At 73.8% G+C, this 57098-nt stretch carries 50 protein-coding genes and 1 pseudogene (1 of these 51 running past the window's edge); 19 read left to right on the forward strand and 32 right to left on the reverse strand.

Annotated features, from left to right (window positions below):
* Together AB0I41_RS10620 and AB0I41_RS10625 are read left to right on the forward strand one after the other, a co-directional pair.
* Positions 1–2442 (forward strand): FtsK/SpoIIIE domain-containing protein (locus AB0I41_RS10620; protein ID WP_357104615.1); only part of this gene is annotated, 2442 nt, incomplete at its 5' end.
* Positions 2439–3104, forward strand: a complete 666-nt coding sequence (locus AB0I41_RS10625) for a hypothetical protein (RefSeq protein ID WP_357104617.1) — start codon at positions 2439–2441, stop codon at positions 3102–3104. The genes AB0I41_RS10620 and AB0I41_RS10625, both read left to right, overlap by 4 nt.
* 27 nt (positions 3105–3131) lie before the next feature.
* On the opposite strand, the gene AB0I41_RS10630 is transcribed toward AB0I41_RS10625, so the two are convergent.
* Together AB0I41_RS10630 and AB0I41_RS10635 are read right to left on the reverse strand one after the other, a co-directional pair.
* Positions 3132–4400: a cupin domain-containing protein gene (locus tag AB0I41_RS10630; protein ID WP_357104620.1), complete on the reverse strand. Its 1269-nt coding sequence runs from the start codon at positions 4398–4400 to the stop codon at positions 3132–3134.
* A gap of 8 nt (positions 4401–4408) precedes the next feature.
* Entirely contained in the window at positions 4409–4699 is a 291-nt protein-coding gene (locus tag AB0I41_RS10635; RefSeq protein WP_357104623.1) for a hypothetical protein, read from the reverse strand.
* Between the two features lie 386 nt (positions 4700–5085).
* Between AB0I41_RS10635 and AB0I41_RS10640 the strand changes: the two genes are divergently transcribed.
* Positions 5086–5835 carry a PIG-L deacetylase family protein gene (locus tag AB0I41_RS10640; protein WP_357104625.1) on the forward strand — a complete coding sequence of 250 codons (750 nt, stop codon included), beginning with the start codon at positions 5086–5088 and terminating at the stop codon, positions 5833–5835.
* Between the two features lie 127 nt (positions 5836–5962).
* Here the strand turns inward: AB0I41_RS10640 and AB0I41_RS10645 are convergent, their stop codons facing one another.
* The 9 genes from AB0I41_RS10645 to AB0I41_RS10685 form a co-directional block, all read right to left on the reverse strand.
* Positions 5963–6391, reverse strand: coding sequence for a DUF2267 domain-containing protein (locus AB0I41_RS10645; RefSeq protein WP_357104627.1), 429 nt, complete (start codon positions 6389–6391; stop codon positions 5963–5965).
* A gap of 305 nt (positions 6392–6696) precedes the next feature.
* The gene (locus tag AB0I41_RS10650) at positions 6697–7578 is read right to left on the reverse strand and encodes a DUF72 domain-containing protein (RefSeq protein ID WP_357104630.1); all 882 of its coding nucleotides are present in this window, start codon (positions 7576–7578) and stop codon (positions 6697–6699) included.
* Positions 7579–7630: 52 nt separating this feature from the next.
* Positions 7631–8029, reverse strand: coding sequence for a TraR/DksA C4-type zinc finger protein (locus AB0I41_RS10655; protein ID WP_357104633.1), 399 nt, complete (start codon positions 8027–8029; stop codon positions 7631–7633).
* A gap of 137 nt (positions 8030–8166) precedes the next feature.
* On the reverse strand, positions 8167–8841 hold the full coding sequence (locus AB0I41_RS10660) for a uridine kinase (RefSeq protein ID WP_357104636.1): 675 nt from the start codon (positions 8839–8841) through the stop codon (positions 8167–8169).
* Between the two features lie 55 nt (positions 8842–8896).
* Positions 8897–9505, reverse strand: coding sequence for a winged helix-turn-helix domain-containing protein (locus AB0I41_RS10665; protein WP_357104639.1), 609 nt, complete (start codon positions 9503–9505; stop codon positions 8897–8899).
* A 276-nt stretch (positions 9506–9781) separates the two neighbouring features.
* Positions 9782–10339 (reverse strand): winged helix-turn-helix domain-containing protein, encoded by a 558-nt coding sequence (locus tag AB0I41_RS10670; RefSeq protein ID WP_357104642.1) that lies wholly within the window; start codon positions 10337–10339, stop codon positions 9782–9784.
* Positions 10340–10392: 53 nt separating this feature from the next.
* Positions 10393–10887 (reverse strand): rhodanese-like domain-containing protein, encoded by a 495-nt coding sequence (locus AB0I41_RS10675; protein ID WP_357104645.1) that lies wholly within the window; start codon positions 10885–10887, stop codon positions 10393–10395.
* A 47-nt stretch (positions 10888–10934) separates the two neighbouring features.
* The gene (locus tag AB0I41_RS10680; RefSeq protein WP_357104648.1) at positions 10935–11384 is read right to left on the reverse strand and encodes a cysteine dioxygenase family protein; all 450 of its coding nucleotides are present in this window, start codon (positions 11382–11384) and stop codon (positions 10935–10937) included.
* A gap of 105 nt (positions 11385–11489) precedes the next feature.
* Positions 11490–11864, reverse strand: a complete 375-nt coding sequence (locus AB0I41_RS10685; RefSeq protein ID WP_357104651.1) for a signal peptidase I — start codon at positions 11862–11864, stop codon at positions 11490–11492.
* A 66-nt stretch (positions 11865–11930) separates the two neighbouring features.
* Here AB0I41_RS10685 and AB0I41_RS10690 point away from each other — a divergent pair, with 66 nt between their 5' ends.
* Positions 11931–12323 carry an ankyrin repeat domain-containing protein gene (locus AB0I41_RS10690; protein ID WP_357104653.1) on the forward strand — a complete coding sequence of 131 codons (393 nt, stop codon included), beginning with the start codon at positions 11931–11933 and terminating at the stop codon, positions 12321–12323.
* A 9-nt stretch (positions 12324–12332) separates the two neighbouring features.
* Positions 12333–13277 (forward strand): DUF3500 domain-containing protein, encoded by a 945-nt coding sequence (locus AB0I41_RS10695; RefSeq protein WP_357104656.1) that lies wholly within the window; start codon positions 12333–12335, stop codon positions 13275–13277.
* Positions 13278–13283: 6 nt separating this feature from the next.
* On the opposite strand, the gene AB0I41_RS10700 is transcribed toward AB0I41_RS10695, so the two are convergent.
* The 6 genes from AB0I41_RS10700 to AB0I41_RS10725 all read right to left on the reverse strand — a co-directional run bounded on the left by AB0I41_RS10700 (position 13284) and on the right by AB0I41_RS10725 (position 20334).
* Entirely contained in the window at positions 13284–14042 is a 759-nt protein-coding gene (locus AB0I41_RS10700) for a class I SAM-dependent methyltransferase (RefSeq protein ID WP_357104659.1), read from the reverse strand.
* A 103-nt stretch (positions 14043–14145) separates the two neighbouring features.
* Complete coding sequence (locus tag AB0I41_RS10705; RefSeq protein ID WP_357104662.1) at positions 14146–14655, reverse strand: DUF2231 domain-containing protein; 510 nt, start codon at positions 14653–14655, stop codon at positions 14146–14148.
* A gap of 74 nt (positions 14656–14729) precedes the next feature.
* The gene (locus AB0I41_RS10710) at positions 14730–15470 is read right to left on the reverse strand and encodes a GAF and ANTAR domain-containing protein (protein ID WP_357104920.1); all 741 of its coding nucleotides are present in this window, start codon (positions 15468–15470) and stop codon (positions 14730–14732) included.
* Positions 15471–15645: 175 nt separating this feature from the next.
* On the reverse strand, positions 15646–17937 hold the full coding sequence (gene secA2, locus AB0I41_RS10715; RefSeq protein ID WP_357104666.1) for an accessory Sec system translocase SecA2: 2292 nt from the start codon (positions 17935–17937) through the stop codon (positions 15646–15648).
* Between the two features lie 302 nt (positions 17938–18239).
* Positions 18240–19328 carry a zinc-binding dehydrogenase gene (locus AB0I41_RS10720; protein WP_357104669.1) on the reverse strand — a complete coding sequence of 363 codons (1089 nt, stop codon included), beginning with the start codon at positions 19326–19328 and terminating at the stop codon, positions 18240–18242.
* Complete coding sequence (locus AB0I41_RS10725; RefSeq protein WP_357104672.1) at positions 19321–20334, reverse strand: Gfo/Idh/MocA family oxidoreductase; 1014 nt, start codon at positions 20332–20334, stop codon at positions 19321–19323. Before AB0I41_RS10725 ends, AB0I41_RS10720 begins: the two co-directional genes overlap by 8 nt.
* 216 nt (positions 20335–20550) lie before the next feature.
* Between AB0I41_RS10725 and AB0I41_RS10730 the strand changes: the two genes are divergently transcribed.
* From AB0I41_RS10730 to ctaD, 5 genes are all read left to right on the forward strand, one after another.
* Positions 20551–21564, forward strand: coding sequence for a glucosyl-3-phosphoglycerate synthase (locus AB0I41_RS10730; protein WP_357104675.1), 1014 nt, complete (start codon positions 20551–20553; stop codon positions 21562–21564).
* Between the two features lie 186 nt (positions 21565–21750).
* Positions 21751–22908 (forward strand): glycosyltransferase, encoded by a 1158-nt coding sequence (locus AB0I41_RS10735; protein ID WP_357104678.1) that lies wholly within the window; start codon positions 21751–21753, stop codon positions 22906–22908.
* 89 nt (positions 22909–22997) lie between these two features.
* On the forward strand, positions 22998–23462 hold the full coding sequence (locus AB0I41_RS10740) for a DUF4383 domain-containing protein (protein WP_357104680.1): 465 nt from the start codon (positions 22998–23000) through the stop codon (positions 23460–23462).
* Positions 23463–23596: 134 nt separating this feature from the next.
* Positions 23597–24283 (forward strand): ATP-binding protein, encoded by a 687-nt coding sequence (locus AB0I41_RS10745; RefSeq protein WP_357104683.1) that lies wholly within the window; start codon positions 23597–23599, stop codon positions 24281–24283.
* A gap of 88 nt (positions 24284–24371) precedes the next feature.
* On the forward strand, positions 24372–26366 hold the full coding sequence (ctaD, locus tag AB0I41_RS10750; RefSeq protein ID WP_357104686.1) for a cytochrome c oxidase subunit I: 1995 nt from the start codon (positions 24372–24374) through the stop codon (positions 26364–26366).
* 209 nt (positions 26367–26575) lie between these two features.
* Here ctaD and AB0I41_RS10755 read toward each other — a convergent pair whose 3' ends face one another.
* On the reverse strand, positions 26576–27715 hold the full coding sequence (locus AB0I41_RS10755) for a SigB/SigF/SigG family RNA polymerase sigma factor (RefSeq protein ID WP_357104689.1): 1140 nt from the start codon (positions 27713–27715) through the stop codon (positions 26576–26578).
* A 280-nt stretch (positions 27716–27995) separates the two neighbouring features.
* Positions 27996–29399, reverse strand: a complete 1404-nt coding sequence (locus AB0I41_RS10760; protein ID WP_357104924.1) for a hypothetical protein — start codon at positions 29397–29399, stop codon at positions 27996–27998.
* A gap of 202 nt (positions 29400–29601) precedes the next feature.
* Here AB0I41_RS10760 and AB0I41_RS10765 point away from each other — a divergent pair, with 202 nt between their 5' ends.
* A complete protein-coding gene (locus AB0I41_RS10765) occupies positions 29602–29766 on the forward strand; it encodes a hypothetical protein (RefSeq protein ID WP_357104692.1) in 165 nt (54 codons plus the stop codon).
* 230 nt (positions 29767–29996) lie between these two features.
* Here AB0I41_RS10765 and AB0I41_RS10770 read toward each other — a convergent pair whose 3' ends face one another.
* The gene (locus AB0I41_RS10770; RefSeq protein WP_357104694.1) at positions 29997–31760 is read right to left on the reverse strand and encodes a thiamine pyrophosphate-binding protein; all 1764 of its coding nucleotides are present in this window, start codon (positions 31758–31760) and stop codon (positions 29997–29999) included.
* Positions 31753–32871 (reverse strand): Vms1/Ankzf1 family peptidyl-tRNA hydrolase, encoded by a 1119-nt coding sequence (locus AB0I41_RS10775; RefSeq protein WP_357104697.1) that lies wholly within the window; start codon positions 32869–32871, stop codon positions 31753–31755. Before AB0I41_RS10775 ends, AB0I41_RS10770 begins: the two co-directional genes overlap by 8 nt.
* A gap of 155 nt (positions 32872–33026) precedes the next feature.
* Between AB0I41_RS10775 and AB0I41_RS10780 the strand changes: the two genes are divergently transcribed.
* Positions 33027–33572 carry a hypothetical protein gene (locus AB0I41_RS10780; RefSeq protein ID WP_357104700.1) on the forward strand — a complete coding sequence of 182 codons (546 nt, stop codon included), beginning with the start codon at positions 33027–33029 and terminating at the stop codon, positions 33570–33572.
* A gap of 56 nt (positions 33573–33628) precedes the next feature.
* Here the strand turns inward: AB0I41_RS10780 and AB0I41_RS10785 are convergent, their stop codons facing one another.
* Positions 33629–33967, reverse strand: a complete 339-nt coding sequence (locus tag AB0I41_RS10785) for a DUF3817 domain-containing protein (RefSeq protein ID WP_357104703.1) — start codon at positions 33965–33967, stop codon at positions 33629–33631.
* A 163-nt stretch (positions 33968–34130) separates the two neighbouring features.
* On the opposite strand from AB0I41_RS10785, the gene AB0I41_RS10790 reads away from it, so the two are divergent.
* Positions 34131–35609, forward strand: coding sequence for a glutamate--cysteine ligase (locus AB0I41_RS10790; protein ID WP_357104705.1), 1479 nt, complete (start codon positions 34131–34133; stop codon positions 35607–35609).
* 330 nt (positions 35610–35939) lie between these two features.
* Here the strand turns inward: AB0I41_RS10790 and AB0I41_RS10795 are convergent, their stop codons facing one another.
* The 3 genes and pseudogenes from AB0I41_RS10795 to glgX form a co-directional block, all read right to left on the reverse strand.
* Entirely contained in the window at positions 35940–36653 is a 714-nt protein-coding gene (locus AB0I41_RS10795) for a GNAT family N-acetyltransferase (protein ID WP_357104708.1), read from the reverse strand.
* A gap of 496 nt (positions 36654–37149) precedes the next feature.
* Positions 37150–37758 (reverse strand): annotated as a pseudogene (locus AB0I41_RS10800) (DUF3459 domain-containing protein); the annotation flags it as partial.
* A 460-nt stretch (positions 37759–38218) separates the two neighbouring features.
* On the reverse strand, positions 38219–40336 hold the full coding sequence (glgX, locus tag AB0I41_RS10805; RefSeq protein WP_357104711.1) for a glycogen debranching protein GlgX: 2118 nt from the start codon (positions 40334–40336) through the stop codon (positions 38219–38221).
* Positions 40337–40653: 317 nt separating this feature from the next.
* Here glgX and AB0I41_RS10810 point away from each other — a divergent pair, with 317 nt between their 5' ends.
* The 5 genes from AB0I41_RS10810 (at position 40654) to AB0I41_RS10830 (ending at position 48844) form a co-directional block, all read left to right on the forward strand.
* Positions 40654–42060 carry a glycosyltransferase family 4 protein gene (locus AB0I41_RS10810; protein ID WP_357104714.1) on the forward strand — a complete coding sequence of 469 codons (1407 nt, stop codon included), beginning with the start codon at positions 40654–40656 and terminating at the stop codon, positions 42058–42060.
* A gap of 188 nt (positions 42061–42248) precedes the next feature.
* Positions 42249–42905: a response regulator transcription factor gene (locus tag AB0I41_RS10815; RefSeq protein WP_357104716.1), complete on the forward strand. Its 657-nt coding sequence runs from the start codon at positions 42249–42251 to the stop codon at positions 42903–42905.
* Between the two features lie 125 nt (positions 42906–43030).
* A complete protein-coding gene (locus AB0I41_RS10820; RefSeq protein ID WP_357104719.1) occupies positions 43031–45151 on the forward strand; it encodes a M14 family zinc carboxypeptidase in 2121 nt (706 codons plus the stop codon).
* An 82-nt stretch (positions 45152–45233) separates the two neighbouring features.
* Positions 45234–45938, forward strand: a complete 705-nt coding sequence (locus tag AB0I41_RS10825) for a fasciclin domain-containing protein (protein WP_357104722.1) — start codon at positions 45234–45236, stop codon at positions 45936–45938.
* A gap of 95 nt (positions 45939–46033) precedes the next feature.
* Complete coding sequence (locus AB0I41_RS10830; protein ID WP_357104725.1) at positions 46034–48844, forward strand: M14 family zinc carboxypeptidase; 2811 nt, start codon at positions 46034–46036, stop codon at positions 48842–48844.
* Between the two features lie 73 nt (positions 48845–48917).
* Here AB0I41_RS10830 and AB0I41_RS10835 read toward each other — a convergent pair whose 3' ends face one another.
* From AB0I41_RS10835 to AB0I41_RS10850, 4 genes are all read right to left on the reverse strand, one after another.
* Positions 48918–50201, reverse strand: coding sequence for a citrate synthase (locus AB0I41_RS10835; protein WP_357104728.1), 1284 nt, complete (start codon positions 50199–50201; stop codon positions 48918–48920).
* Positions 50202–50389: 188 nt separating this feature from the next.
* Entirely contained in the window at positions 50390–52426 is a 2037-nt protein-coding gene (locus AB0I41_RS10840; protein ID WP_357104927.1) for a sulfatase-like hydrolase/transferase, read from the reverse strand.
* Positions 52427–52445: 19 nt separating this feature from the next.
* Positions 52446–53861: a class I SAM-dependent methyltransferase gene (locus AB0I41_RS10845; RefSeq protein WP_357104731.1), complete on the reverse strand. Its 1416-nt coding sequence runs from the start codon at positions 53859–53861 to the stop codon at positions 52446–52448.
* Between the two features lie 18 nt (positions 53862–53879).
* Positions 53880–54029 carry a hypothetical protein gene (locus AB0I41_RS10850; protein ID WP_357104733.1) on the reverse strand — a complete coding sequence of 50 codons (150 nt, stop codon included), beginning with the start codon at positions 54027–54029 and terminating at the stop codon, positions 53880–53882.
* A 196-nt stretch (positions 54030–54225) separates the two neighbouring features.
* Here AB0I41_RS10850 and AB0I41_RS10855 point away from each other — a divergent pair, with 196 nt between their 5' ends.
* Positions 54226–54621, forward strand: a complete 396-nt coding sequence (locus tag AB0I41_RS10855) for a VOC family protein (protein WP_357104736.1) — start codon at positions 54226–54228, stop codon at positions 54619–54621.
* A gap of 18 nt (positions 54622–54639) precedes the next feature.
* Here the strand turns inward: AB0I41_RS10855 and AB0I41_RS10860 are convergent, their stop codons facing one another.
* The 3 genes from AB0I41_RS10860 to AB0I41_RS10870 form a co-directional block, all read right to left on the reverse strand.
* Positions 54640–55320, reverse strand: a complete 681-nt coding sequence (locus tag AB0I41_RS10860) for a helix-turn-helix transcriptional regulator (protein ID WP_357104739.1) — start codon at positions 55318–55320, stop codon at positions 54640–54642.
* Positions 55321–55455: 135 nt separating this feature from the next.
* Entirely contained in the window at positions 55456–56709 is a 1254-nt protein-coding gene (locus AB0I41_RS10865) for a glycosyltransferase (protein ID WP_357104929.1), read from the reverse strand.
* A gap of 2 nt (positions 56710–56711) precedes the next feature.
* A protein-coding gene (locus AB0I41_RS10870) for a glycosyltransferase family 39 protein (protein WP_357104741.1) crosses the window boundary here: on the reverse strand, positions 56712–57098 show its 3' portion. It continues 1803 nt past the right edge of the window; the window shows 387 of its 2190 coding nt (coding positions 1804–2190); its start codon lies beyond the right edge, outside the window — the gene reads right to left on this strand; its stop codon occupies positions 56712–56714.

Below are 57098 nucleotides of genomic sequence, written 5' to 3' on the forward strand. Positions count from 1 at the left end.
GCCACCGCCGCGCTGCGGGAGGCGCCGGGCGCGGCGTCCGCGCAGTGGGCGGCCTGGCAGGCGGCGCCGGCCGGGCGCGGGGAGCCGATCGGTCCGGTACGCGTCGGCGCGCTGCGCATCGCCGGCGCGGAACCGGTCCCGGCGCTGGTGCCGCTGCTGGACGCCGGGCACGTGCACCTCTCCGGCGGCGACCGGGACGGCGCCGACGCGGTGGTGAGCGGGCTGCTGCTGCGCGGCGTCGGCCGCGCCGACCCGGGCGCGGTGCGGCTGTACGGCTACGACCCGGAGCACCTGGGCGGCGGACTGGCCGGCTTCGCCCCGCTGGGCACCGCCGGTCTGCTCGCCTTCGTCGGCCCGGGCGGGCTGGGCCGGCTGCTGGACGACCTGGTGGAGCAGATCCGCCGGATCAACGAGACGGTGCTGGCCGGCGAGTACGCCTCGTTGCGCGAACTGGCCGCGGCGACCGGCCGCCGGCCGGAGCCGTGGCGGGTGGCGGTGCTGCTCGGTGGGGACGAGCCGTCCCGGCACGAACGCGGCCAGCTGGACCGGGTGGTCCGCACCGGCGCGGCCTGCGGGGTGCACCTGGTGGTGCGGGGCACCCCGCTGCCGGACGACCCGACGGTCACCCGGATCGTCGCCGAGCCGGGCGACGCCCGCGTCGGCGTCCCGTCCGGCCTGCCGGTACGCCTCGACCCGCCGCCGCCCGCCACGCTGGTCACCGAGACCTGCCGGGAGATCGCCTCCCGGGTCAACGCCGGCCCGCCGCCGGCGCCCTTCACCGACCTGCTCCCCCCGCCGGAGCAGATGTGGAAGGAGGACTCGGCGCACGGGCTGACCGCCCCGATCGGCGAGGGTCCGCACGGCCGGCCGGTGCTGCTCACCCTGGGCGACTACCCGCCGCACGCGCTGATCGGCGGCCCCTCCGGCACCGGCAAGACCAACCTGATCTTCGCCTGGATCGGTGCGCTCGCCGCCCGTTACTCCCCCGCCGAGCTGGAGTTCTACCTGCTCGACTTCAAGGAGGGGGTGTCCTTCGCCCGGTTCGCGCAGGGCCGGCGCGACCCGAGCTGGCTGCCGCACATGCGGCTGGTCGGGATCAACGTCAACACCGACCGGGAGTTCGGCCTGGCGCTGCTGCGGTTCCTGGCCGAGGAGCTGCGCCGGCGGGCCGACGCCGCCAAGAAGCACGAGGTCACCAAGCTCGCCGAGCTGCGGGCGGTGGATCCGACCGGGCACTGGCCGCGGATCGTGGCGGTGGTCGACGAGTTCCAGGCGCTGCTGGCCGGCCGGGACGTGGTAGCCCGGGAGGCCGCCGACCTGCTGGAGGACCTGGCCCGACGGGGCCGGTCGCAGGGCATCCACCTGGTGCTCGCCTCGCAGGACGTGCGGGGCATCGAGGCGCTGTGGGGGCGCCCGGCGCTGGTCGCCCAGTTCGCCCTGCGGATCGCGCTGCCCAAGGCGCTGCGCATCCTGGCCGAGCGCAACGACGCGGCGCAGGCGCTGCCCCGCCACCACGCGGTGGTCAACGCCGAGTCCGGGATGATCGAGGGCAACCAGGTGGCCCGGATCCCGTCGGCCGGCGACTGGGAGACCTGGAGCGAGCTGCAGCACCGGCTGTGGCGGATGCGGCCGCAGGACGCCGCCCCGGCCCGGCTCTTCGACGGCGACGCGGTCCCCCTGCTCGCCGACGCCCCGGACCACCGGGCGCTGACCCCGCAGGGCGACACCCCGCCGCCCCGGGGCCCGGTCGCCCTGCTCGGGGAGATCATCGACGTGCGGGCCCGCTCGGCGGCGCTGCGGCTGCCCCGGGCCCCCGGCCGCAACCTGGCCGTGCTGGGCACCCGGGTGGACGAGGCCTGCGCGGTGCTCGACGCCGCCGCGCGGTCGCTGGCCCGCCAGCACCGGCCCGGCACCGCCCGGTTCTCCATCGCCTGCCTCGACCCGGACGCCGATCCGGCCGCCCGCGCCCTCTACGAGGACCTGGCCGACGACGCGGCCTGGTACGACGAGGAGACGCTGCCGGAGCTGATGGCCGAGACGGCCGAGGCGCTGGGCCGGCCGGGCACCCCGAGCACCCCGCACTACCTGCTGCTGTTCGCCGTGGACGCGGCGGCCGGACGGCTGGCGGCACCCGCCGGCGGGCGCAGCGGGCTGGAGCAGCTGCGCCGGATCCTGCACGACGGGCCGGAACGGCGCACCCACGTACTGGCCTGGTGGCGCGGGGTGGCCCGGATGCGGGTGGACCTCGGCGGGCCGGCCACCCGCACCGACCAGATCGGGGCCTGGGTGGCCCTCGACGTGCAGGGCACGGAGCTGGGCTCCTCGCTCTACCCGGGCACCGGCGGCCCGGACTGGTACCCCCGCCCGTGGCGCGGGCTCTTCTTCGACCGGGCGGTGCACCGCACCGGACAGGTGATCATCCCTTATGGTCCGTCCCGATGAACGAACCGGCCGCCAGTGACACGTACGCCGCCCACGTCCGCCGGCTGGCCGAGCTGACCGGCCGGGTACGGGCCCAGCGCGCCGAGGCGCAGGTCTGGCACGACCAGCAGTGCGCCACCGCCGAACGGGCGGTGGCCGAGGCGGCCGCGCAGCTGCGCCGCGCCGAGGCGGAGGTGGCGGAGGCCCGGTCGATGGTGGAGCGGGTCGACGCCGAGGTGGGGCACCTCTGGGCGGAGCTGCGGAGCCAACTCGGGCTGGGCGGGCGGCGGCTCGGCCCCGCGCCGGGGCCGAGCCGGGACGCCGCCGGTGACCCGGTGTCGTCGCTGCGCGGGGTGCGGGAGCTGCTGGACCGGGCGGGGCAGCCCGGTGAGCTGCCCACGTCGGTGAACCCGCTGCTGGCGCTCTGCGGGGTGGCCGGCGCGCTGGTGGCGTACGCGCTCGGGGCCGGCGCCCGCGCGCTCGGCCAACGCTACGGCGGTGACCTGGCGGTGGGGATGCCGGTGCTGGCCCTGGTGGTGACGCTGCTCGGCCCGCTGGCCGGCTTGGCGCCGGCGAAGCGGCTGGCGGACCGGCAGCACGCCCTGCTCGGGCCCCGCCCGGCCGCGATCGTGCTGATCGCCGGCGTGGCGACCACGGTGGCGCTGCTGGTGCTGACCCGCTGAGCGGGGCGTCCCGCCCGGCCGGTCGGCTCAGTCGGGGACGGCGACGGCCTCGCGTAGCAGCCGGCGGGCCAGGACCAGCCGGTCGGCGTCGTCGTCGAGGCCGGGCAGGTCCCCGACCCGGGTGACGGTGCCGGTGAGCAGGGTGCGCAGTGCCGGCTCGCAGGTGCCGGGCAGGGTGATCGTCCGGTCGGGCAGCCGCAGCGCCACCCGGTGGTCGCCGGTGGCGGTGAGCTGCCAGCGCAGCCCGGCGCGGGGGGCGATCCGGCTGTCGGCGTCGAGGGCGCCGAGCGCGGCGGCCTGGGCGAGGGGCCCGATCGGGGCCGGCCGGGCGGCAAGCCAGGCGCGCCGGCGCAGCCGGTCGGCGATCGCCGCCGGATCGGCGCGCAGCAGCCAGTCCCGCAGCGCCTCGACGGTCTCGGTCAGCTCGGGCTCGACGGCGTCGGGGTCGGCGACGTCGGTGCCGAAGGGCAGCCCGGCCCGCAGCCGGGGGTCCTCGGCGGCCAGGGCGAGCAGCTCCTCGACCATGGCGTACCGGGTCAGCGCGCGGATGCCGACGGTCAGGTGCAGCGAACTGGACTCCTGCGCCTGCGCGCTGTGCAGCCAGCCGCGCGGCAGGTAGAGCGCGTCGCCGGGGGCGAGCACCACGTCCAGCGCGGCGGGACCGTCGGCGGTGGCGGCGACCTCGTCGGCCCGGCCACCCCAGGGCTGATTCTCCAGCGGGTCGGGCAGCACCGGCGGGTGGATGCGCCAGTGCTTGCGGCCGTCGACCTGGAGCACGAAGACGTCATGGGTGTCGTAGTGGGTGGCGAAGCCCTGGCTGCCGGCCGGGGTCAGGTAGGCGTTGACCTGCAACGGCTGGGCGAGGGCGGTGCCGAGGTCGCGGGCGAAGTCGACCAGGACGGGCCAGGTGCGGTGCAGGCCCTGCAGCACCAGGGTGGCGCCGGAGGCGTACAACTCCAGCACCTTCTCGTCGAGGACCTGGTCGGCGATCTCGGCGCCGGCACCGCCGCCGCCGGTGTAGCGTGCCGCCGGGACCAACTCGCCGTCCTTGGCCACCCGCAGGAACGGGGTACGCAGCCCGCGCCGGCTGAGCAGCTCGTCGGCGTCGGCGGGGCTGAGCAGGTCGGTGAAACCGTCGGTGTTGGGCAGCTCGTCGGCGCGGGAGAGCAGCGGGGCCCGGCCCCAGTGGGCGGCGGCGAACTTCGCCGGCTCGACGCTGACGCAGCGTGCCAGGGCGTCGGCGGCGTACGAGACCGCCGGATGGCCGTGACGGTCCGGCGGGTCGTTGGTCGTCACGACGGTGGTCAGCGGGCGCCGCCGTCGGCACCACCGTCCTGCTTGCCCGGGGTCGCCCCGCCGTCGGCCGGACCCTCGGCGCCGCCGTCGGCGCCACCGTCCTGCTTGCCCGGGGTCGCGCCACCGTCGGCCGGACCCTCGGCGCCACGATCGGCGCCCTGGTCGACGCCGCGCTCTGCACCACGGTCCGCGCCGCCGTCGGCGCCACCGTCCTGCCGGCCCGGGGTCGCCCCGCCGTCGGCCGGGCCCTCGAGGCCGCCGCCGCTGGTGGTCTGCATGTCGTCGTCGTTGAGTGCCATGGGTGCTCCCTCGGGTGTGGCCGCCCCGCCGTAGGTCGGGGTCTGTCGTGCAGCGGGTGGTACCCCACGCGCGATCTTCTCTAACCCCACCGTAGACGGCGGAACCCGGCGACAGGGACGGTTCGTCGGGCCCCGCCGGAGGTCACCCGTTACGGCAGGTCGCGGCGTTGAGGGTGAAGGCGGCTGGCGTCGGGTTGGCGCCGCCGCGGGTGCCCCGGGAAGCCGAAGCTGACCGTGCCGCCGGCCGGGACGCTCCCGCCATCCGGGCAGCACGGCGGCCGGCCCGGTGAGGACCCGAGGTCGGCGGGGCCGGGGCGACGGCAACCGGCGCGGAGGCGGCGACGGTGCCAGGATGGGAGGGCAGCCGGACCGGCAGGGAGGTCACCATGGGGCAGCCGCAGCCCGCACCGCTGACGCCGCTGACCGAGGACTGGGAGCGCGCCCTGGCCGTGGTGGCCCACCCCGACGACCTGGAGTTCGGCGCGGCCGCCGCCGTCGCCCGCTGGACCGGACAGGGCAAGGAGGTCGTCTACTGCCTGGTCACCAGCGGCGAGGCCGGCATCGACGGGATGACCCCGGAACGGACCGGCGTGGTCCGCGAGGAGGAACAGCGCGCCTCCGCCGCGGTGGTGGGGGTTACCACGGTGGAGTTCCTCGGCCAGCCCGACGGCCTGCTGGAGTACGGTGTGCCGCTGCGCCGGGCGATCGCGGAGGTGATCCGGCGACACCGGCCCGACGTGGTGGTCACCAACAACTTCCGGGACACCTGGGACGGGGCGTACGCGCTCAACCAGGCCGACCACATCGCGACCGGCCGGGCGGTGCTCGACGCGGCCCGCGACGCCGGCAACCGGTGGATCTTCCCCGAGCAACTGACCGGCGGGGTGGCGCCGTGGAACCGGGTCCGGGAGGTGTGGGCCGCCGCCTCGCCGCTGTCCCGGCACGGGGTCGATGTCACCGCCACCTTCGGCGCCGGACTGGCTTCGCTGCGGGCCCACGACGCGTACCTGAGGGGCCTCGGCGACGGCGGCTTCGACCCGGAGGAGTTCCTGGAGGGGATCAGCCGCCCGGCGGGCACCCGGCTCGGGGTCCGCTACGGCGCGGCGTTCGAGGTCTTCCCGCTGGGCCTGCACTAGGCGGGCGCGATGATCCTGGTCGGCACCTCCGGTCGCGGGCTGGCCCGCGGGGCGGGGCGGGCGGACAGCCGTACGGCGTGCGGCGGCCCGCCCCACCACTCGGCGGGACGGGCCGTCGGTCATCCGATCACGGCATCATCTGTTGCAGGTCACGGGGCATGGTGTCCTTCACTTCGTCCCACTGACCCTGGGTCACGTGCCGGCTCAGGGCGTCCAGCACCACCTGCACCACGCGCTCCGTGCCGCCCTCGACGTCGTACGGAAAGTGCCGCCGGACCTCGAGAAGGAAGTCGTCCCGATTGAGCTTGATCGGCACGTCCATCGGCTTCCAGCCGTCGAAGTAGATCCCGCGGACCAGCACCGGCAACTGCGCGGAGAACTCCACGCTCTCCTGCACCGGCATCCGGTCGCGCAGCAGGTGCAGCACAGTGCGCAGCGCGCAGTAGGACTGGTTGCGTTGCTCCTTCGGCCACCCGTACGCCTGTTCGATTTCCTTGAGGATGATGTTCGTCTTCTCCAACGAGGACTCGAACGCCGCTCGCAGCTGCTCAGCCATCTGTCCACCCCCGTGCGTTGCTTTCCCACCGTCGGTCGTCGTCGCGGCGCGGCGGACCGCTCGGCCCCCGCCGCGGCCGGGTCGGCCTCCACCGACCGGGCCGCTCGCGGGCGTTGCCGTCGGCCGTCCCGACCACGTGCAGCACCCCGCCGCGTCGCCTGTCCGTCACGACCCGAACCGCCATCGGCCACCTCCGTCGCTGTCGGCCTCGCGGTCGGCGTCGGTCGCAGACCGCAGACACCGTCCATGCTGCGCGGCAATCGGGTGAGCCGGCGTCACCCCGACCGGGTGAACCGGCGGCCGGCTCAGTCGGCGCCACCGCCGTCGAGCAGGCCGGCCAGGGTGGTCGCGTTGGTCTGAGCGAAGTCGCGATAGCAGTTGTTCATCAGCACGTGGGTCTGCACGGCCGAGTCGGCCAGTTCGCGCAGCTTCGGCGCCCAGTCCCGCAACTCCTTGTCCGAGTAGCGGTAGCCGAACTTCTCGTGGATGTCCTTGCTGGTCCACTTGTCGCTGTGCCCGTGGAAGCGCACCACCGCGAGGTCCGCGGTGGCGGCCAGCACCGGGGGTACGGATGAGCGGTGGCCCTGCGGCATGTCCACGCAGACGTACGCCAGCCGGTGCTTGCGCAGGAAGGCCAGCGTCTCGTCGGCGTTGGCGCCGTCGAACCAGGAGGCGTGCCGGAACTCGAAGACCGGCCGCAGCGGGCGGCAGCGCCGCTCCACCTCCAGCAGGTACTCCTTGTTCTCCCGCTTGATGGTGAACCAGGGCGGGAACTGGAACAGCACCGCGCCGAGCCGGCCGGCCTCGACCAGCGGGTCGAGCGCGGAGAGGAAGCGCGTCCACACCTCCTCGTACGCCTGCGCGGGCAGGTCGTCGGGGTAGACGTTGCGCTTCTGCGTCTCCGGCCGCAGGTCCTTGTAGAGCGCTGAGACCCGGGTGGGGTGCCCGGTCAGCAAACTGAACGCCTTGACGTTGAAGGTGAACCCCGCCGGGGTGCGCTCGGCCCACAACCGCGCGGTCCGTTCGGCCGGCGGCGAGTAGTAGGTGGCGTCCACCTCGACCAGCGGAAAGCGCCGGGCGTAGTACACCAGGCGCTTCTCCGGGGTGTCCGCCGTCGGCGGGTACCAGCCGGAGTCCAGCAGCGTCCGGTCCGTCCAGGACGCGGTGCCCACCTTGATCTCATGCATGGGAGAAGTCCACCGCGCCCGGACCTGACCGGCAACCGCGACGCCCGCCGATTCAGGCGGCCCGCCGCTCCCGGGTCTGCTTGCAGGCCACACAGGAGGTGGCCGAAGGGAAGATCTCCAGGCGCTCGACCGGGATCGGCGCCGAGCAGCCCTCGCAGAAGCCGTAGGTGCCCTCGTCGAGGCGGTTGAGGGCGTGTTCGAACTGGGCCCGCCGGTCGAGGATCGTCCGCAGCAGGGACTGCGCGGTGTCCCGCTCGGCGGTCTTGGTGCCGCTGTCGGCCTGGTCGTCGCCGGCGGTGTCGCCGACCTCCACCAGGCGCAGCACCTGGCTCTGCGCGACCGCCTGCTCGTACTCCGCGGACAGCTCGTCGTAGCGGGCCTGCAGGGAGAGTCGGATCTGGTCGATCTCCGCCTGGGATCGGCCCGTACCGACGGTGTCGTGGACGAGCATCGCTGCCTGCCTTTCGTGGGGCCCCGGCCCGCGCGGGCCGGTCATCCGGATACGGTGCGCACGGGCGAGCAACCGTGCGCTGTGAGCCGGGCGAATACCCGCCCACCGAGTGGATCAAACCGACGAGTTTTCCGGCCTCAGCCGACCGGTTCGTCACGCTCCACCAGGGCCGGATGCCGGGGGTCGTCGGCACGGACCACCACGTCGGCGAAGGAGGCCGGGTCGACCTCGTCGGCGTACCGGGCGAAGGCCGGCAGGGTCCACCGCAACTCCGGGTCGGTACGCCGGGCCAGGGCGGCCGGTGAGAGCGCCAGGTGCACCGCGACGTCGAAGGGCAGCCCGCCGCCGAGCAGCAGCGCCCCGCTGACCAGCAGCACCGCGCCGGGCGGCAGCGGGACGTACGCCGCCCGGCTGGCCCGGTCGGTCGCGGCGTCCCAGAGCGAGGGCAGCACCCGCCCGGAGCCGCCCGGGCCGGCGGGGTCGAGCACCTCCCGGCGCAGCCCGGCCTCGTCGGTCCAGCTCTCGTAGTACGCGTCCGGGTTGGTCCGGCCCTGTTCGAAGCGGATCGAGGCCGGCCGCAGGAAGTCCTGGGCGCGGACGTGCAGCACCGGGCGGCCGAGCGCGCGCAGCGGGTCGACCAGGGCCTCGGCGAGGTGCTGCGGCGCGGCGGCCGGGGGGCCGTCCACGGCGACCCGCAGCCGGCCGGGCCGGTCGGCCGGGGCGACGTCCGGGGTCGGCTCGGTCGCGGCGGCGAGGAGCCGCTCGGTCAGCTCGGCGACGAGCCGCTCGGGCGAGATGGGTCGAGCACGCATCCGACCATGGTGCACCGGCCGGCCGGTGCGGTGCGGTCGATGGCGGTCCGGGCGGTCAGCCGGTGCGGTCGATGGTGACCCGGGCGTCGTCGGCGAGCCGGTAGCCCACCCCGTAGACGGTGGTGACCAGGGGGACGTCCACGCCGACCTTGCCGCGCAGCCGGCGTACGTGCACGTCGACGGTGCGTACCCCGGCGTGCTCGTAGCCCCAGACCGCGTTGAGCAGTTGCAACCGGGTGAAGACCCGGCGCGGGTGGGCCACCAGGTGCAGCAGCAGGTCGAACTCCAGCCGGGTCAACGGCAGCGGCTCACCGTCGCGCAGCACCGAGCGGGAGGAGGCCAGGATGTGCAGGGCCGGGATGGCCGGCGCCAGCGACCGGGCCGGGGACCGGCCGCCGGGCAGCGGCTCGACCCGCCGCTCGGCGGGGACGCCGTTGGTGGTGATGGTGCCCTCGCCACGCTCCAGCATCTCCCGGGCGGCCTCCAGCAGCCGGCGGGCCGGCGGGGTCAGCGACTCCTCACACGCCAACGGGATGGACAGGGTCACGGTGAGCACGGGGGCGGCCGTGTTCACCGGGCGGCGCTGGCCGCCGGGGGGACGACCGGGAACCGCGGGTTGGGACGTATGCCATCCGGCGCGCGACGAGGCGGGGCTGACCGACATGGTCCTCCTTGGCTGGTCCGGGTGATCCCACGGCCCGGGACGCCGCTTCATCGAAGCTTCCCGGCCCCTGAGCGAGGGTCAAGGGGCGGCCACGTTGCATGAATGTGACAATTGACGAACACATCGCAGCCAAACGCTCGCTCTGCGTACGAGCCAGATGATTACAGCAGAGCCGCCGGGGTGGCCGGATACGGGGGTACCCGCGCCGGTTCACATTGGCCGGTCCCGGCCGACGCACCAGGGCGGACGGCCCCGGCGCGCCGCATCAACGACCGGTCAGCGGAACCGGTCCACCCGGACGCTGGCCTCGTCGGCCAGGCGGTAGCCGACGCCGTACACGGTGGTCACCAGCGGGGTGGCCGCGCCGAGCTTGGCGCGCAGCCGGCGCACGTGCACGTCGACGGTGCGGGGCACGGCGTGCTCGTAGCCCCAGACGCTGCCCAGCAGTTGGGGCCGGGTGAAGACCCGGTGCGGGTGCTCGGCGAGGAAGAGCAGCAGGTCGAACTCGATCCGGGTGAGCGGGATCTCCCGGTCGCCCTGCCGGACCACCCGCGAGCCGGCCCGGATCCGCAGCGTGTCCGGGTGCTCGTCGGCGGGGGCCGGCACGGACGTGACGGCCCGTACGGCGGTGGGCTCGGCCAGCCGCACGTCGCCCTCCCCCGCCTCGGCCAGCTCGCCGAGCAGGTCGACCAGGCGGGCCAGCCGGGGCGTCAGCGGCGCGGCGGCCAGGTCGAGGGTGATGGTCAGCGCCGGGGCGGACCGGGGCCGGGGCGGCCCCGGCCGGTCGGCGCGGCCCGGCGGGTGCGGGCGCGAGGTGATGGCGACGACGGACATCGGTGCCTCCTGAGATGGCGGGATGGTCCGCCACGCCTGGTAAAGCGTGGCGGTCAGCGCGGCGCCCGGCCGGCGGTCACCGGGGGCGCGGTGGACGGGGAGCCGTGCGGCGGGGTCGGGCCGAGCGCGGGCAGGCCGGCGATGCGCCAGGCGACGAAGCCGCCGACCATGTCGGTGGCCCGGTGCAGGCCGAGGTCCAGCAGCGCGGCGGCGGCCAGTGAGGAGGTGTAGCCCTCCTGGCAGATCACAATCACCGGCAGGTCGTAGCCGACCGCCTGGGGCAGCCGGGCCGGGCAGCGCGGGTCGAGCCGCCACTCCAGCACGTTGCGCTCGATGGCCAGCGCGCCCGGCACCGTGCCGTGCGCGGCCCGCTGGGCGGCGGGCCGGATGTCGACCATCAGCGCCCCGCCCCGGTACGCCAGGTGCGCCCCTTCTGGGTCGAGCCGGCGCAGTCGGGCGCGGGCGGCGGCGAGGATCTCCTCGATGCCCCGCGATCCCGGTGGTGGCACCGGACAGCTGTCGGTGCTGAGGTGGTGCTGCTGGGGCATCCTCGCGGTCCTTCCAGGAACGAGCCGGCGGGTGGAATCGGAACGGGTCACCAGGCGACACCGGCCTCCGCCACGTCGGCGACCCGCAGGTGGCCGGCGACGAGCCGGTAGCGGGTCATCCGGCGCAGCGCGGGCCGGTAGACGTGGACGCTGACCGCGGGCTGGTCGGCGCGGTTGGTCACCACGTGCACGTGCCGTGGGCCGAACCGTCGCCCGACGCCGGCGGCGAGGCGGTGCGGGCGCAGGCGACCGCCGGCCACCGTCTCCTCGGTGAGCTCCCCGGCGACGATCTGGAAGGCGCCTGCGGAGCCGCCGTGGTCGTGCAGGTCGGTGCCCTGGCCGGGGAGCCAGCTCAGCGCCCACACCTCGTGCGTGTCGGTGGCGGCGAGCCGGGCGTACCAGCGCTCGACCGGGTCGAAGCGCAGCGGCACCGGCCAGCCGGCCGGGTCGGCGTACGGGGCGGCGACGGCGAGCAGGTCGCTGTGCGGGTCGGTCATGGTGGTCTCCCGTGGTGGTGCGTCCCGACACCACTATAGGAGCCAAAGCCTATAGGTTTAGTAGGTAATACCGAATGCTGGGACGGCGGTTCCGGGCCGACCGGGTCAGCGCAGCACGGGCGGGTCCACCCGGTAGCCCGGCACCGAGGGCCAGCGCACGGTCAGCACCACCGACGCCCGCTCGGCGTACCAGCAGTGGTCGACCCCGCGGCCCCACACCACGTAGTCGCCCGGGGTGCCCAGCACCACCGTCCGGTCCGGGAACTCCACCCGGAACCGTCCGTCGACCAGGACCAGCAGTGCGGTCCGCCGCTCGTGCGTGGCCCACCGCGAGCGAGCCTCCCCCGGCGGGTGCACGCCCCATTTCACCTCGAGCTCGGCGCTGTGCCGGGGATCGCCGGCGGGCATGAAGTGACCAAGCAGCCAACCGGCGTTGGTGGCACCGTCCACACCCGCGTTGCCGACATACACGTCGTCCATGGCCCTCCCGTCGTGGGCAGGCAAGCTATCAGTCCGCCGGGCGCGCCCGGCGACTAGCCTGGATGGGTGACCGACGACCTGGACGCCGAGACGCTGGCCTTCGCCCACCGGATGTTCGACCTGGCCCGCGACGGCCGGACCGAGGAGCTGAGCGGCCAGGTCGACGCCGGCCTGCCGGTGAACATGACCAACGACAAGGGCGACACCCTGCTCATCCTGGCCGCGTACCACGCCCACCCGGACACGGTGGCGGCCCTGCTCGCCCGGGGCGCCGACCACTCCCGCGCCGACGACCGGGGGCAGACCGCGCTGGCGGCGGCGGTGTTCCGCCGCAACGCCGAGGCGGTCCGGGCGCTGCTCGACGCCGGCGCCGACCCGGCGCACGGCAGCCCGTCGGCAGTGGAGACCGCCCGCTTCTTCGACCTGCCGGAGATGCTCACCCTGCTCACCTCCGGCTGAGGCGACACGATGGACGATCCCGTACCGGAGCGGATGCGCACGGCGGCCACCGCGCTGCTGGCCGCGCTCGACGAGCCGGCCCGCGCCGACGCCGGCCACTCCTTCGACGACGCGGGCCGGCGCCGGCTGGAGTACCGGCCCCGGGCGCGTCCCGGCGTCTGCCTGGCCGACCTGGACCGCGCCGGGCGCAAGGCCGCGCACCGGCTGCTGGCCACCGCGCTGAGCCCGCCGGCGTACGCCCAGGCGATGGCGGTGGTGGCGCTGGAGGAGGTGCTGGATCGGGCCGAGGAATGGCAGCGCGGCCGGCACAGCGGCGACTACTGGGTGGCGCTGTACGGCGACCCGGCCCGCGACGACCGCTGGGCCTGGCGGTTCGAGGGGCACCACCTGTCGGTGAGCATGACGGTGGTCGACGACGAGGTCTCCCCCGCCCCGGTCTTCCTCGGCGCCAACCCGGCCACCGTCCGGCACGCCGGGCGCCCGGTCTCCCGCCCGCTGGGCGTCGAGGAGGACCTCGCCCGCGAGCTGCTGGCGGCGATCGGGCCGGTCGGGCGGGCCGCGGCGATCGTCGCCGACGAGGCGCCGGCGGACATCGTCAGCGCCACCCGCCCGTCGGTCGACGCGCCGATCACCCCGCTGGGCGTGCCCGGCGACCGGCTCGGCGTCACCGGCCGGGCGCTGCTCGACCAACTCGTGGCGCTCTACCTGGACCGGCTCCCCGCCGAGTTGGCCGTCCGCGAGGCGGACCGGCTCGCCGGCGGTGAGCTGCACTTCGCCTGGGCCGGGTCGACCCGGCCGGGCGGGCGGCACTACTACCGGGTGCAGGGCGACGACCTGCTGATCGAGTACGACAACACCACCGACGACGGCAACCACGCGCACACCGTGCTGCGCCGCCCGGCCGGCGACTTCGGCGCCGACGTGCTCGCCGCCCACCACGCCCGCGCCCACTGACGCCGGTCAGGCCGGCCGGACCGCCTCGATCAGGAAGCGGCGGGCGTGGGCGACGAAGGCCCCCTCGGCGCGGATCCGCCGGTCCAGCGCGGCGAGCTGCGGACGGTGCCGGTCCACGTCGAAGCCCGGCGCCGTCCAGACGACCTTGCGCAGGAACCAGACCACCGCGCCGACGTCGTGGAAGACCGCCCGCAGGGTGGCCCGTTCGAGGCGTACCACGGTCAGGCCGGCCGCCCGGGCGGCGGCCACGGCCTGCTCGGGGCGGCGCTTGTCGGGCGGGGGCAGCGGGCCGAGGATCGCCTCGCTCAGCTCGCGCATCGTGCCCGCGCCGATCTGCTGGGACAGGTACGCCCCGCCGGGCCGCAGCACCCGGACGATCTCGGCCCACCCGGTGGCGACCGGGTGCCGGCTGGTGACGAGGTCGAAGGAGCCGTCGCGGAACGGCAGCCCCGCCGCCGGGCCCACCCGGACGACGCCGGCGCCGACCCGGCGCAGCGTATGCCGGGCGACCGCGACGTTGGGCGGCCAGGCCTCGGTGGCGACCAGCAGCGACGGGGGGCTGGGCACCTCGGCGAGCACCTCTCCCCCGCCGGTGTCGACGTCGAGCGCGGCGGAGGCCGCCGCCATCCGGGCGGCCACCAGCCGGGTGTAGCCCCACGGTGGGCGCTCCTCGGTGGCCCGGCCGTCGAGCCAGGAGAAGTCCCAACCGTCGACGGGCACGGCCGCCGCCTCGGCGACCAGCTCGTCGAAGGTGCGCTCGGTCATCCGGCCACCCTGCCCGCCCCCGACCGTGGCCGACAACCGGATATCGCCCGTCTTCGGTCGACTCCCGGGATCGCGGACCGGGCGGGCGGGCGCGGTGCGGGGCTCAGGTGCGGGGGCGGATGATCTCGACGGTGGCGGCGGTGGTGGTGGGCGGGCCGTTGAGCGCCTCGAAGCCGCTCGGCTCGCGACGGGTGGTGTCGAACTGGCGCATCAGGCGCGCGCCCAGCCGGACCCCGGCCGCGCCGACCGCGAGGGCGACCAGCTCGGTGACGACCAGGACCCCGGTCGCGCCCCGCTGCGGCGCGTCGGCCCGGATCAGGCAGGTCAGCAGGAACAACGCGGCCATGCCGGCGTTGACCAGATTGAACATGACCATGGTGCGGCGGGTCCGGCCGGCCCGGACGTCCCACAGGTCGATCATGCCGGCGAGCGCGGCGAGCGCGGCGGCGACCAGGGCGGCGACCGACGTCCAGTAGCCGACCTCGCCGAGGAAGGCCGGCCCGCCGACCACGTCGGCCAGGTCGAATACGGCGGCGCTGACGAAGAGCCCGAACGGGAACGTCACCAGCATCGGTTGGATCGGGTGCCCCTGCACCCGCAGCCGGCTCTCCATCGGTTCCTCCCGGGATCGGATCAGCTCACGAATCCAGGGTGCTACCCGGACGCCAGTGCGGCGAAACGACGCGCTCAACCCTCCCGGGGACGGGACACCGTGGCGACCAGCCGCTCGGCGACCTCGCGCAGCGGGATGTCCAGCGAGGATGCGGCATTGCGCAGCACGTCGAGGGCCTCCGGCGCGGGGCACCCGCGCTGGGTCATGATCACCCCGATCGCCTGGCCGACGACGCCCTCGCCGAGCAGCGACTCGTCCAGCTCACCGGCCCGCTCGGCCTGCTTGGCCCGGTCGCGGACCGCGGCCAGCAGCAGGCCGGCGTGCTCGGCGAGCAGCATCGCGGTGAGCTGGTGCCGGGTGGTGAAGGTGCCGGCGGAGTCGGTGTAGAGGTTGATCACCCCGATGGCCTGCTCGTCGACGTCGACCGGCGCGGAGATCACCCCGCGCACCCCGAGGCCGCGCGCCCGGGCCGTCCAGCCCGGCCAGCGCTCCTCGGCGGCGAGGTCCTGGGCGATGGTCATCTCGCGGCGCCGGACGGCGCTCATCGCGGGCGACTCCGGGCCGTGCCGGAGGTCGTCCAGCTCCGCCAGGCCCGGATCGGAGGCGGCCACCCCGGCCGGCTCACCGGCGCGCAGCGCGGTGAAACCGCACCAGGTGACCTCCGGCACGGCGTCCCGGGCGATCCGCACCAGCCGGGCCAGCGCCTCGTCGAAGTCGTCGGCCGCGATCAGACCGGCGGTCAGCTCGCGCAACAGGGCGGCGGTCTCCAGCACGCCCAGGGTGTCGTTCGTCGGCTCCCACGTGTCCAGGTTCACCGGCGCACGGCCCTCGCGCACCGAACGACCCCGTCGACCGGCCCCATTGCCTGTCTCATCGTGTGATCTCCCCTGACTCATGAGCCCCGGGCTACTACCCTCGCAAACTCGGGTCGAAACCGCATAAAGGGGTCCCTTCAGGCGCCGGGCCGCGCCGGAAGGAACCCCGTTACGCTCAGCGCGCCGCGGAGAGCCGCCGGCCGACCGAGGCGATCAGCCGGTCCAGCTCGGAGCCGAACGGGTTGTCGTGGACCAGGTACGTCCAGGTGGCGCTCGGCCGGACCAGCTTGGCGGCGTCCGGCTCCCAGTCCTCGGCGAACTCGGTCTCCTCGAAGGTCGCGAGGGTCCGCGTCTCGATCTCGGGGACGAGGTTGTTGAACGCCGGCACCGCCGCCCGGTGGAACTCGTCCAGCGGGTCGAGGCGGCCCAGCGCCCGCAGGTGCACGCCCTCGCGGACCTCCGACAGCTCGGCCAGGTGCTCGGCCCAGAGCCGGTCGAGGTGGTAGAGGGCGATCGACCGGGCCACCTGGGCGAGCAGGTCCTCGTCCATCTCGCCGGCCTTCTCCGGCACCCGGTCGAGCAGCATCAGCGCGGCCACGTCGCTGGTGAGCAGCCGCTCGCGGCGCTCCGCGAGGGCCTTGCGCTGCTGCTCGATCACCACGCTGTACCGCCAGGTGTTGCGGTGGATCTCGTGGTTGACGCCCTCGGCCACCCGCTGGGCGTGCTCCACGGCGTAGTCCACCTGCTCGTCGGTGACCAGGCCGTCGGCGTTCATCCGCGGCGAGGCCGGCACGGTGTCACCGGCGTGCCGGACCACCAGGTCGTCCTCCAGGCTGACGAAGAAGACCGAGCCGCCCGGGTCGCCCTGCCGGCCGGCCCGGCCACGCAGCTGGTCGTCGACCCGGCGGCTGTCGTGCCGGCCGCTGCCGATCACGTACAGGCCGCCCAGCTCGGCCACCCGCTCCCGGTCGGCCTGGTCGCTGCCGCCGAGCCGGATGTCCACGCCCCGGCCGGCCATCTGGGTGGAGACGGTCACCGCGCCGTACGCGCCGGCCTCGGCGATGATCGCCGCCTCCTCGTCGTCGTTCTTGGCGTTGAGCACGACGCAGGACACCCCGGCGGCGTGCAGGCCGGCGGCCAGCCCCTCGGACTCCTTGACGTCGAGGGTGCCGACCAGCACCGGCCGGCCGGCGCGGTGGCAGCGGGTGATCTCGTCGATCAGCGCCTCTTCCTTCTCCGCCCGGGTCGCGTAGATCCGGTCCGGCTCGTCCTCCCGGACGCAGGGGGTGTTCGGCGGGATCACCGCCACCTCGAGGCCGAAGAACTCGCGCAGCTGGTCGCCGACGAGCACGGCGGTGGCGGTCATCCCGCAGACCGTGGGGTAGAGCGCGATGTACGCCTGCACGGCGATGGTGCCCAGCACCTCACCCTCGGCGGTGGCGTCCAGGCCCTCCTTGGCCTCGACCGCCGCCTGGAGGCCGTCCGGCCAGCGGCGGCGCTGGGCCACCCGGCCGCGCATCTCGTCGATCAGCTCGACCGTGCCGTCCCGGACGATGTAGTCGACGTCGCGGTGCAGCAGGGCGTGCGCGTGCAGCGCCACGTTGATCGCGGAGAGCTGCCCGACGTGCTCGGTGTCGTACAGGTCGATGCCGCCCAGCTTCGCCTCGACGGTGGCCAGGCCGGCGGTGGTGAACGCCACACTGCGGCCGTCCTCGGCGACGGTGTAGTGCTTGCCCTTGCGCAGGCCGCGCACCAGCGCCGCGGCGGCGTGCACCGGGTCCTGCTCGCCGACGACCGCGCCGGCGAGCACCATCGGCACCCGGGCCTCGTCGATCAGGATCGAGTCGGCCTCGTCGACGATCGCCGTCTTCAGCGGCGGCTGGACCCGGTCGGCGAGGTCGGTGACGAGCTGGTCGCGCAGGAAGTCGAAACCGGCCTCGCTGACCGAGACGTAGGTGACCTCGCAGGCGTACGCGGCGCGCCGCTCCTCGGGAGTGGAGGCCTCGTTGACCCAGCCGACGGTGAGCCCGAGCAGCCGGTAGACCGGCGCCATCCACTCGGCGTCGCGGCGGGCCAGGTAGTCGTTGACGGTGAGCACGTGCACGGGCCCGTTACCCAGCCGGACGTGCCCGTACGCGGCGACGGTGGCGGTGAGCGTCTTGCCCTCACCGGTGGCCATCTCGGCGACCTTGCCCGAGAGCAGCGCCATCGCGCCGAGCAGCTGCACGTCGTACGGCCGCTGGTCCAGCCCACGGCGGGCGGCCTCCCGACCGATCGCGCAGATCTCCACGTACTCCGTGGCGGCACCGGCGGCCTCGGTGAGCTCGGCGTCGTCGAGGGCGGACAGCTCCTCCTCGCGCGCGGCGATCTGCGGCAGCAACTTCTCCAGCGGGGCCAGGTCGACCGTCGTCCCCGGGCGCTGGAGGAACCGCCGGAACCTGCTCTTCAACCGTTGCGACACACCCATGAGCGGCAACGGTACGCGAACCGGCCGGGTCGTCGCTGCCCGGCTCGTCCGGGGCGTCCCGGGTGTCCCTGTCCCTGCACGTCCGGGCAGGTCAGATGCGGCGGGCCGGGTCAGCTCACCAGCAGCTGGTGGACGGCCGGCGCGCGGTGTAGCGGACTGGTGACGGTCAATTCCTCGTGGGCGCCGACCGCGACCACCCGGCCGCCGTCGCGCTGGTACGGCAGCAGGGCGGCCAGGCCGACCGGTTGGCGGGCGACGGGTGGCGACCAGCTGCCCCGGCCCAGCCGGGTGCCGGTGCCGGGTCAGCCGGTCAGCACCACCTGCAGTTCCTGCCGGCGTCGCTCGGCCAGGTCGGTCAGCAGTGCGGGCGCCTCCTCGAGGGGCACCACCGCCGAGACGAGATGCTTGCGGATCACGTCGCCGTACTGCCGCAGCAGGTCGATGGTCTCGGCGGAGAGCCGTTCCCGGTCCCAGATCGGCGCCAGCCCGCGGGGCACCCGCCCGATCTGGGCGCAGCGCAGCGAGAGCCCGTTGTGGTGGAACTCCTCGCCGAACCGGACGGCGTCCGCGCCGTCCTGGTAGAAGGCCAGGTCGATGACCGTGCCCTGCGGGCGCAGCAGGCGCAGCGCCAGTTGCAGAGCCCACGCCTGGCCACGACACTGGAACACCACGTCGGCGCCCCGGTCCCCGGCGGCGTGGTTCCAGCGGGTCTTGAGCACCACGGCCGGGTCGTCGGCCGCCGGGTCGAGGGTTTCCAGGCCGAGCGCCTCGGCGACCTGTCGCCGTTGCGGCGTCGGGTCCAGCACCACCACCGAGGCGGCGCCGTGACGCCTGGCGAACAGGGCGGTGAGCAGGGCGACGACCCCGCTGCCGACCACCGCGACCCGCCGGCCGCGCACCCCGTCGCCGAGCGAGCGCACGTCCGTGCCGCACAGGTCGGCGGCGGCGTGCAGCAGGCCGTTGGCGCAGATCGGGCCCATGTGCGCGACGTAGACGCCGAGCAGCGGGTCGAGGTCGTCGGGGAGCGGGACGAACCGCTCGGCGACCGGGTCGGCCAGGTAGCCGCTGCGGTGGCCGTAGGTCATCGCCCCCACCGTGCCGACCGCGACGGCCGGGGTGCGGCTCTCCACCACCCGGCCGACCTGCATGTAGCCGAGCCGGGTGACCGGGTACTGGGTGCTCGCCACGCCGGGCTGGAACAGGCCCAGGTCCGGGTTCCAGGTGCCGTTGAGGTAGGGACTGGTGCCCTTGACGAAGCTCAGCTCGGTGCCGGCGGAGACGCCGCTGTAGAGCGTCTCCACCCGGAAGGTGCCCGCGCGCAGCTCGGCGGCGTCCTGCTCGACCAGCTCGACCGCGCCGGGGCCGCTGACCACCACGACCTTGTCACGCATCGACGCTCACCCCCGCACCGGCCAGCGGCGCGGCCGCCGGGCCGGTCGGCAGGGTCACGGCCCGGCCGGTGCGGGCCGACTCGGCGAGCGCCAGGGCCAGCCGCTGGGTGCGCAGCGCCTCCGCGTACGGCACCCGGACGTCGTCGCCGACGCCGGTCACCGCGTCGACGAAGGCCCGGTCGACGGCGGTCCGGGCGCCGTCCGGGTCGGAGGAGATCCGGCGCTCACCATCGGCGTCGCAGATCTCCAGGCCATCCTCGGCCAGCGTCAGCGCCAGCCCGTCGGCGAGGATCTCCATCCCCGCCCGGTGCTTCCAGGTCAGGACGCAGGCCGCGGCGAGGGTGCCCACCGCCCCGTTGGCGAAGCGCAGCGTGGCCGCGGTCACCGAGTCGATGTCGGCGCCCTCGACGGGCGGCGGGCTGCCGTCGCCGTACGCGGTCACCTCGACCGCCTCGCCGACCAGCGACCGGACCAGGTCCAGCACGTGCGCGGCCTGCTCGACGACGGGACCGCCGGAGCGGTCCCGCACCGCCCACCAGGCCACCGGTGGGACCTTGTCGAGCCAGGTGCCGTTGACCATCCGCACCGGCCGGTCGGCCAGCAGCTGGCGGGCCTGCTCCACCACGTGCAGGTAGCGCCAGTGGTGGCCAACGGCGGTGAGCAGCCGCTTCTGCTCGACCAGCGCGGCGATCCGCTCGGCGGTGTCCAGGTCGACCGCGACGGGCTTCTCCACGAACATCGGGACGCCGGCGGCGATGACCGCCTCCTCCACCGGCCCGTGCGCGAACGGCGGCACGCAGACGTACACCGCGTCCGGCCCGGCGGCGAGCAGCTCGTCCACGTCGGCGAAGGCCCGGCCGCCGTGCGCGCCGGCCAGCTCCGCGGCCGCGTCCCGGGCGACGTCGGTCACCCCGAGCAGTTCCACGTCCTCGAAACCACCCAGCACGCGGGCGTGGCGTTGCGCCACCCCGCCGGCCCCTACCAGTCCCACCCGGCACGTGCCCATTCCACCGATCCTCCCGACGCTGTTTCACGAGTAGCGGGAACAGGTCTCCCCGCAGCGCCCGAACGCGAAACCCGGCGCGCCCGGCAATGAACCGTTCATCTGGCGAAAACCGGGCGGTGCACGGTCCGTGATCAAGCTGGTAGGCATGATCCGGTTAGCGCGCGGGCGGAGATGGGAAACCAACCCCGCGTTCCGCCACGATCTGGGGGTGTGCCAGTGCGGGATACAGATTCGATCGTCTCACCTGTGGTGGAGGCATGGGCCACGTACCGGACGACCTCGGCCCAGGACTGGCCGGCCCGTCGGCTGGTGCGCGCCAAGGGCGACAGCCGGGTCAGTGTGGTGCTGCCGGCCCGCAACGAGGAGGCCACCGTCGGCGCCATCGTGTCGACGATCCGCGAACACCTGATGGACCGGGTCGCCCTGGTCGACGAGCTGATCGTGGTGGACTCCCGGTCGACCGACCGGACCGCCCAGGTGGCCCGCGCCGCCGGCGCGGAGGTGGTCAGCCAGGACGCGATGACCCGGGGGCTGCCGCAGCTGACCGGCAAGGGCGACGCGCTCTGGGCCGGGCTGGCCGCCGCCGAGGGGGACGTGGTCGCCTTCGTCGACGCCGATCTGCGCGAGTTCCGTCCGCACTTCGTGACCGGCCTGATCGGACCGCTGCTGACCGACCCGTCGGTGGACTTCGTGAAGGGCTTCTACCACCGGCCCCTGGTCGGCGCCACCAGCGTGGAGGCCGACGGCGGCGGCCGGGTGACGGAGCTGATGGCCCGCCCGCTGCTCAACCTCTTCTGGCCGGAGCTGGCCGGCTTCGTGCAGCCCCTGGCCGGCGAGTACGCCGGCCGCCGGGAGGTGCTGGAGCAGGTGCCGTTCGTCTCCGGCTACGGGGTGGAGACGGCGATGCTGATCGACCTGCTGGAGCTGGTCGGCCTGGACGCCCTCGCCCAGGTGGACCTCGGCGAGCGTAAGCACCGCCACCAGGACACCGCGGCGCTGGGCCGGATGTCCGCGCAGATCATGCACACCGCCTGGTCGCGGTTGCAGCGCCGCGGCTGGGCCAGCCCCGGCACCACGCCGGCCACGATGCTCACCCAGTTCCGCCGGGGCGGCGCCGACGCGCTGCCCAACCTGGACCGGGAGATCGTGGTCAGCGACGTCTCGGTGGAGGAGCGCCCGCCGCTGGCGCAGCTGCGGCACCGGGTGCCGCGCCGGCGGGTGGCGGCATGAGCGAGCGCAGCGAGCGAATCATCGCGCTCCGCATCGTGGGGCCTCGCGACGACGCCGACCGCAGGAAGGTGGCGGCGTGCGGCTCCGTTCGCCGCGGCCGGTACGGGACGGCCGGCCGCACGGCCCGGCCGGTGGCGGAGAGCGGACGGCCGACGGGGCCCCCGCCGAGGGAAGGACGACAGCGCGATGGGTCTCACCGTCCTGATGAACGCCGGCCCCTGGTTGTCCGTGCCGCCCCCCGGCTACGGCGGGATCGAGAACGTCATCGCCACCCTGGTGCCGGAGCTGCGGCGCCTGGGCGTACGGGTGGTGCTGGCCTCGGTCGACACCAGCACCCTGCCGGTGGACGAGAAGTTCTCCGTCTTCCCCGACGGGCAGTTCCACGCCCTGCAGCGGCCCTACAACCAGGTCTGCGGGGTCTCCCAGGCGCACCTCAACGGGGTGGTCCGCCAACTGCACCGCCGCGACGACATCGACCTGGTGCACGACCACGTGGAGGCGGTCGGGCTGGCCACGCTGGCCGCGATGGGGCCGGACACCCCGCCGGTGCTGCACACCCTGCACTGGGACCTGGCCAAGCACCCCGAGCTCTACGGCAACCTCGACGCCGGTGCCCGCGTCCGGGTCAACGGCGTCTCCGCCTCCCAGCTGGCCCGCGCTCCCCGGGCGCTGCGGGAGCACTCGGTGGGGCACGTGCACCTGTCCACCCCGCTGGCCGTCGGTGCGGACCGCGCGCCGCGCCCGGACAAGGGCGACTACGCGATCATCCTGGGCCGGGTCAACCCGGGCAAGGGGCAGGACGTGGGCGCCCGGCTGGCCCAGCGGGTCGGGGTGCCGCTGGTGCTCGCCGGCCCGGTCGGGCCGTACCACCGCCCGGAGGACCTGGCCGCGGCCGGGGACGAGGCCCGGCAGAACCCGGACGTGCGGTTCTTCTACGACGAGGTGGCCCCGCACGTCGACGGTGACCTGGTCCGCTGGGTCGGCACGGTGGCCGGGCGGGTGCGCGACGATCTGCTGGCCGGGGCGAAGGCCGCGCTGTTCCCGCTGCGCTGGGAGGAACCGGGCGGCACCGCCGTGGTGGAGTCCCTCGCGCTGGGCACGCCGGTGGTGGCGACGGCCCGCGGCTGCCTGCCCGAGCTGATCGAGCACGGGCGTACCGGCCTGCTCACCGCCGACGAGGACGAACTCGGCGACCTGCTGCTGGCGGCCAGTCTGCTCGACGGCGACGAGTGCCGGCGGGAGGCCGCGACCCGGTTCACCCCGGCACTGATGGCGCAGAAGTACGTCGACCTGTACGAGCGGGTTCGGCAGGGCGTCCGGGCCCGGCAGTTGCAGGTCGCCTGAGGCGTACCCCCTGCTCTGCTGGGCCCGGACCGGGCCCGTTTGCGGCGCGAGCGGGCGGGAAGGCCACGACGCGACGGAGGGAGCCCGCGATGGCCGGTCCGATGGCCCACTCCCGGGCCCGGCGCAACCCGGCGGACGGCCGCGCGCCGGTACGCCGGGCCGGCGCCACGGTCGGGACGGTGTTCCTGCTGATCGGGGCCCTCGGTTTCCTGCCCGGGATCACCAGCGACTACGGCGACCTGCGGCTGGCCGGGCACCAGTCCGGCGCCGAACTGTTCGGCGTGTTTCAGGTGTCGGTGCTGCACAACCTGCTGCACCTGGGTTTCGGGGTGGCCGGCCTGGCGCTGTCGCGGACCGTCCGGCTGGCGCGCGCCTACCTGGTCGGTGGCGGCGCGGTCTACCTCGTGCTCTGGCTCTACGGGCTGGCCGTCGACGAGCGCAGCGCGGCGAACGTCATTCCGGTCAACGCCGCCGACGACGCGCTGCACCTCGGGCTCGGGCTCGGGATGCTCGCGCTCGCCCTGCTCGCCGGGCGGGACGGGGATCGCCGTTGATCCGGGCCCGGTATCCGGTCGGTCCGGTTTCACCCGCCGGGGCTCCGGGTACCTGGCTGGATCTGAGCCGCGAGCGGGAACCGAGGGGTCCGATGGCGAGCCGGATCATTTGCGAGGTCCGCGACGAGTCACCCGTGACCGTCGTACGCCTCCACGGGGAGCTCGACCTGGGCACGATGCGCTCGGTGCACACGGTGCTGGACCGCTGCCTCACCACCCAGCCGGACGCGCTGGTGGTCGACCTGCAGGGCGTCACCGTCGCCGACCGGCTCGCGCTGTCCGTCTTCGCCGCCACGGCCCGCCAGGCCGCCGACTGGCCGGCCGTGCCGGTGCTGCTCTGCGCGCCCCCGTCGGACGCGGCCGCCTGGCTCGCGCGGTCCAGCGCCTGCCGGGGGGTGCCGGTACACCGGGACTGCGCCGAGGCGACCCGGCTGGCCGGCCGGACCGCCGCACCACGACTGCGTGCTGGGCTGGAGCCGGTGGCGAGCGCCTGCCGGCGGGCCCGGGAGCTGGTTGGCGAGGCCTGCGGCCGGTGGAACGTGCCGGAGCTGGTCGGTCCGGCCTCGCTGGTGCTCAGCGAACTGGTCGGCAACGTGGTGCGGCACGCCCACACGCCGATGCAGGTGACGCTGACGCTGCGCCGGCCGTACCTGCACGTGGCGGTGAGCGACGGCAGCCGGAGCGCGGCCCGGGCGACCAGCCCGGGGCTGTGCGCCGAGGGTGGGCGCGGGCTGCTGCTGGTCCGGGAGTTGGCGCAGCGCTGGGGCAGCTTTCCACTCGCCGACGGAAAGGTCGTCTGGGCCGTCGTGCCGGCGAATTGACCGAAATTCCCTCTCTCGCCTGGTTACATGGGTAGAAGGGCGGGCAGTCGCGCCTGTCCTTTCTGTCGTGACGACGGGGTGAGAGCCAATGCCCAGACGGGTGACCACGGAGCCGGCGCGAGACCGTGGGCCGGCGATCCTGGCGCCGGCGCGGTTCGGCGGCTATCCCGGCCCGGTCCGGCCGACCCTGCCGGGAAGCAAACTGATCAAGCTGCTCGGCACGACCGACGCCAAGCAGATCGGCCTGCTGTACCTGATCACCGCGTTCGGGTTCTTCATCATCGGCGGCGTGCTGGCCCTGCTGCTCCGGATCGAGCTGGCCCGGCCGGGCCTGCAGATCCTCTCCCCCGAGCAGTACAACCAGGCGTTCACCCAGCATGGCACGATCATGCTGCTGCTCTTCGCGACGCCGCTGGTGTTCGCGTTCGGCAACTACATCGTGCCGTTGCAGATCGGCGCGCCGGACGTCGCGTTCCCCCGCCTCAACGCCCTCGCGTACTGGCTCTACCTGTTCGGCGGGACCATGGTGGTCGCCGGATTCGCCACCCCGGCCGGGGCGGCCGACTTCGGCTGGACCGCGTACAACCCGCTGAGCAACGTGGAGAATTCCCCGGGCGTCGGCGCCAACATGTGGGTGATGGGGCTGGTCGTCTCCGGCCTGGGCACCATCCTCGGCGCGGTCAACATGATCACCACCACGCTCACCCTGCGGGCGCCGGGCATGACCATGTTCCGGATGCCGATCTTCACCTGGAACCTGCTGCTGACCAGCGTCCTGGTGATCCTGGTCTTCCCCCTGCTGGCCGCCGCGCTGTTGGCGCTGGCCGCGGACCGGTTGCTCAACGCGCACGTGTTCGACGCGGCCACCGGCGGGCCCATGCTGTGGCAGCACCTGTTCTGGTTCTTCGGCCACCCCGAGGTCTACATCGTCGCGTTGCCGTTCTTCGGCATCGTCACCGAGATCATCCCGGTCTTCGCCCGCAAGCCGATCTTCGGCTACACCGGTCTGGTGTTCGCCACCATCGCGATCACCGTGCTGTCGATGACCGTCTGGGCACACCACATGTTCGGCACCGGTCAGGTGCTGCTGCCCTTCTTCAGCATCCTCAGCTACCTGATCGCCGTACCGACCGGGGTGAAGTTCTTCAACTGGATCGGCACCATGTGGAAGGGACAGATCACCTTCGAGACGCCGATGCTGTTCGCCGTCGGCTTCCTGGTCACCTTCCTGCTCGGCGGCCTCACCGGGGTGCTGCTGGCCAGCCCGCCGGCCGACTTCCACGTCACCGACACCTACTTCGTGGTCGCCCACTTCCACTACGTGCTCTTCGGCACCATCGTGTTCGCCGCCTTCGGTGGGGTCTACTTCTGGTTCCCCAAGATGACCGGACGGCTGCTCGACGAACGGCTCGGCAAGATTCACTTCTGGACGATGTTCGTCGGCTTCCACGCCACGTTCCTGGTGCAGCACTGGCTGGGCAACGAGGGTATGCCCCGGCGGTACGCGGACTACCTGGCGAGCGACGGCTTCACCGCGCTCAACACGGTCTCCAGCATCGGCTCGTTCGTGCTCGGCGCGTCCACGTTGTTCTTCATCTACAACGTCTGGAAGTCCTGGCGGTACGGGGCGCTGGTGACCGTGGACGACCCGTGGGGCTTCGGCAACTCGCTGGAATGGGCGACCACCTGCCCGCCCCCGCTGCGCAACTTCGACCGGATGCCCCGGATCCGCTCCGAGCGCCCGGCGTTCGACGCCAAGTACGGCTCGCTCGTCGCCAACCTGGGCCGCGACCTGCCGCAGCGCACCACCCGCCCGCCCCAGGAGTTCCGCGAGGAGCTGCGGCACGAGCGGCACGTCCCGGAGTCGCCGGCGGCCGAGGGCGCGCACGGCGCCCGGGAGGCGGTGGAGTTCCATCCCGCTCCACAGTCCGGCGCCCGGCCGGTGGACGTCCCGGCGCCGGAGGAGGTGCGCCGGCCCAGCTTCGAGCAGACCGACGCGCCGGAGGTCGGCCCGGAACGGCTGCCGCAGGAGACCGAGCGGTGGCGGCACCCGCACGGCAAGGACGACATCGAGGAGCACTGACCCGGGGAGTCCACCCCGGTGGGGGCCGGCACCGATACGGTGCCGGCCCCCATCTCTGCGGGCCCTCCCGCGTCCCGGCCTGGCCCCGCCGCCGGGTGGGTCGGTCGCCGCTGGGCATTCCGGCCGTCGGTGCCGCTGCCCGACGAGAAGCCACCAGAGACGCGGACGACCCCGGTACGGCGGGCGTACCGGGGTCGGGCGGACAGGACTCAGGCGTCGGCGGTGGCGGGCAGGCCGGCGGCGGTGAGCGAACGGCGTACCGCCGGCTGGACCCGGGTCAGCCGCAGCGGGACACCGGTGCGTGCCGCCGCGTCCCGGCCGGCCATCAGGGCGGCGATCCCGCCGGCGTCGACGCCGCCGGCGCCGTCCAGGTCGACCACCACCTCGCGGGGCTGGCCGGTGACCGCCTCCAGCATCACCCGGCGCAGCTGGTCGGCGCCGTCCCGGTCGATCTCGCCGCCCACCTCGACCACCACCCGGTCACCGGTGCGTTTCAACGCGATCCGGTTCCGGCCGGTCTCGGTCTCGGCGGCACCGTTCTGCCAGGGCGGCGGCGCGTCGGCGAGCATCGCCTGGCGCAGCCAGGTCAGCGCGCGCGACAGCAGCCGGGAGACGTGCATCTGGGAGATGCCGAACCGGGCGGCGATCTCCGCCTGGGTCTGGTTGCCGTAGAACCGCATGGCCAGGATGCGCCGCTCCCGCCAGGGCAGCCGGTGCAGCAACCCGCTGACCGTCACCCGGTCGTCGACGGATTCGAGCGCGTTGTCCGACTCGCCGACCAGGTCGCCGAACTCCGCCGAGCTCTCCCCGCCGACCGGCGCGTTCAGCGAGGCCGGGCTGTAGCCGGCCGCCGACTCCAGCGCGGCGAGGATCTCCTCCTCCGGGGTCTCCAGCCGCTCGGCCAGCTCCGCCACGCTCGGCGCGCGGGACAGCTCGCTGGTCAGCGCCGCGGTGGCCTGCCCGACCTCCAGGATCAGGTCGCGCAGCCGGCGGGGCACGTGCACCCCCCAGGTGCGGTCCCGGAAGTGCCGCTTGATCTCGCCGACGATGGTGATAGCCGCGTACGCGGTGAACGAACCCCGCTCGGGGTCGTACCGGTCGACGGCGTTGACCAGGCCGAGCCGGGCCACCTGCTCCAGGTCCTCCAGCGGCTCACCCCGCCCCCGGTAACGGCGGGCGAGCCGGCCGGCGAAGGGCAGGGCGAACCGGACGAGGTCGTCCCGCGCCTCCTGCCGCCGCTCGGGTGGCAGGCCCGCGATCCGCGCCGCGTAGGCCAGCGCGGCCGCGTCCAGGTCCTCCAGGCCGCGTTCTGTCGGCGGTGGTGTGGTCGTGGTGGTCTGTCCGAACATCCGCGCCTCCCTCAGGAAGGTCCCCCGCCCGGAATCGGAGCCGGTCGTGCGCGTGGTCGGGCCACGCACCGGGCCGGAAGTTGGGTCACGTGACGCGCCGGTGTCACCGGACGCGCGGGAGTGACGGCAGCGCACTGCGCAGCGTGGTCTGGCCGTCGCAGCGAGCGGTGTTCCCGCTCCGTAGGTACTCAATCACGCGACCCCGGGTTCGCGAGGATGTTTCGGCAGGCCCGTCCGGCGGGTCGGCGGGAAACCGCCGGGCCGGGGAGCCCCGGCGGGCTCAGGACACGGCCAGGCCCAGCGCGGCGCCGCCCGCCCGCAGGGCGGCGACCGCCTCACCCACGCCGAGCGGGGGCGGCACCGGCAGGTCGTACGGCTGGTTGCGGAGCACCTCGGTGGCCCGGCGGGTGGGCACCGAGGCGACCGGGTAGCCGCGGGCGGCGGTGCGGTCGAGCGCGCGGCGGCGGCGGCCGAACGCGGCCACGGCGAGCCACTGGGGCAGTCCGGCCAGGGCGGGCGAGCGCATCCCCGGCGACTCCGGCAGCACGTCCACCGAGCTGAACGGCTCGCTGCCGGCCAGCCACCACTCCACCCCGTCGACGCTGCGCCGGGTGGCGTTCTCGCACCAGTAGGGCACCAGCCCCGCCCGCACCACCTGCCACGGGTCGAGCAGCCGACCGCACTCGACCACCAGCCGGTCACCGGTCTTGCCGGCCCGCCGCAGCCAGCGCCGGTAGAGGTCGGCGACGGCCGCGCTCAGCGCCGTGGGCTGCGGGAAGAACACCTCGTGCAGCCCGTGGCCGTGGCGCTGGCCCCAGTGCCGCGCCGCGTCGACGAAGCCGGGCTCCACCCCGTGCTCGGCGGGCTCCCCGGCGGCGGAGACCTCCGGCGGCTCCCAGTGCGCGCCGTCGCCGCCGGCCGACCGGAGCACCTGGCGCAACGCGTGCGACTCGGGGTGGAAGTCCACCGGCTCCAGGCCGCTGCCCGGGCAGCCGAGCTGGAAGCTGTGCCCCTGCCCCTCGTCGCGCACCGGCCAGGTGCGGGCGTCGCGGACCACCAGCAGCCGGGCGGCGGGGTCGAGGCGGTCGGCCAGGAAGCGGGCGTACGCCCCGGGCAGGGCCTGCCAGCGGGCCACCAGCGACACGGTCGCCCCGGCCAGCGCGCCCCGGCTGGCCGGGCAGTGCACCTGCCGCACGTGCAGGTCCGGGTTGCCGGCCAGCACCCGGGCGGCGAGAGCCGCGCCGTGGTCCAGCGCCGCGCGCGGCCGGTCCACCGCGCCCCGGACCCAGTGCGCGGTCATCTCGAAGGCGGTGGGCAGCCACGGTACGCCGAGGGCGACCGCCAGGTGCACCGCGGCGGCGTGCGGGGAGCCCAGCACCACCCCCGGGTACCGGCGGCGGGGGTACTGGTCGACGATCCACCGGGCCACCCGCTCGGCGTCGACCTCGGCGGCCTGGTCGGGCGTGAGCGCGACCCGTCCGGCGGCCCGCGCGGCGGCGGCGCGGCGGACCGCCTCGGGCGCCGCGGTGAACCGGGACAGCGGGGTCGGCGGGCCGAGGTCGGCGCAGTCGGCGCCGCGCAGCGCCCGGGCCGTGGCCGCCACCAGCACCCGGGCGGTGCTGCCCGCGGCGACCACCCGGTCGCCGGCCAGGCCGGCCCCGTCGGCCGTGAGGCCCTCCTGCACCTTGGGCACCGGCCCCACCTTGCCTCGTTCGCTCACCACGCGGCCCGGCTTCCCGTCCCGATGGGGTCTAAACGGGGCATTGGGGGCAATGCTCGGGTGGGTGGCGGTACGCCGGTCCGGGGCGCTCCGGTGCGTCGCCGCCCACCGGTGTCCGGCCGCCGCCCGGGGTTTCGGCCCGACTGGCACGGGCACATCCGGACCCATGGGCGCCGAGCACCCCACCGCCGACGCGGCGGCCACCATCACCCCGCACGAGGACGGACCGCTGCTGGTGCGGGGCGACTTCGCCCTGGTCACCCGGACGGGCGCGGCATCGAGGCGCGGCGGGGCACGGTGGCGCTGTGCCGGTGCGGCAGGTCCGCGCTGATGCCGTTCCGCGACGGCACGGGCAAGGTGGTCGACTTCCGCGCGGGCATCGAGCGGGAAGGCTGAGCGGGACGGCTCGGGCAGCCACGGCCACCCGGGACGACTCAGGCGGCCACGGCCACCCGGGACGGCCGGGACGCAGCGGTTGCGGGGCCGTAGCGGCCGTCGGCGGCGTCGGACATCTGACCTCCAGGGAACGGCTGGGTCTCCTGATGCCCGGCCCGGCTCCGGCTAGACGAGGTCTTCCGCCTCCACGGTCATCCGGCTGGCGAGCATCCGGTCGCGTATCCGGCGGGCGGCGTCGCCCTCGGCGAAGACCCCCCGCAGGTCCGCCAACGCCGGTTCCGGCGGGCGCAGCGGCACGTCCGGGTCCACCACCGCCTCCAGTACGCAGGGCCGGTCCGCGGCGAGCGCCTCGTCCCAGGCCGCCCCGACCAGGTCGGGCCGGTCGACCCGCACGCCGTGCAGCCCCAGCAGCCGGGCCCAGCCCGCGTACGGCACGTCGGGCCGGCGGGGGCCGTCCCGGCCGCCGACCTGCCGGCGGCCGCCCATGCCGGACTGGTCGCGGTTATTGAGCACCAGCACCACCAGCCGCGGATCGGCCCACTCGTGCCAGCGGTGCGCCACGGTGATCAGCTCGGCGAGGCCGTTGAGCTGCATCGCCCCGTCCCCGAGCAGTGCCAGCACCGGCTGGTCGGGGTGGGCGAGCTTGGCGGCGACCGCGTACGGCAGCGCGCAGCCCATCGAGCCGAGGGTGCCGCAGAGCTGCGCGTTCACCCCGGGCGGCAGCTCCACGTGGCGGGCGTACCAGTAGATCACCGAGCCCACGTCGACGGCTACCGCGCCGCGGCGGGGCAGCCGGCTGGAGAGTTCGTGCAGCACCAGTTGCGGGTTCACCGGTTCGGCGGGCGCCTCGGCCCGGGCCCGGGCGTCGGCGTGCCAGCGGTCCACCGAGGCCTCGACGGTGCCGCGCCACTCCCGGTTGGGCTGGTCGGCCACCCGGCTGAGCAGCGCGCGCAGCGTCTCGCCGGCGTCGCCGACCAGCGGCACGTCCACCGGGTAGCGGGTGCCGATCCGCCGCCCGTCGATGTCGATCTGCACCGTGCGGGTCTGCCCCGGCATCGGGAAGTAGTCGGTCCACGGGTCGTTGGTGCCGACCAGCAGCAGCGTGTCGGCGCCGCCCATCAACTGCGCGGCCGCCGTGGTGCCGGCCTCGCCGAGCACCCCGGTGTGGAAGGGCAGCGCCTCGTCCAGCACCGGCTTGCCCAGCAGCGAGGTGGCCACCCCGGCGCCGAGCCGGTCGGCCAGCGCCACGATCTCGTCCTCCGCGCCCCGGCCGCCCTGGCCGACCAGGATCGCCACCCGCTGCCCGATGGTGAGCAGCGACGCCGCGGCGTCCAGGTCCGCCTCGTGCGGCAGCACCCGGGCCAGCGGCTCCCCCGGCGTCGCGGTGAGCACCCCGGCCACCTGCGGTTGCAGATCGGGTACGACGGCCACCTGCAACTCCCGGGGCAGCACCACACAGGTGGGGCTGCGGGTCGCCGCGGCGGTCCGGAACGCCTGGTCCAGCAGGGCCACCACCTGCTCGGGGGACCGGCCGTAGCGGACGAACTGGTTGCACACGTCGCCGAAGAGCCGGCTCAGCCCGATCTCCTCGTGCGCGCCGCCCAGCGGGCCGGTGATGTCCTCCCCGACGATCGCCACCACCGGCTTGCTGTCCAGCTTGGCGTCGTACAGGCCGTTGAGCAGGTGCACCGCGCCGGGGCCCTGGGTGGCCAGGCAGACGCCGATCTCGCCGGTGAACTTGGCGTGCCCGGTGGCCATGAAGGCGGCGGTCTCCTCGTGGCGGGCCGGGACGAACTCCGGGTCACCACCGGCGGCGTCCAGCGCCTCGACCACCGGGGCGATGGCCTCGCCCGGGTAGCCGAAGGCGCGGGGCACCCGCCAGGCCCGCAGCCGGTCCACCACCAGGTCCGCGACGGTGCGGTCAGCCATTGCCCCGCCCGGGTGTGCCGGCGTCGACATAGCGCAGCACGGCGCCGACCCCGTCGGTCAGGTCGGGCGCCTCGTCCGGGCCGAGGACGGTCAGCTCGGCGTCCGTGCCGACCAGGGCTCGGACCAGGGCCGCGTCGGCGCGGACCCGCTGCGGATCGCGCACGGCGGCGAGCCGCCCGGGGTCGGTGGCGATGTCGGTGGGCTCGGGCCCGATCCAGAGCTGCCCGGTCGCCGACGGGTCGTCGACGATGAGCATCGTGTCGACCTGGTTGCGCTGCAACGCGGAGACAACGGCCTCCAGCCCGGCACCCACGTCCTCCTGCATGCCGAAGCGGTCCATGGCCGCGGTGACGTGCTGTTGGGCGACCTCGGCGATGGTCTGCACGGTGAGGTCGTCCATCGCCGCCGGGTCGGCGCCGCCGGTACGCGAGCCCGCGTCGGTGCGGACCATCACGTCCTGCCAGCGTTCCGGCAGCTGCGCGGCGATCATGCCGGTGGCCCGGATGTCGCCGGCGACCACGACCACGTCGGCGCCGACCCGCTCGGCCAGCTCCGCCGTGGCCGCCGCGGCGTCGCCAGCGTTGTGGTGCCACGCCTCCATGGCGGCGCGCTGGTAGCGGGACTGCGACCAGCCGCCGGGGTTGACCTGATGCAGCTGGTAGCTCTCCCGGCCGGTGACACGGGCCCGTCGGGGCACCCCGCCGGCGCTGACCGCCACCGCGTCGGCCCCGGTACGGTCGGCCAGCACCCGCACCCAGGCAACCTGCTCGCCCCGCTGGGCCAGCATCGGCATCACGTGCGGCAACGGGGCCCAGGCGGCCAGGTCGCGCCGTGGCGGGGCGGAGAGGTACTCGGAGAGGACCACCCTGCCCCGGGTGGCGAAGACGGCCAGCCCGTAGTCGCCCGGCATCGGGTCGTGACCCCGGACCACCCGGTCCAGCGCCGCGATGGTGGGCTCGTCCGCGCCGTCGGCGGCGAGCTGTTCGGACAGGGCCCGCCAGCGCAGGTGGAGCGCCGGACGCGCGTCCTGGGTGTCCCTGGAGGCGTCCAGGTAGACCGAGCACCACGGCCCGGGTCGGGCGTAGAGCGGGCGCAGGAAGGACAGCTGCATGCTCGAGACCCCTTTCCAGCTCGGCCGCACGCTTACCCGCGCCGCCGGGGATGTCACCTCACCGGCCCGACCGCGTGACCGGGGTTCATTCACGTCGTTCGACCGGGACCGGCCGCTACCATCAGCGCACGTATCCGGACTCTCGGTGGGTGCTCATGGACAGCGATCTCCGGCCCCGCGTTGTACATCCGACGCAGCGGGTCCTCACCGGGCGGGTCGTCCGGTTGCTGGAGGGGTATTCCCGCGAGGTGCGGGTCGGCCAGCCGGTGCTGGTGGCGGTGCTGACCGCGGCGAGCGTGGTGGGCCTGCTGATGCTGCTGGTGCGCAGCCTGCTCTCGACCGGTGGCGGGGGCGGCGGCGCCCGGCGCGGCTGGAAGGACCTGAAGAAGGGTCCCGAGTTCCTGGTCACCCCGCTGCGGGTACGCGACGCCACCGGCCTGCTCTACGAGGTGGAGCTGCACGGCCACCTGCCGCAGAGCGCGCTGCACCCGGCCGACCACGTGCAGTTGACGCTGCGCCGGCAGCCCGACGCGGACCTGCCGCCCCGGGTGGAGCGGATCGTCAACGTCACCTCCGGGCAGCTGTTCACCCCGCGCACCGCGACCGTCTGGTCGCACCTGGGCCCGCCGCTGCTGCTACAGGCACTGCTCGGCGCGCTGCTGCTCGCCGGCGTGGCGGCGTGCTCGGTGGTCACCGGCTGAGGCGCCGGAGCAGCTGGCCGCCGTGCTGGCAGCGTTCCTGGCGGACTGAGGCCGGGTCAGCCGACCGGGGTGAGCGGGCGGGCCGGCTCGGGCGCGGTGCGCAGCATGCCCCGCCGGCGGGCCCAGCGCTCGAAGAACAGGGTGGCGAACGGCGGCACGGCGCTGACCAGCGCGACGGCGGTGGCGGGCAGGCTCCACCGGTGGGTACGGGCCATGACGAGCACCAGCAGCCCGTAGGCGACGAAGAGCCCGCCGTGGATCGGCCCGAAGATCTTCACCCCGATCTCGTTGCCGGGCGGGCCGTACTTGACCGCCATGCCGACCAGCAGGGCCAGCCAGGAGCACGCCTCGGCGATCGCCGCCGCCACGAACAGCCGGGTCGTCTTCTCACGCATCGCGCCATGTTAGCCACGCGGGTGGCGCCCGTCCGGCGGTTTCGCACCGGAGGCGACGGGGATCACGGAGGCCGCGAATGGGTAGGTAAGAGTCCTTCGGGTCTTCCCCACCCGCGCCGGGACGTGCGAGGTTGGGGGAACCAACGGTGACAGGGTGGTGACCATGGGCGCAGACGTCGGCGTGCGGACCTTCAGTCGAGAGGACCGGGCCCGCTATCGCGAGAAGGTACGCCGCTGCCTGGACGTCTTCGCCGAGATGCTGCGCGAGTCGCGGTTCGACGTCGAGCGGCCGATGACCGGGCTGGAGATCGAGTTGAACCTGGTCGACGACCGGTCCATGCCGGCGATGCGCAACGCCGACGTGCTGGCCGCCGTCGCCGACCCCAGCTTCCAGACCGAGCTGGGGCAGTTCAATGTGGAGATCAACGTCCCGCCCCGCCGGCTCGTCGGCACCGGCACCGCCGAGTTCGAGGAGCACGTGCGGGCCAGCCTGAACGCGGCGGAGGAGAAGGCCCGCACGGTCGGCGCGCACATGGTGATGATCGGCATCCTGCCCACCCTGCGCCCGGAGCACCTGACCGCCGCGACGCTGTCGACCAGCCCGCGCTACGAGCTGCTCAACGAGCAGATCTTCGCCGCCCGCGGCGAGGACCTGCGGATCTCGATCAACGGGGTGGAGCGGTTGGCCACCACCGCCGACACCATCACCCCGGAGGCGGCCTGCACCAGCACCCAGTTCCACCTTCAGGTCAGCCCGGCGCAGTTCGCCGACTACTGGAACGCCGCCCAGGCGGTCGCCGGCATCCAGGTGGCGCTCGGCGCGAACTCGCCGCTGTTCTTCGGTCGGGAGCTGTGGCGGGAGACCCGCATCCCGCTGTTCCAGCAGGCCACCGACACCCGCGCGGAGGAGATCAAGGCCCAGGGGGTACGCCCCCGCGTCTGGTTCGGCGAACGCTGGATCACCAGCGTGTTCGACCTGTTCGAGGAGAACGTCCGCTACTTCCCGGCGCTGCTGCCGGTCTGCGACCCGGAGGACCCCGCCGAGGCGCTCGCCGGCGGCGGGGTGCCGAAGCTGGCCGAGCTGCGGCTGCACAACGGCACCGTCTACCGGTGGAACCGGCCGGTCTACGACGTGCTCAAGGGCCGCCCGCACCTGCGGGTGGAGAACCGGGTCCTGCCGGCCGGGCCGACGGTGCTGGACACCGTCGCCAACGGCGCGTTCTACTTCGGACTGGTCCGGGCGCTGGCCGAGTCCGACCGGCCGCTGTGGTCGCAGATGTCGTTCAGCGCCGCGGAGGAGAACTTCACCAACTGCGCCCGGCACGGGATCGACGCGCAGGTCTACTGGCCGGGCCTGGGCTACCTGCCGGTGACCGAGCTGGTGCTGCGGCGACTGCTGCCGCTGGCGTACCACGGGCTGGACCGGTGGGGGCTGGACCCGGGCGAGCGCGACCGGCTGCTGAGCATCGTCGAGCAGCGCTGCCTGACCGGGCGCAACGGGGCGACCTGGCAGGTGGAGACCCTGCACCGGCTGGAGTCCGCCGACCACCTGGACCGGCCGGAGGCGCTGCGCGAGGTGGTCCGCCACTACGTGGACCTGATGCACAGCAACCGCCCGGTGCACGAGTGGCCGATCCCCTGACGACTCAGCTCCAGACCAGTGACAATCGATAGGTAACGAGCGACAGTCGATGCATGGTGACAGCGCTGACATCGCGTGTCACAACGTCCCCACGATGTACGTGAAGGACAAGGGGTGGGGCGTAGACGCCCAGGCCAACCAGCAGTTGACGCGTCGAGAAGTCCATCATCACCCGCTTCCAGGGCCTTTGCTGGCTCACGGGCCAGGGCGCGATTGACTGAAGCAGCCCTTAACCAGGCATCTATCCGGCCAAGGGCGGCCGAGGACGTCCCAGGGAGCCAGTGGCAACTGCGTTGCGAAGCAAAGGGTCAGCCGGTTCGCCCGGCTCGTCTACGAGGTCGGCCCGGCCGGCGCGGGCTCCAGCCCGGTCGTCTGACGCTGCCTGAGGTCCTGTCCCGCCGGTGGAGCCCAGACCATGGTCTGCTGGTGCAGGCGATGACCGTCCTGACGGATGCCGGGAACAAGTGGGGTCGGCCCGTGTTTGACGAAGCCCATATGTTCGAAGAAGCGCACGGCTCGGGTGTTCTCGGCCAAAGTCTGGAGGTGGCACCCTGGTGCGCCGGACTCGACGACCCGTTCGAGCCAGCGGCCCATGAGCGCCGCGGCGACACCCGTGCCGCGGGCCTGCGGGGCGACGTTGATGTGCAGGTGCGCCGGCCAGCGTGTGTCCACGAAGTCACCCGCGAGCGGCTGACGACGGATCATCACTCCGATACCGTCACGCGCCGCGCGTAGGAAGAACGCCATCGGCCGCCGCTGCAGAAACAGCCGGTGGCCGGTGATGGCACGGCTCATCCGCTCGCTGTCGCTCGGAAACCGGGTGCTGTCGAGGCACCCGGCAAGATAGCCGACCATGTCGCCATCGACGAACGCGAGGAACAGGGACTCGGGTTCAAGATCCATGTACGGAGTCAAATAGACGGCCGCCTCGGACTCCTCGTGGCCCCACAGTGACGCCGTGACCGCACCTTGGCCGGCGGGACCGAACAGCGCCCGCAATTCGGCGCGGTCCTGTTCGGCGAATGTACGGATCTCCGTCATCATGTCGCCTTCGTCCTCAGCGTCCTCAGCGTCCTCAGCCAGATCGTCACAGGGGGGATGCTACTGGCCAGGAGCCGACTCGATAATCTGACAGGTCGCCCCTCCCACAGGGCAGAAGCCCGCCGCTCATCACATCGTCCGGCAATACCGGCCAGGAGTGCGCGAGCCCGGTCCGCCAGTGCACCACCGAGTCCCGCGAAAGCCGCATCCGGCACGGCTCGACGAGACCCAGCCACCATGCCCGGGTGACCCAGCTCTCGTCGTTGTCCCGTCGCTACGGTGGCCAGTTCGCCGGTTTCGGCATCTAACGACGCATTTGTCGGCGTACTAACTGACGGGCTCTGGTGCTGATCTTGTGATGCTCTAATCGGTCATCCAAGATCCTCGGATGCCTTCGTCGTCTGTGGGCGTTTTTGTCCGGCTTAGAATCATAGGGAGCTCGACAATCACAGCCAGCGTGGTCCCAACCGTCCGCGTACGCTGCGAAGTCACGCGGACGTCAGAGCGCCACGATCGCCGCCGTCTCCGCCGGCAGCTCGATCCCGTCGCGCATCACCGTCACCCCGGTCCCGGTGGCCAGCAGCACGTTGCGCACCACCCCGGGCAGGTTGATCCGCTGCGCCTTGCCGGCGAGGTTCGCCACCACCAGGCACTCCCCCCGGCGCATCAGCAGGAACTGGTCACCGTGGCGTACCTCGACCCGGTCCAGTCGCGGGTCGGACAGGTCGGGCCGGCTCTTGCGCAGCGCGATCAACCGCCGGTAAAACTCGTACATCTCGCGGTGCTCGGGCTTGTCCAGCTCGGCCCAGTCCAGCCGGGAGCGCAGGAAGGTCTGCGGGTCCTGCGGGTCGGGCACGTCCCCCGGCGGCCAGCCGTGCGCGGCGAACTCCCGCTTCCGGCCGGTCGCCACGGCAACCGCCAGCTCCGGCTCGGAATGGCTGGTGAAGAACTGCCAGGGCGTGCTGGCCGCCCACTCCTCCCCCATGAACAGCATCGGGGTGAACGGCGCGGTCAGCAGCAGCACCGCGCCGACCCGCAGCCGCGCCGGGGAGAGGCTGGCGGACATCCGGTCGCCGGTGGCCCGGTTGCCGATCTGGTCGTGGTTCTGCCGCCCGGGCCGGAGCGCATCTCGTGGTCGGCGGCGCCGGGCAGGCGCAGCCGGACCCGGGCGGCCTCGGGCGCCCACACCGTGAACTCGGTCATGCGGCAGCCTCCACGGAGTCGGTGGGAGCCAGCAGGGCGACGGGATAGGTGCTCAGCAGATCATGAAGGAGCAGCTCAGACCCACTGTAGACCCGACCGGTGAACCCGTCCGCAACACTGTTGCCGGAAATCGACAGAGTGGTCCCCCGCCAACCATCCGAACGGACCAGGCCCAGCGGCAAGCGGGTGGCCACCGCGACCGCGCCGCCCTGTCGAAGGCGACGGCGTGCGCGCTGTCCGGTCCGCGTGCCGGCTGCGGCCGGTAGGTGGGAGCACGAAGCCGGGCCGCACCTGGACCTGGTAGGTCGACCCGACCCGCGTCGTCGGTGCCGCCGTCACGTCGGGTCGAGGGGCGTCGGACATGGTCAGACCGTCCTCTCCAGGACGATCAGGGAGCGGTCCGGCACGCAGATCGCGTCGCCCGCCTCGACGATCGTGGTCTTCTCCGGTTCCGGTTCCCCGGTGCTGACCACCAACTCCCACCGCTGCCCGAACTCCTCCCCCGGCAGCGTGAAGTCCAGCGGGGCGTCGTGGGCGTTGAAGCAGAGCAGGAAGGAGCTGTCCTGGTGGCGTTGGCCGTACTGGCCGCGCTCGCGGATGCCGTCGCCGTTGACGAAGAGCGCCACCGAGCGGCCGAAGTCGTTGCCCCAGTCCTCGCCGGTCATCTCCCGGCCGTCCGGGGTGTACCAGGCCAGGTCGGGCAGGCCCGCCTCGGCGCTGCGGCCGCCGACCGGCAGCCCGGTGAAGAACCGCCGGCGACGGAACACCTGGTGCCGGGCCCGGAAGTCGGTGAGCCGCCGGACGAACGCCAGCAGCTCGTGGTCGGCCCGTTCCCAGTCGATCCAGGCCAGCTCGCTGTCCTGGCAGTAGGCGTTGTTGTTGCCGCGCTGGGTGCGGCCCAGTTCGTCACCGTGGCCGATCATCGGCACGCCCTGGGAGAGGACCAGGGTGGCGAGGAAGTTGCGCCGCTGTCGGGCCCGCAGGGCCAGCACGCCCGGGTCGTCGGTGTCGCCCTCCACGCCGCAGTTCCAGGACCGGTTGTGGCCCTCGCCGTCACGGTTGGACTCGCCGTTGGCCTCGTTGTGCTTGTCGTTGTACGAGACCAGGTCGGTGAGGGTGAACCCGTCGTGGCAGGTGACGAAGTTGATGCTGTGGAAGGGGCGCCGCCCGTCGTCCTGGTAGAGGTCGGCGGAGCCGGAGATGCGGGAGGCGAACTCGGCGAGGGTGGCCGGTTCGCCGCGCCAGAAGTCCCGTACGGTGTCCCGGTACTTGCCGTTCCACTCGGTCCACTGCGGCGGGAAGTTGCCGACCTGGTAGCCGCCGGGGCCGACGTCCCACGGCTCGGCGATCAGCTTGACCTGGCTGACCACCGGGTCCTGCTGCACCACCTCGAAGAAGGTGGAGAGGCGGTCGACCTCGTAGAACTCCCGGGCCAGGGTGGCGGCCAGGTCGAAGCGGAAGCCGTCGACGTGCATCTCGGTCACCCAGTACCGCAGCGAGTCCATGATCAGCTGGAGTGAGTGCGGGCTGCGCACGTTGAGGCTGTTGCCGGTGCCGGTGTAGTCGACGAAGGACCGCCGGTCGGACTCGCTGAGCCGGTAGTAGCTGGCGTTGTCGACGCCCTTGAAGCTCAGCGTCGGCCCGAGGTGGTTGCCCTCGGCGGTGTGGTTGTAGACCACGTCGAGGATCACCTCGATGCCGGCGGCGTGCAGCGCCTTGACCATGCCCCGGAACTCCTGCACCTGCTGGCCGAGCCGGCCGAGCGCGGAGTAACCGTGGTGCGGGGCGAAGAAGCCGATGGTGTTGTAGCCCCAGTAGTTGCGCAGCCCCAGGTCGACCAGGCGGTGGTCGTGCACGAACTCGTGCACCGGCATCAGCTCGACCGCGGTGATCCCGAGCCGCTTGAAGTAGTCGATCATCACAGGGGAGGCGATGGCGGCGTAGGTGCCGCGCAGCTCGTCCGGGATGTCCGGGTGGCGCATGGTCAGCCCGCGCACGTGCGCCTCGTAGATCACCGAGTGGTGGTACGGGGTGCGCGGCGGCCGGTCGTTGCCCCAGTCGAAGTAGGGGTTCACCACCACCGACTTGGGCAGATGCGGCGCCGAGTCGGTGGTGGACATCCGGTCCGGGTCGGCCAGGTCGTAGTCGTAGACCGCCGGGTCCCAGGTGATCTCGCCGTCGACGGCCTTGGCGTACGGGTCGAGCAGCAGCTTGTGCGGGTTGCAGCGCACCCCGTTCGCCGGGTCGTACGGCCCGTGCACCCGGTAGCCGTACCGCTGGCCCGGCTCGACGCCCGGGAGGTACGCGTGCCAGACGTACGCGTCCACCTCGCGCAGCTCGACCCGCCGCTCGGCGCCGGTGTCCCACTCGTCGAAGAGGCAGAGCTCGATCTTCTCGGCGACCTCGGAGAAGATCGCGAAGTTGGTGCCCATCCCGTCGTAGGTGGCCCCGAGGGGGTAGCGCTCGCCCGGCCAGACCTGCATGTCGCTCCTTCGGCACATGATCATGAGCGCACCGGACGGCGTAGCCCCCGGTGCGCACGCCGCTAATGCCCCACGCCGCCTCCGGTCAATCCACCCGATCGGCGGGTACCCGATATCCACCCACCTGATGCCGGCCGGACCTTTGGGTGTCTTCCGTCACGATAGGCCTTTTCTAGGTGCGCGGTACCGCGTCATGCCCTTTGCTTGATGCGGACGCGCCCGCGCGGGTGGGTCCGCTCGGCCCTCGGCCACCCCACCACCTTCTTTTCGCCGCCACCGTTGCCGGCGCGACCTTTCGTGCATGGACGGAGATTGATGTGACCACTCCGCGCGTCGGCGAGCAGCCCGTGACCGCACCGGACCGGACCTGCCGGCCCTCCCCCACCTCCCGCACACAGATCCCGCAGCAGGGCGCCGGCTCCGGGGTGGCTCCGCGCACTCGCCGCATCCTGATGCTCTCCTGGGAGTACCCGCCGGTGCTGGTCGGTGGGCTCGGCCGGCACGTGCACGCGCTGTCGGTGGCCCTGGCCGCCGCCGGGCACGAGGTCACCGTCGTCACCCGACACGCCGAGGACGCACCCCTCGAGGAGTACGCCGACGGCGTACGCATCCTGCGCGCCGCCGAGGACCCGGTCACCTTCCCGCTCGCCACCGGCTCCCTGCTGGCCTGGACCATGGCGTTCAACCACACCCTCACCCGGGCCGCCCTGCGCGCCACCGAGTCCGGCACGTACGACGTCATCCACGCCCACGACTGGCTCGTCGCGCACACCGCGATCACCCTGCGCGAGCACCTCGACCTGCCCCTGGTCAGCACCATCCACGCCACCGAGGCCGGCCGGCACCAGGGCTGGCTGCCGGAGGAGATGAACCGCACCATCCACGGCGTCGAGCAGTGGCTCACCGGCGAGTCCAGCCGGGTGATCGCCTGCTCCGGCTACATGCGCGACGAGGTGGGCGCGCTGTTCGGGGTGCCGGCCGGCCGGGTCGACGTGGTCCCCAACGGCGTCGAGCCGCACCGTTGGAAGGCGCCGAGGGTGGCGGTCGCCGCGGCCCGGGCCCGGTTCGCCGGGGACGGCCCGCTGGTCACCTTCGCCGGCCGGCTGGTCTACGAGAAGGGCGTGCAGCACCTGCTCGCCGGCCTGCCCCGGCTGCGCGAGCGGCACCCCGGGCTGCGCGCCGTGATCGTCGGCGACGGCCCGTACAAGGCCACGCTGGAGGCGGAGGTGCACCGGCTCGGGCTGGGCGGCGCGGTGAGCATGCCGGGCTTCCTCGGCGGCACCGACCTGCCGGCGGTGATGGCCGCCTCGGACTGCTTCGCGGTGCCCAGCATCTACGAGCCGTTCGGGATGGTGGCCCTGGAGGGCGCGGCGGCCGGCGCGCCGCTGGCGGTATCACGGACTGGCGGGCTGGCCGAGATCGTCGAGCCGGGCGTCACCGGAATGACCTTCGCCCCGCAGGATCCGGACGGGCTGGCCGAGGCGGTGCACGCGCTGCTCGCCGACCGGGAGCGGGCCCGGGCCCTCGCCTGCCGCGCCCGCGCCATGGTGCACGAGCAGTACGGCTGGTCGGCGATCGCGTCCCGCACCGCCGCCACGTACGCCGCCGCCATCGCGACGGACGCCGCGGTCACCGCCGCGCGGGCCGAGCAGCGGATGGCCCTCGGCCGGGCGCTCCCGCCACTGTCGGAGGGCAACCTGCTGGCCGCCGCCGGCCTGCGCTGAGGCGTACCCGCGGGCGGGCGACCTCGGGCGGGGTCGCCCGCCCGACGGCGGCCGCGGTCCGGCGGGTCACCGGGATGGGCCGAGACACCTGATCAAGCGGTCACGATCTTGCGTCCGGGCTGGTCGCAGCCGGTGTCCATCGGACAGACTCGCGTGGACCTGTCGGGACGAGGTCCGAGGAGACGCGGGTGCGGGTGCTTCTGGTGGAGGACGATCTGCGAGTCGCGGCCGCGTTGTCCGCGGCGCTGCGCCGCCGGGGCCACGCGATCATCACAGCCACCACCGCGTCGGAGGCGGCCGCGGCGGGGCCGGTCGATCTCGTCCTGCTCGATCTCAACCTGCCCGACCGGGACGGCCTGGAGTTGTGCCGGCAGATCCGCCGACACAACGAGGACATCGCCATCATCGCGGTGACCGCCCGGTCCGAGGAGCGGGACCGGGTAGCGGGGCTGCGGGCGGGTGCCGACGACTACGTCGTGAAGCCGTTCTCGATGGCGGAACTCCAGGCCCGGATCGAGGCGGTGATGCGCAGGACGGCCCGCGCCACGCGAGCTGAGACGACGCTGGAGGTCGGCGAGCTGCGGGTCGACCTCAACGCCCGGCGCGTCTGGCTCTCCGACCGGGAGGTGAGCCTGACCCGCAAGGAGTTCGCGCTGCTGATGGCGTTGGCCCGGCAGGCGGGAACGGTCGTGTCCCGGGACCGGCTGCTGATGGACATCTGGCAGACCACCTGGAACGCCGGGCACACCCTCGACGTCCACGTCGCGGCCCTACGGGGCAAGCTCGACGACGCCGGCCTGGTGGAGACCGTACGCGGGGTGGGGTACCGGCTACGGCCGGGGTAGCCCGGCGCGGGGCTTCCCGAGCCGATCCTCAGATCATCCTCAAGAAATCCCACACCGTCGACCGTGGACGAGGTGGCTGGCGTGTGCTGTCCGGACTGTGCCATCCCTCCTGTTCTGGAGTTTCCATGAGAAACAGACGGACGACAGCGCTTCTCTCCGTCCTGCTCGCCGCCAGTCTCGCGGCGGTCGCCACGCCCGCGCCCGCACAGGCCGAACCGGCGGCTGTCACCGCACAGACCGAGCCGAACCAGGTACACGGCCTCACGGTCGTGCAGGGTGACGGCTACGCCACCCTCGGGTGGACGCCGGTCGACGGCGCCACCGACTACCAGATCGAGCGCACGCCGGTCGCCGTCGACGACTCGGCAACCGGCCCATCCGTCATCACCGGCGTCTGGCGCCCGAACCGCCAGATCAACAATTCCTCGCCGACCTTCGCCGACGCGGGATTCAACCCGGGCGCCCGGTTCCAGTGGCGGGTGCGTGCCCGCTTCGGGACCACCGAGCAGCCGTACTCGGAACCGGTGTCCGGCACCACTTCGGCGCCGTGGGGCGACCCGAACGTACCGGGCGAGAACCTGCGGACCCAGTGGGAGACCACTCTTGCGGCGCAGTACACCAGCGACGTCGACGAGTACGCCTACACCGCGGCGATCGACGAGCTGAGCGACCGGGTCCGGGTGACCGAGATCGGCAAGACCGCGCTCGGCCGGCCGATCAACATGTTCGTCATCGGCTACCCCACGCCGCCGGCCACCCCGGAGGCGGTGGCGGCCACCTCGCCGTTGATGGTCAACTGCAACGTGCACGGCAACGAGCCCGGTGACCGGGAAGGTTGCCTGATCATGGCGCGGCAGTTGGCCTTCAGCAACGACCCCCGGACGCTCGACCTGCTGTCGCACACCACCGTGCTCATCGTGCCGACCATCAACGGCGACGGCCGGGCCGCCAACACCCGGGGCAACTCCACCGGGCAGGACCTGAACCGCGACTACTCGCTGATCCGCCAGCCCGAGACGTTCGCGCTGATGCAGATGCTGCGCGACTACCGTCCGGTGGCCGGCTACGACGGGCACGAGTTCGGCAACTCCAGCGCCGGCGACCTGCCGATGCTGCCGCCCCGGCACCAGAACGTGGCCCAGTCGATCTTCGACGAGTCGCAGCACATGATCGAGGGCCACATGTACACCCAGGGCGCCAGGGACGGCTGGTGGCCGTGCCCGTACGGGTGCAACGGCGGCGGGAACGTGGGCCTGAGCGAGGAGACGATCCTGCGCAACACGCTGGGCCTCAAGAACGTCGTCAACTCGCTGCTGGAGCTGCGCAGCTCCGGTGGCACCACCCGACCGGACGAGGGCAACACGGCGAACAACCGGCGGCGCAAGGCGTACTCCGCGCTCTGGACCTTCAACCAGTTCCTCGACTACCACCGGGCGAACCTCAAGGAGATCACCTCGGCGCGCGCCGACGCGATCACCTTCCAGGTCTCGAACACCGGCCGGATCGTCTTCCGCGGGTCCCGCCCGATCGAGGCGCACCCGGCGCCGCACCCGGGTGAGGCCCCGCCGCCGCTCGACGCGCCGCAGCCCGACCGGATCCTCAACGACGCGCCGTGCGCGTACAAGCTCACCGAGGAGCAGTACCACGGGGCCCGCACCGACGGGCCGGCCGGCCAGCGCACCACCGTGGCCCAGCGCCTCGCCGCGCACGGCTGGAAGGTGGTCAAGGTCGCCGACGGGTACGTGGTCCCGCTGGCCCAGCCGGAGCGGGGGCTGATCCCCCTGCTGCTCGACGGGCAGGCGGTCGAGAAGATGGTGGACGCCGAGCGGCTGTACCCGACCGTGACCGGCCAGCACAGCGGTCAGCTGGTGGTTTCCGGGGTGACCTGCCTGCGGGACGCCACGGTGACCGGTCCGGTCCGGGTCCGGCCCGGCGCGGCGCTGATCGCCACCGGCTCGTCGATCATCGGCCCGGTGGACGCCAGCGGTGCGGCCGGGGTCTTCCTGACCGACAGCGCGGTGGAGGGCCCGGTCCGGATCGCCGAGACCAGCGGTCCGGTGGTGGTCGTCGACGCCACGGTCACCGGCCCGGTCGAGGTGTCCGACAACCGGGGCGACGCGCCCCTGGTGGCGGCCAGCACCGTGACCGGTCCGCTGCACTGCGGCGGCAACGCCTCGGCGCCGGTCGACCTCGGGCTGGGCAACTCGGTGCAGGGCCCGAAGACCGGGCAGTGCGCGAGCCTGTGACCTGCTGACCGTCGTACCGGCAGGCCCTGTCGGGCCTGCCGGTACGACCGACCGTACGACCCGACCGGACCTGGAGAACGCCGTGGACCAGCCCGTCAATCCCCCGCCACCCCGATCCCTCCCCCGGCTCCGGCGGCCGGCCCGCCGTCACCACCCCCGGCGACGGCTGGTGGCGCTCGCCGGGGTCGCCCTGTCCCTGGTGCTCACCGGCTGCTCCGGCGTCGAGCCGCGCGCTGCGGCCGGCGGGACCGCCGCACCGGCGGCCGCCGTGGTCAGCGGGCCCCTGTGCGACCTGCTGCCCTCGGGCAGCGATCCGGGCAACCCGGCGTCCCTGGCCGGTCAGCCGGCCGAGGCGGCCCTGCAGTGGCTTCCCGTGCTCACCACGTTCGAGGCCGCGGTACGGGCGTCCGGGCTGGCCGCCGACCTGCGCGGCGGGTCGGGGCTGACCATCCTGGCCCCGACGGACGACGCCTTCGCGGCCAAGTTCTCCGAGGACACCCTGGACCAGCTGCTCCTCGTCGACAAGGACAAGCTTCGCGGCCTGCTCCGCGAACACCTCGTCGCCGGGTCGCTGTCGCTGTCCGACATGGTGGCCGCCGGCCAGGTCACCACCCTCGCCGGTACCAGGCTCACCGTCACCGGACGCGAGACGAGCGCCCGCCTGGCCGACCGGGCCGACACCGTGTGTGCCGACTACCGGGTCGCCAACGCGCGGATCCACCTCATCAACCGGGTGCTCGGTGACCTGCCCACCACCGCCCGCGCGGACGGGCACCGGGCGCACTGACCGGCCCGAGCTGAACCTTGACCGCAGAAAGCGCAGGTCGTAGGGTTCCGATCCACCTCAGTTGATCTCTCCCCAAAGCGAAGAGAGGCATCCCGATGCGCCTGTCGAAGCGTCCCCCCGGGGCGGTCCCGTCCAGAAGAACGGCCAGCCTCACCGCGTTGCTCCTGCTGGCCGGCATCACGCCGGTGCTCGCTGGCGCCCCGGCCGGCGCGGCCCCCACGCCCGGCTGCAGCACCGACCCCGCCGCCCGCCTGTCCACCGTGCCCAGCCCGGAGTCCGCGCTGGGCTTTCCGCTCGGCACGGGCCAGGAGCGGGTCGTCACCAACGACGAGGTCCGTAACTACCTGACGGCCATCGACACCGCCTCCGACCGCGTCGTCACCGGCGTCATGGCGACGAGCGTGCTCGGCCAGCCGCTGCCGTACGCCATCGTCTCCAACGAGCGGCACGTCCAGCCGGGCGCGCTGCAGCAGATCGCCAACGACATCCGCGACCTACGGGATCCGCGCGGGACCACGGCGAAGAAGGCCGCCGAGACCGCGACCGACCGCCCGGCCATCGTCTGGGTGACCGCGAACGTGCACGGCGGCGAGAAGAGCGGTACGGACGCCGCCCTCAAGACCCTGTACGAGCTGGCCTCCGGCCTGTCCTGTGCGGTCGCGGAGCGGAACGACAACCTGGTCACCGTCATCGTGCCGACGCAGAACCCGGACGGCCGCGACGCCAGCCGGCGGCAGAACGAGTACGGCTTCGACATGAACCGGGACTGGTTCGCGCGTACCCAGCAGGAGACCGACGGCAAGATCGAACTCTTGCGGCAGTACCCGCCCCAGGTCTTCGTCGACGCGCACGAGATGGGCGGCTCGCAGTACTTCTTCCCGCCCAACGCCGACCCGATCCACCACGAGATCGCCAGCGAGAACGTCGACTGGATCAACCGGATCGGCGAGGCCAACAAGGCCGGCTTCGGGTTCAACGGCGCCTGCGGCGGGGCCGTCACCACCGAGTGCTACTTCAACTACGCAAGGTACGACCTGTTCTTCATGGGGTATGGCGACACGGTGCCGGCCGCCGGCTTCGGCGCCGCCGGCATGACCTTCGAGAAGGGCAGCGCGTCGGCGGTGGCCAACCGGGTCCAGCAGCAGTTCCACACCCAGTGGTCGACCCTGGGCTGGGCCGCCGCGAACAAGCACGAGGTGCTGAGCGGCTACTTCAAGATCTGGACGGACGCCCTGGCCCAGGGCAGGGCCGGCACGCTGGAGCCGAACGAGGTGGTCCAGCCCACCAACACGGTCCAGTTCCCGGTGCCGGACGTCAAGATCCGGTCGTACTTCCTGCTGCCCGACCGTCAGCTCGCCGACGTGCGCAAGCTGGTCGAGCGGCTGCGCCGGATGGACGTCGAGGTGTACGAGGTGACCAAGCCGACGAAGGTGCCGACGGCCCGGATCGCCGGCGGGCGCACCGCGAGCGACGTCACCGTGCCGGTGGGCGCGTACTGGATCCCGATGGACCAGCCGCAGAAGCACTGGATCCAGGCGATCATGGGCGAGGACGCGTACGTGCCGTTCCCCTACTTCTACGACGTGTCGGCCTGGAGCAACCCGCTGCTGATGGGTGTGGACACCATCTACACCGGGGACGACGTCCGGCCCCAGGCCCAGCTGGTCCGGCGGATCTCGGGCGGCAAGACCTCGGCGGCGCCGGCGTTCGGCTCGTACGCGTACCCGCTGGACTCCGCGGCAGCGGCCGAACTCACCTTCCGGCTACTCGGCCAGGGCGTGCCGCTGGTCCGTGACCTCGACACCGCTGTGGTCGGACTCCCCGCCAAGAACCTGACTTCGGAGATCGACGACCTTGCCAGGTCCCTCGGGGTGACCCTGACCCCGCATGCCGCGGCGGCCAGCGGATCGACGGTGGACCTGCCGGATGTCGGGCTGTTCCAGGGCACCGGCATCTCGCTGACCTCCGGCTCGCACGGCGAGGCCCGGTACCTGCTGGGCAAGCGGTGGGGCCTCGACCTGAAGCCGGTGACCACCGCCGACATCAACGACAACACGCCCGCGTTCACCGAGCGCACCGTGCTGCTCGTGCCGGACGGCAGCAGCGCGACCGGCGGGCTCACCGCCGCCGGGCAGGCCAACCTGCGGAACTGGATCGCCCAGGGCCACACCTACATCGGGTTGCGGAACGAGGGCACCCGGATGGCCCGGGCCGCTGGCCTGACCTCGGCGACCGAGAAGGGGAAGCCTGGCGGCTACCAGGTGCCCGGCTCGCAACTGCGGGTCGACGTCGATCACGACAGCCCGGTCGCGCTGGGCCGCCCGGCGGAGGACTTCGCGTTCAACAACGAAGACTCGATCCTGAACCCGAGCAGCACCGGCACCAACGTGCTCAGCTACCCGTCGGGTGACACCTTCTGGTCGAACGGCTACGCGGTGCACAGCGACGCGCTGAAGGGGACGGTCGCGCTGGTGGACGAGCCGACCGGCGCCGGCCGGGCGGTGCTGTTCGCGTTCAACCCGCTCTTCCGGGCGTACACCGAGAACGCGCAGCACCTGGTGGCCAACGCCCTGCTCTACCCGTCGAGTGAGGCGGCGAACCGCGCCGGCCTGCGCGCGACCGGGGTTGACCCCGCCCGGGCGGCTGCGGCGGCCGCGCCGGTGGCGGAGAACCTGGGCGGCGAGTGGCGGCCGATCACCGTCGAGGTGGCGGCCGGTGACCGCGACCGCGCCGAGGCGGTCGTCGCCCGGTACACCGACACCGCCCGGGTCTCCGTGGCGGACGGGTCGGCCTACCTGGTGATCCCGAACCGGGACGGCCTGCAGGCCGACGAGCACCCGTACCTGCGTGACCTGGTGAACGCCCTCCGGGACACGCAGATCCCGCTCCGCTCCCTGGTGGGCTGACCCACCGGCCCGCGGAACACGCGAAGGCCGCCGACCCGCACGGGGTCGGCGGCCTTCGTCGTCAGGACCGGCGTCAGCGCTCCGCGGCGGGGACGTAGTCCCGCTCGGCGTAGCCGGTGTAGATCTGCCGCGGGCGGCCGATCTTGGTCTCCGGGTCGTTGATCATCTCGCGCCACTGGGCGATCCAGCCGGGCAGCCGACCCAGGGCGAACAGCACCGTGAACATCTTGGTCGGGAAGCCCATGGCCTTGTAGATCAGGCCGGTGTAGAAGTCCACGTTCGGGTAGAGCCGGCGGGAGACGAAGAAGTCGTCCGCCAGCGCGATCTCCTCCAGCTGCACCGCGAGGTCCAGCAGCGGGTCCGGCTTGGCCATCCGGCCCAGCACGTCCTGGGCGGCCTTCTTCACGATGGCGGCACGCGGGTCGTAGTTCTTGTAGACCCGGTGGCCGAAGCCCATCAGCTTCACGCCGTCCTGCTTGTCCTTCACCTTCCGCACGAAGGAGCGGACGTCCCCGCCATCGGCCTTGATCTTCTCCAGCATCTCCAGCACGGCCTGGTTGGCGCCGCCGTGCAGCGGGCCGAACAGGGCGTTCACCCCGGCCGAGACCGAGGCGAAGAGGTTGGCGTTGCTGGAGCCGACCAGCCGGACCGTGGAGGTCGAGCAGTTCTGCTCGTGGTCGGCGTGCAGCACGAAGAGCATGTCCAGCACCCGGGCCACCACCGGGTCGACCTCGTACGACTCCGCCGGCACGCCGAAGGTCATCCGCAGGAAGTTGTCCACGTAGCCCAGGGAGTTGTCCGGGTACAGCAGCGGCTGGCCGATGGACTTCTTGTAGGCGTACGAGGCGATGGTGGGGACCTTCGCCATCAGCCGGACCGTGGACATCTCCACGTGCTCGGAGTCGAACGGGTCCAGGCTGTCCTGGTAGAAGGTCGAGATGGCGCTGACGGCCGAGGAGAGCACGGCCATCGGGTGCGCGTCGCGCGGGAAGCCGTCGAAGAACCGACGCATCTCCTCGTGCAGCAACGAGTGCCGCCGGATCCGCTCGCTGAACTCGGTGAGCTGCTGCTGGGTGGGCAGCTCGCCGTAGATCAGCAGGTAGGAGACCTCCAGGAAGGAGGACTTCTCGGCCAGCTGCTCGATCGGGTATCCGCGGTACCGGAGGATGCCGGCGTCACCGTCGATGTAGGTGATCGCCGACGAGCAGGACGCGGTGTTGACGAAACCGGGATCGTAGGTGGTCATCCCGGTTTCCTTCAGCAGCTTGCTCACCCCGATGCCCGCCGGGCCCTCGACCGCGGCCTGCACCGGCATCGAAAGCTGCCCACCGGGGTGATCGAGCTTGACTTCCGTCATCTGGTTCCTCGCTTCGCCGGCGAATCTTCGTTGAATTGCCTTCGCTTTTACCGTAATCACGGTCCCCGGGGTACCGCCCGCCGTGGTTCGGTGGTGAGGTATGCGTCACCCGATTCCCGGCCCGACGGCTGGGAAACCCTGGTGGGCGGGGGCGAGCCCGACGATGACGGACGTCGGGGGAGGAAGCATCAGGACAGCGTCAGGCGGCGCAGGGCGCCGTCGGAGCCGACCCGGTAGAGGTCGAGCCGGTTGGCCCCGGCGCGGAACAGGTGGTCGTCGGCGAGGAGGGCGGCGAAGCGGCGGCCCCCCTTGTCCCGCGGCACCACCGGCACGACCGCGCCGACCCGGCCGTTGACCGCCACCGCCAGCAGCGTGCCGTCGGGCACGTCCCGGGGCACCGTCCCCCAGACCAGGGCGGGCAGCTCGCCGGCGTCCGGGTCGACGCGGTCGAACGAAGCCCGGTTCGCCACCGTGGCCGTCCCGCCGGTCGGCCGGTCGCCGACAACGGTGCCGACCAGCGGGTGCGGCGCGGGGTCCGGCGGGCGGGTCGGCACCCCGCCGCGCAGGGTCAGCGGCTGGCCCGGGCGGTCGTAGAAGTGCTTCTCGGCGCCCTCGCGCGGGGCCTGCCGGGCGGAACGCCCGTCGACCGTCCAGGGAATCCGCACGTGCACCGCGTCGGCGATGGTGGGCAGCAGGTCGACGTGCTCCCAGTTGCGGTCGTCGACCCGGCCGGCCCGCTGCCCGGGGCTCCGGACGAACATCGGCACCCAGGCCACCTCGCCGGCCGCGTGGTCGATCGCGTCCAGCCCCCGGCCCTGCCAGTCCCGGGTGAAGCTCACCCCGTGGTCGGCGGTGAGCAGGATCAGTGCCTTGTCCCACAGACCGGTGGCGCGCAGGGTGCGCAGCGTCTCGCCGACCAGCCGGTCGGTGTAGCGCAGCTGGGCCAGGTGCCGGGCCCGGGCCAGCTCGACCCAGCCGGCGCCGTCGTTGGGCAGGTCATCGGGGGCGGCGTAGCGCGCTCCCGAGGGCAGGAACGCCCAGGGCGCGTGCGGCATCAGCAGGTGCAGGAAGTGCAGGGTGGGCCGGTTCGACGGGCGCAGGCCGGCCAGGAAGCTGGTGAACCGGGCCGGCTGGTTCTCGTTCAGGTTGTCGAAGCGGAACCTCGGGTCGTCCGGGACCGGCTCGGCGGCGTCGAGCCCGGCCTCGGCGCGGGTCCGCTCCCGGTACGACTCCTCCGGGTCGACCCGGCTGTCCACCGGCGCGGTGACCTGCTTCAGCAGCGTGCCGCTCTCCCGGACCAGCACGCCGAGCCCCTGCTCCGGTCTGCTGGGCTGGTCGCACCGGCTGGGCGGGCAGAGCCGGGTGATGCTCTCCTGGGCCCGGATGTCGTACAGCCCGCCGAGGGCGGTGAAGAGGTTGTCCGGGTACTGCGAGTAGTGCGGGGCGAGCGGCTCGGCCGGGTAGCGGCCGGTGAGCATCGCCGGCAGCGCGTACGGCGTCCAGCCGCTCACCCCGGTGGCGTTGCGGTACCAGGTCGACCCGGCGGCCAGCTCGGCGAAGTGCGGGTAGGCGGTCGCGTCGATCTTCCCGTCCGGGCCGAGCAGGGAGACCAGTGGCAGCTCGTCGAGGACGATCATGACCACCGGCGGGTGCTCCCCCGGCCCGGGGACTCCCGCCGCGCCGCCGTGCGCCCGTGGCAGCACCACCGCCGAGGAGGGCGAGGCGAAGAGGAAGAGCACGACGAAGACCGGCGGCCCGATCGCGGCGACCCGCAGCACCCGGCCCGGCCCCCGCCACCGCGCGTGCGCCGCCGCACCGGCGGCGCCGAGCACCACGGCGGCGAGCAGCAGCGGTACGCCCCGCAGCGGCGTGCCGTGCCGGCCCAGCTGCACGGCCAGGGCGGCCAGCAGCAGCCCGACGGTCCCGGTGTGCGCTCCCCGCCGGACCCGCCCGCCGGCCAGCCCGGTGGCCAGCCCGAGCAGCGCGACGGCGAGCGTGGGCAGCAGCGCGATCAGCGCCACCAGCACCAGCACGTCACGCGGGCCGGCGCGGTGGAAGAGGAAGAAGTCGGGGCTGCGCCCGAGCACGTCGAGCAGGGGCTGGGTGACCACGAACCCGAGCAGGGCGGCCACCTCCAGCAGCCGGCCCCACTCGGCGCGCCACCGGACGCCGGCGGCCGGGGACGGCGTGGACGCCGGTGGCGGACCGGGGTCGCGCCGGCCGATCGGCGGCGCGAGGACAGGATCAGCCACCCACCACCGCCTGGTAGAGCGTGCGGGTGCCGCAGGGCAGCTCCTGCTGCCGCTCGACCCGGCAGCGCGCCGCCAGCAGCCGCTCGAACTCCTCGCGCCGGTAGTCGGGGAAGATCCCGTCCGGCTTGTTGGCCAGCAGCCGGCGCGCCATCGGGTCCTCGGCGTGGACGAACTCCACCACCAGCCGGCCGCCCGGCCGGGCGTACGCGACGAGCTGGTCGAGCAGCTCGGGCAGCGGCACGTTGCGGCCGATGACCAGGTGGTGCGCCAGGGCCAGGGCGAGCACCACGTCGGCCCGGGCCCGGTGGGCGAAGCCGGCCCGCTCGACGCCCCGCCAGCCGCCCCCGGGCGAGGGGTCGGCCAGGTCCATCACCAGCGGCAGAATTCGCCGTTCACCCTCGGCGCACAAGGTCCGGTACAGGGTGTCGACCACCGCCGGGTCCTGCTCGACGGCGACCACCTGCGCGGCGTGGCGGGCGGCGATCCGGGCGTACCGGCCGTCGTTGGCGCCGAGGTCGAGCACCAGCCGGGGCTGGCCGGTGCCGCGCACCGCCGCCTCGACGAAGCGCTCCTTCTCCTCCCGGTCCCGCATCGTGTAGCCACACGTGCGCTGGTAGTCGACCCAGTGGCTGCCCTCCGCGCGCCGGTCCAGCCGGCGGACCAGCCGGTCGATGCCGCGTACGGTGGCCAGGGCCAGGTCCCGGGAGTAGCCGGCGGCCCGGAGCTGGGCTCGGACCTCGGTGGTGCTGGCGCGGGCGTTGCGGCCCTGCAGTGCGCCGTGCAGGTGCACGTGGGTCGGCACGCCGGGCAGCAGCCGGCGGGCGCCGCGGAACAGGCGGCGCATCTGGTCCGGCTCGATGCCGTCGACCCGGGCCCGCAGCCAGGGCTGGAAGTCCAGGCCGAGGTGGGCCTGGAGCAGCAGCGGGTAGAGCAGGGTCTGGCAGAACTGCCGGTAGCCGGCCCACGGCTCGCCCTCGGCGAGCGGCGCGAAGGAGCCCACGTCGATGAAGACCGGGCTGACGCCGCGCCACTGGAGGTTGTAGGCGGACCCGTCCTTGGTGGTGAACCCGGCGGAGAGCGCCCGGTGCAGGATCTCCAGGTGCAGCAGCGCCGCGTCGCGCAGCATCGCGAACGACCACTCGTACGGGTGGGAGACGAACGGGATGCGCTCGTGCCGCAGCACCGCCACCCAGCCGGGCAGCCGGGCGGGGTCGACCGGCTCGGTGCCGCAGACCTTGCCCTCGGCGAGCAGCTCGGCGAAGAAGGCGCTGCCGGACAGGGCCCCCCAGTCGCGGGCCCCCTGGGGGCCGAGCCCGCGCAGCACCTCCTCGCCGGCGTGGAAGACCCGGTTGGCCGGGTCACGGAAAGAGCCGGGCTCGACCCGGATCCGGGTGTCGGGGACCGCCATCGGTGGTGCCGGCCCTGCTCAGCCGCGGTCGGTGGGCTGGCGGCGGAACCGGTCGACCAGCCGGCGCCAGTAGACCTTCGCGGCCACGGCCGCCCCCGCGACCCCGCCGACCACCGCCTGCACGATCAGGCTGCCGGACCCCGCGTCCAGGTAGGCCAGGTGCATCACCGACCGCTCCCTTCCCTCGCCGTCGTGTGGCCGGCGCTCCGAGTACGCCAAGATGAGGCTTTTCCACCCTTAAGGCCGGAGTTGTTCCTTGTCACGGTACGCCGCCGGAGGCGTTCGTGCGGGCCACACGGATCCCTCCGGGCCCCTGTCCGTTCCGTTCAAGACCGCGGCCCCGGCCCCGTCTAGCGTCTCGGCCATGACACCTCGCCTGGATCTCGTCGGCACGGCGGTCGCCGACATGGCCCGCACGCTCGACTTCTACCGGCGGCTGGGGCTGGACATCCCGGCCGAGGCCGACTCCGAGCAGCACGTGGAGGTCACCCTGCCCGGGGGTGTCCGGCTGGCCTGGGACACGGTGGAGATGGTCCGCACCTTCCACCCGGGGTGGACGGCGCCGACCGGCAGCCCCCGGGTCAACCTCGCCTTCCGCTGCGCCGACCCGGCCGAGGTGGACCGGTACTGGGCCGAGCTGACCGGGGCCGGCTTCCACGGGGAACTACCGCCCTGGGACGCCTTCTGGGGCCAGCGGTACGCGGTGCTGCACGACCCCGACGGCACCGGCGTCGACCTCTACGCCCCGCTGGGCGGCTGACCGTCCCCCACCGCCAGGTCAGCGCCTCAGCAGGGCCGCCGGGGGCACGCCGGCCAGCTCACGCACGTCGCGGGTGAGGTGCGCCTGGTCGGCGTACCCGCTGCGGGCGGCCACCTCGGCCAGCCCGACACCGGTGCGGGCGAGCGCGAGGGCCCGGCGCATCCGCAGAATGCGGGCGAGGGTCTTCGGGCCGTACCCGAAGAGGGCCTGGCTGCGCCGGTGCAGGGCGCGCGGGCCGAGGCCGACCTCGGCGGCGGTCGCGGTGACGGTCGCCCCGGCGGCGAGTAGCGCGGCGACCCGCCCGCCGAGCGGGTCGGGACCACCGGCGGCGGCCAGCCGGGCGGCGACGACCGCCTCCAGCGCGGCGCCGGTCGGCCGGTCCCCCAGCCGCTCGGCGACCTCGGTCGCCGCGCGCCCCCAGAACGCGTCGAGCGGCACCCGGCGGTCCCGCAACTCGTCGGCGGGAACACCGAACACCGCCGGGCCGGTGCCCGGCGGCAGCCGCAGCCCCAGCCACCGCTCCCCCGGCGCCGAGGCGGTCAGGTACGCGCTGCGGTCCGGCCCGGCCACCAGCAGCCCCGACCGGCTGGAAAAGAGCAGGTCGAGGCAGCCGTCCGGCAGCACCCGGCCGGCCCCGCCGTCGCTCACGCTGGCCCACAGCACCGCCCCGCGCAGGGTGGCCCGACGTTCCCGGTACATCCCACCCAGCCTGCCACGCCCGGGCCGGCCGGCACCCGCCGCGCCGGACGGTGCCGGACGCGGCGCCGGCCGGGGTGCGGAGCGCGCGCGACGGGGACCCCGACGGGCGGCCGGCGCACCGCCTCGTCGAGGTCCTCAGTCCCCGACCCCCGGCGGGGGTGGCGCGGGGCGGCGGTGGTGCATGGCGAGCCGGAGCAACAGGAAGCGCAGGGCCGTGGCGGCCAGGTTGGCCGCCATCAGCACCGCCAGCTCGACCAGGCGAAACGGACTGGTGGCCGCGTGCAGGGCGGCCAGCGACCCGCTGGTCAGGGCCAGGCCGAGGCCGAAGGCGAGCAGCCCCTGCAGGTGGTGCCGGCCGGCGTGCCGGCGACCGGTGATGCCGAAGGTCAGCCGGCGGTTCGCCGCGGTGTTCGCCACCGCCGTCACCAGCAACGCCAGCAGGTTGGCCCACTGCGCGCCGAGCACCCCCCGGGTCGCCAGGAACAGCACCAGGTACGCCAGCGTGCTGGCCACCCCGACGGCGGCGAAGCGGGCCAGCTGCCGGGGCAGCCCGACCAGCACGTGGGCCGGCGGGACGGTCAGCGGCGCACGGCTGAGCTGCTCGCGCAGCCGCCCCACCGGCAGCGCCCCGGTCAGCAGCGCCCAACCCAGCCGGCCGATGCCGCGCAGGTCGGCCACGGCGGTGGCGACGACGTCCACCCGGCTGTCCGGGTCGTCCACCCAGTCCACCGGCACCTCGTGGATGCGCAGCCCGGCCCGCTGGGCCAGCACCAGCAGCTCGGTGTCGAAGAACCAGCCGGTGTCCTGCACCAGCGGCAGCAGCTCCCGCGCCACGTCGGCGCGGATCGCCTTGAAACCGCACTGCGCGTCGGAGAACCGCGCGGCGAGGGCCCCCCGCAGCAACAGGTTGTACGCCCGGGAGATCACCTCCCGTTTGGCGCCCCGGACCACCCGGGAGGTGCGCGCCAGCCGGGTGCCGATGGCCAGGTCGGAGTGGCCGGAGATGAGCGGCGCGACCAGCGGCAGCAGCGCCGCCAGGTCGGTGGAGAGGTCCACGTCCATGTAGACCAGCACCGGGGCGTCCGAGGCCGACCAGGTGGCCCGCAGCGCCCGGCCGCGGCCCTTGGCGGCCAGGTGCCGCACCTCGACGCCGGGCAGCTCCGCGGCGAGCGCCTCGGCGACCGCGAGGGTGCCGTCGACGCTGGCGTTGTCGGCCACGGTGATCCGGAACGGGTACGGGAAGTGGGCGCTCAGGTGCGTGTGCAGCCGCCGTACGCAGGGGCCCAGGTCGGCCTCCTCGTTGTGGACCGGGACCACCACGTCCAGCACCGTGGTGGGCGCCGCGACCCGGGTCTCGACGGCCGGCCGGGGGCCGGTGGCGTCCGTCATCCTCATCCCCGCTTCCCGCTGCTCAGGTCGTAGACGGCGACCCCGTCGACGGTCCTGGACTCGAAGGTCTCGGCGACCCAGGCGGCGATCTCCTGCGAGGCGGAGCTGCCCCCGTTGGCCCGGAACCCGCCGCCGCCGAGGAACCAGTGGATCCGGCCGTCGGCGACGTACGCCTGGAACCGCGCCAGCGTCGGGGACTGGTCGCTGCCGTTGAAGCCGCCGATCGCCATCACCGGCTCACCCGTGGCGAGCTGGTAGCCGGAGGCGTTGTTCGAGCCGATGGTGGCCGCCATCCAGGTGTAGTCGTCGGCGTCGGCCGCCAGCAGCGCCGTCAGCTCGGCGCTCGGCTCGCGGGAGTCGAGCAGCCCGCCCATCGCGCCGCCGCGCGG

Origin of the sequence: Micromonospora sp. NPDC050200, assembly GCF_040656135.1 — a bacterium.
In the GTDB taxonomy this organism is placed as follows: Bacteria; Actinomycetota; Actinomycetes; order Mycobacteriales; family Micromonosporaceae; genus Micromonospora.

Coding starts and splice junctions, on each gene's coding strand:
- AB0I41_RS10640 (WP_357104625.1), top strand. CDS start 5,086: ATGGGGCAGCCGCAGCCCGCACCGCTGACGCCGCTGACCGAGGACTGG.
- ctaD (WP_357104686.1), top strand. CDS start 24,372: ATGCCCAGACGGGTGACCACGGAGCCGGCGCGAGACCGTGGGCCGGCG.
- AB0I41_RS10790 (WP_357104705.1), top strand. CDS start 34,131: ATGGGCGCAGACGTCGGCGTGCGGACCTTCAGTCGAGAGGACCGGGCC.
- AB0I41_RS10835 (WP_357104728.1), bottom strand. CDS start 50,201: ATGACGGAAGTCAAGCTCGATCACCCCGGTGGGCAGCTTTCGATGCCG.
- AB0I41_RS10725 (WP_357104672.1), bottom strand. CDS start 20,334: ATGGGCACGTGCCGGGTGGGACTGGTAGGGGCCGGCGGGGTGGCGCAA.
- AB0I41_RS10680 (WP_357104648.1), bottom strand. CDS start 11,384: ATGACCGACCCGCACAGCGACCTGCTCGCCGTCGCCGCCCCGTACGCC.
- AB0I41_RS10655 (WP_357104633.1), bottom strand. CDS start 8,029: ATGCTCGTCCACGACACCGTCGGTACGGGCCGATCCCAGGCGGAGATC.
- AB0I41_RS10645 (WP_357104627.1), bottom strand. CDS start 6,391: ATGGCTGAGCAGCTGCGAGCGGCGTTCGAGTCCTCGTTGGAGAAGACG.
- AB0I41_RS10775 (WP_357104697.1), bottom strand. CDS start 32,871: ATGCAGCTGTCCTTCCTGCGCCCGCTCTACGCCCGACCCGGGCCGTGG.
- AB0I41_RS10865 (WP_357104929.1), bottom strand. CDS start 56,709: ATGACGGACGCCACCGGCCCCCGGCCGGCCGTCGAGACCCGGGTCGCG.
- AB0I41_RS10650 (WP_357104630.1), bottom strand. CDS start 7,578: ATGCATGAGATCAAGGTGGGCACCGCGTCCTGGACGGACCGGACGCTG.
- AB0I41_RS10665 (WP_357104639.1), bottom strand. CDS start 9,505: ATGTCGGTCAGCCCCGCCTCGTCGCGCGCCGGATGGCATACGTCCCAA.
- AB0I41_RS10830 (WP_357104725.1), top strand. CDS start 46,034: ATGCGCCTGTCGAAGCGTCCCCCCGGGGCGGTCCCGTCCAGAAGAACG.
- AB0I41_RS10795 (WP_357104708.1), bottom strand. CDS start 36,653: ATGATGACGGAGATCCGTACATTCGCCGAACAGGACCGCGCCGAATTG.
- AB0I41_RS10860 (WP_357104739.1), bottom strand. CDS start 55,320: ATGTACCGGGAACGTCGGGCCACCCTGCGCGGGGCGGTGCTGTGGGCC.
- AB0I41_RS10670 (WP_357104642.1), bottom strand. CDS start 10,339: ATGTCCGTCGTCGCCATCACCTCGCGCCCGCACCCGCCGGGCCGCGCC.
- secA2 (WP_357104666.1), bottom strand. CDS start 17,937: ATGGGTGTGTCGCAACGGTTGAAGAGCAGGTTCCGGCGGTTCCTCCAG.
- AB0I41_RS10740 (WP_357104680.1), top strand. CDS start 22,998: ATGGCCGGTCCGATGGCCCACTCCCGGGCCCGGCGCAACCCGGCGGAC.
- AB0I41_RS10660 (WP_357104636.1), bottom strand. CDS start 8,841: ATGCGTGCTCGACCCATCTCGCCCGAGCGGCTCGTCGCCGAGCTGACC.
- AB0I41_RS10675 (WP_357104645.1), bottom strand. CDS start 10,887: ATGCCCCAGCAGCACCACCTCAGCACCGACAGCTGTCCGGTGCCACCA.
- AB0I41_RS10735 (WP_357104678.1), top strand. CDS start 21,751: ATGGGTCTCACCGTCCTGATGAACGCCGGCCCCTGGTTGTCCGTGCCG.
- AB0I41_RS10770 (WP_357104694.1), bottom strand. CDS start 31,760: ATGGCTGACCGCACCGTCGCGGACCTGGTGGTGGACCGGCTGCGGGCC.
- AB0I41_RS10720 (WP_357104669.1), bottom strand. CDS start 19,328: ATGCGTGACAAGGTCGTGGTGGTCAGCGGCCCCGGCGCGGTCGAGCTG.
- AB0I41_RS10705 (WP_357104662.1), bottom strand. CDS start 14,655: ATGGAGAGCCGGCTGCGGGTGCAGGGGCACCCGATCCAACCGATGCTG.
- AB0I41_RS10845 (WP_357104731.1), bottom strand. CDS start 53,861: ATGGCGGTCCCCGACACCCGGATCCGGGTCGAGCCCGGCTCTTTCCGT.
- AB0I41_RS10855 (WP_357104736.1), top strand. CDS start 54,226: ATGACACCTCGCCTGGATCTCGTCGGCACGGCGGTCGCCGACATGGCC.
- AB0I41_RS10700 (WP_357104659.1), bottom strand. CDS start 14,042: ATGACCGAGCGCACCTTCGACGAGCTGGTCGCCGAGGCGGCGGCCGTG.
- AB0I41_RS10625 (WP_357104617.1), top strand. CDS start 2,439: ATGAACGAACCGGCCGCCAGTGACACGTACGCCGCCCACGTCCGCCGG.
- AB0I41_RS10785 (WP_357104703.1), bottom strand. CDS start 33,967: ATGCGTGAGAAGACGACCCGGCTGTTCGTGGCGGCGGCGATCGCCGAG.
- AB0I41_RS10755 (WP_357104689.1), bottom strand. CDS start 27,715: ATGTTCGGACAGACCACCACGACCACACCACCGCCGACAGAACGCGGC.
- glgX (WP_357104711.1), bottom strand. CDS start 40,336: ATGCAGGTCTGGCCGGGCGAGCGCTACCCCCTCGGGGCCACCTACGAC.
- AB0I41_RS10780 (WP_357104700.1), top strand. CDS start 33,027: ATGGACAGCGATCTCCGGCCCCGCGTTGTACATCCGACGCAGCGGGTC.
- AB0I41_RS10635 (WP_357104623.1), bottom strand. CDS start 4,699: ATGGCACTCAACGACGACGACATGCAGACCACCAGCGGCGGCGGCCTC.
- AB0I41_RS10765 (WP_357104692.1), top strand. CDS start 29,602: ATGGGCGCCGAGCACCCCACCGCCGACGCGGCGGCCACCATCACCCCG.
- AB0I41_RS10820 (WP_357104719.1), top strand. CDS start 43,031: ATGAGAAACAGACGGACGACAGCGCTTCTCTCCGTCCTGCTCGCCGCC.
- AB0I41_RS10695 (WP_357104656.1), top strand. CDS start 12,333: ATGGACGATCCCGTACCGGAGCGGATGCGCACGGCGGCCACCGCGCTG.
- AB0I41_RS10685 (WP_357104651.1), bottom strand. CDS start 11,864: ATGGACGACGTGTATGTCGGCAACGCGGGTGTGGACGGTGCCACCAAC.